Origin of the sequence: Brucella sp. RRSP16 (genome assembly GCF_052246815.1) — a bacterium.
GTDB lineage: Bacteria > Pseudomonadota > Alphaproteobacteria > Rhizobiales > Rhizobiaceae > Brucella > Brucella intermedia.
In genome coordinates, this window is sequence record NZ_JBQQAM010000002.1 from 283,617 (window position 1) to 340,452 (window position 56,836).

Here is a 56,836-nt window from a genome sequence, read left to right on the forward strand (position 1 = left end):
CACTACTGAATATTTGTGATTTGTATTTTAGATATATACTAATATAGTAATTTTACCGAACGCTTTATTAGTTAATTATTTCAGAAAAATTACAATCGGAACGTAATATACTCTAAAAGAATTGCAACCTTTATTTTCCTGGCACTTTTGGTGAATATTGGAGAGGCAATCGATCGTGCGGTTAACGCGAAATTATAAAAAAGAGAGCAGAGACGGGTCATGAAACGCCACCTTCCAAGACTGCTGATCGCGCTGGCATCCGCATGTGGTATTCATAGCGCGCAGGCTTCCGACACAGAGCCCCAGGCTCCGTCCTTCATCAACCAGAGGGAGCGCCTGCCATTGCCGTCCCTGCAAGCGCTCACACGGTTGAGGTTCATTACAACCGTGGACTTTCCACCGTTCAATATGCTCGGCGACCGGGGGCAGCTTTCCGGCTATAATATCGACCTTGCCAAGGCCCTTTGCCGTCAATTGGGCGTCGACGACATATGTCAGATCGAAGCTGTCCCATGGAATGAGCTGGAGGAGCGCCTGCTCAGCGGACAGGCTGAAGCCATACTGGCGGGGTGGAAGCCAACCGAAGCAAACCGGGAACAATTTGCCTATTCACGGTCCTATATGCGGCTGCCTGCGCGTTTTGCGACGACCAATGCCGGCGCTTTTAACGATGATCCGGTGACGGCCACGAAGGGCAAGAACGTCGGCGTCATTGCAGGTACCGCCCATGAACAATTGTTGAAAAGCTATTTTCCCCAGGCGGTCGCAAAACCCTACCCTGATGAACCGAGCATGCTCGCCGATCTCAGGAGCGGCAAGATCGGCACAGTCTTTCACGATGGCATGTCGCTGTCCGTGTGGCTTAACAGTCCCGAGGGCCATGCATGCTGCACCTTCGCAGCCGGCCCCTATCTGGCACCCCAGTATCTGGGCACCGGGCTCAGCATTGCCGTTGCGCAGAAAAACGCTCCCCTTGTCAGCGCCTTCGATAATGCACTGCAAGCCTTGCAGCAGAAGGGCACGCTGACGGAGCTTTACCTGCGCTATTTCCCGAACAGCTTTTACTGATCCGGACATCGGACGGGCGGGTCGTTTAATTTGTCCGCCCATTGCGTGCCATTTTGACGCAGGAGAATACTGCTACCCAACGAATTTTCAGATATTTTTGAAATTTCCGATATATCGATACTTACAGTATAAAAGTAAAATTGTTTTCCATCAAATAAATAGCACGGAAACCCGTCTTTATAGCGACATAACAATAGACAAATCAGGATAAGTTGCGCCGCTTTTAGCACAAGCGAGACGATAAATACATCCATTTATTTTGACTTGAACAAATCCGACTCCGATCAATAATCAAAGCGAGGGAGAAGGAGGATATATACAATGTTCGATGGCGTACCTGCTCAATGGCACAAGACTCCGGAACAAACAAAACGCTCGCCGAATGAAGCCGCCTATGTGTTTCTGGGCATCATGCTCGCAGCACTCAGCGTGCCGGCGACGTTCCTATGCTGGGCAATCGTTCAAAGTATCGCATCGCTTTTCTAGAGCGGTTCCTGTTCTAACAGAATCGCCGGAACCGCTCTAACTATTTGTTTTATCGCATTATCCAACGCAAAGCGGTTTCACACTTTTGCTGGAAATGCTCTGGAGCCGGGCAGTCCTCGTCCGAAGACTGGTAATCAACCATTTCCGCCCTGGCAGCAGTGCGGGTACAGGATGCAAAAAGCCCCGCCATTCGGCGGGGCTTTCGTTTGCAGCTTGAAGCGGGCTAGACGTGATTATCAGCCTGCGGGTTGGGGCTGATCGTTTCATTCACGTCTTCATCCTCCGGCCTCTTCGGAGGCTTACGAGCAATCAGACTGTAGAACATCGGAATGAAGAACGTGGCGATGAACGTTGCTGCCAACATGCCGCCGATAACGCCCGTACCGATGGAGTGACGGCTTGCCGAACCGGCACCCGAGCTGATCGCGAGCGGCACCACGCCCAGAATAAAGGCGAGCGAGGTCATCACGATCGGACGGAAGCGCAGACGAGCCGCCGACGCCGCCGCCTCGATGGCGGATTTGCCGGTCTCTCGTTCGAGCACCGCGAACTCCACGATCAGAATCGCGTTCTTCGCCGCCAGACCTATGAGCGTCACCAGACCAATCTGGAAGTAGACGTCATTGGTCAGCCCGCGCAGATCGGTCGCCAGCAACGCGCCGAAGATTGCGAAAGGCACCGCCGTTATGACAGCGAGCGGCAGGCTCCAGCGTTCATACTGCGCAGCAAGGATCAAGAACACCATGACAAGGCCGAAGATCATGGCCTGCGTGCCTGTGCCGCTGGTGGTCACTTCCTGATAGGCCGAGCCGGTCCATGCAATCTGATAGCCCTGCGGGAGAACCTCCGCAGCCACTTCCTGCATCGCCTTGATCGCGTCGCCGGAGGTGAAGCCCGGCGCCGGATTACCGGTGATCTTCGCCGCGTTGAAGGCATTGAAGCGTTCGAGCTGATCAGGACCGACAATACGCTTGACGGTGACGAGTGCATCGAGCGGGATCATGCTGCCGGAATTGGCCCGGACGAAGACATGCTTGAGATCGCTCGGATCACGACGGAACTCGGCTTCCGACTGCAAGTTGACCTGATAGTTGCGGCCAAACAGTGTAAAGTCGTTGACGTAGAGGCTGCCGAAGGTTGCCTGCATTGCAGTGAATACAGAGTTGATCGGCACACCCATAGCCTTCGCCTTTTCGCGATCAAGCTGGATGTCATACTGCGGAACGTTCGGATCGAACGTCGTGCGCACACCCTGCAACTCCGGCCGCTTGACGGCAGCCTCGGTAATGAGCTTGGTAGCCCGCGTCAGCGAATCCACACCGCCGCCCGTGCGATCCTGAACATAGAGTTCAAAGCCGCCCGTCGTGCTGAGACCCATGATCGGAGGCGGGTTGAACGCAAGAACAAGACCGTCCTTGATCCCCGCATTCATCCCCATGATGGCACCGGGAAGATTGCGCGCATCGGTTTCAGGCGTCGTGCGTTCCTTCCAGTCCTTGAGCATGATGAACATCGTGCCCGCGCTGGTTTTCAGACCGCCCGACAGAAGGTCGAAGCCGGATACCGCGAAGACGCTCTCCACAGCAGGGTTTTTCCGGATATTCGCACTCGCCTGATCGAGAACCGCCGTTGTACGTTCCAGAGAGGCCGCCGGGGGAAGCACTGCAACGCTGAACAGGAAGCCCTGATCCTCATCCGGCAACAGCGATCCCGGCACCCTTTCGAAAAGATAGTAGGTGGCGCCAAGAAGGCCCGCAAAAATGACCAGCCCAATTGCAGCGCGCTTCAGGAAGAAGCGAACGCCGCGCGAATAGCCGTCCGTCACCCGCTCGAAGAAGCGGTTGAAGATGCGGAACGGCAGCATCGGCTCATGATGACCCGGCTTTAGGATAAGCGCGCAAAGCGCCGGTGTCAGTGTCAGGGCCACGAGACCCGACAATGTCACCGAAATCGCGATGGTCACGGCGAACTGCTTGTACATTTCGCCAACCAGACCGCCCATGAAGGCGACCGGAATGAACACCGCACACAGCACAAGGACAATCGCAATCACCGGCCCCGTCACTTCGCCCATGGCCTTGATGGCGGCCTTGCGCGGCGACAGTTTTTCCGTCGTCATGATACGTTCGACGTTTTCCAGCACCACGATGGCGTCGTCGACCACGATACCGATTGCCAGTACGAGACCGAAGAGCGTCAGGAGGTTGATGGAGAAGCCCAGCACATACATGCCCGCGAAAGTACCGATAATCGAGATCGGCACCGCGATGATCGGGATAAGCGTCGCCCGCCAGTTCTGCAGGAAGATGAACACCACCAGCACGACGAGAATGATCGCCTCGATGAAGGTGTGAATCACTTCCTCGATGGAGACCTTGATGAACTTCGTCGTATCGAAGGGGATCGAATAGTCGATACCCGCCGGGAAGCTTGCCTTCAGCTCATCCATACGGTTCTGAATGAGTTCCATCGTGTTGAGCGCGTTGGCGCCGGGCTGCAGATAGATTGCAATCGGGACGGCCGAGGTGCCGTTCAGATTACTGTCGACGAGATAGCTTTCCGTGCCGAGTTCGACACGCGCAACGTCCTTGAGACGGAGCGTTGCCGCATTGGGGCTCGAACGGAGGATAATGTTCTCGAATGCTGCGGCATCCGGGAGGCGCCCCTGTGTGGTCGCGGTATAGGTGAACGGCCCGGCTTGCGGGTCAGGCTGATCGCCGAAGCGGCCTGCTGCAAACTGCGCGTTCTGTTCCTGAATGGCGGTCGAGACATCGCTCGGCGTCAGGTTATACTGCGCCAGCTTGTCGGGACGCAGCCAGATACGCATCGAATAATCGATGTTGCCGAGAAGCTGCACGTCGCCAACGCCCTGAAGGCGCTTGAGATCGTCAACCACATTGAGAAGCGCATAGTTGCCGACATAGGTGCGATCGTAGCGATCACTGTCGGAGAACATGGCGACCATGCCCAGAATTGTGGTGGAACGCTTGTCCACCGTGACGCCAAGACGCTGCACTTCCTGCGGAAGCGAGGAAGTCGCACGCTGCACGCGGTTGTTGACGTTGATCGTGGCCTGATCCGGGTCGGTGCCCAGAGCAAAGGTTACGGTCAGCTGCATCGTGCCGCTGCCGAGGCTCGAGGACTGCATATAGAGCATGTTCTCGACGCCGTTGATCTGCTGTTCCAACGGCGCGGCAACGGTCTGCGCCACCGTTTCGGCGCTGGCGCCGGGATAGGTCGCGCTGACAACAACCTGCGGCGGCGTCAGTTCGGGATACTGTGCAATCGGCAGAATCCGGATACAGATCAGGCCTGCCAGCACGAGCACAATGGAGATGACCGCCGCGAAAACGGGGCGGTCGACGAAAAATCTGTTCATTGCTTGCCTGCCGCCTGTTCTTTGCCAGCTTCGGCACCCGCCTTGTCCGGCGATGTGCTATTGCCTGCTTCGGTAGCTGCGTCGACCGGATTAACGGGCTTGCCCGGGGCTGCCTTGATAAGCCCTTCGCTAATGACGCGGTCACCTGCGTTGAGACCTTCGGAAACCAGCCAGGCATCGCTCAGTTCGCGAGCAACGGTGATCGGCCGGACTTCGACGATATTGTCCTTGTTGACCACGTAAACGAACTGCGTTTGCGGCCCCTGGAGCAATGCGGCCTTCGGGATCGTGATGGCATCCTTGACCTGGATGCCAAGAATGACAGCGCGAACGAACTGACCCGGGATCAGGCGACGCTTGGGATTCTCGACCACCGCGCGGGCACCGAGCGTACCCGTTTCCGTATCGAGCGACGAAGAGGTGAAATCGATCGTTCCTTCGTGGTCATAAGCCTGCCCGTCCCCGAACAGAACCTTGATCTTGAGACGGTCGGCATCTTCGCCCGTCGCACCGCGCTCGGCGCGCAAACGGTCGATTTCAGCGGCTTCCGTGTCCGTGAAGGAGAAGTTCACATAGACCGGGTCGAGCTGGGTAATCGAGGTCAGAAGGCTGGAAGACGCATCCGTACCGATAAGGCTGCCCTCATTGACCTGTTCGAGGCTGGTGATGCCGCTGATGGGCGCCGTCACCTTGGTATAGCTCAGATTGAGTTCAGCCGTGCGCAGCTGCGCCTTGGCTGCGGCGACAGACGCCTTGTTCAGGTCGCGCGTCGCGAAAGCCGAATCACGAACGGCAGTGCTCTGCACCTTCTGCTGGACCAGCTGTTCTGCGCGCTCCGCGTCGCGGATGGATTGCTGATACTGCGCCTCGGCCTGTGCCACCTGTGCCTGAGCCTTTTCAAGCTCCGCCTGGTAAGGTGCCGGGTCTATTTCGAACAGCACGTCGCCAGCCTTGACTTCCGTGCCTTCGATGAAATTGCGGTGAAGCAATATCCCGCCGACACGCGCACGCACCTGAACGTCGCGATAGGCACTGATACGCGCCGCATATTCGTAGGTGACAGGTACATCATGCGGCTCGACCACGGTAACAGATACCTGTGGCGGTGGCGGCGTTGCGCCGCCGGGTGCCTGCGCCAGAACGGGTTGCCCCGCAAAGACAAGAAAAGCGGCCCCTGCCGCAAAAAGCCGAATGGAACGGTTCAAAGTCATGGTGGGAGTGCCCTTGCTGTCGCGCGGTGCTGCCAATTTAACATACACGAGTGTTTGTAAATACGATCTACCGTGTTATAGTCAATCGCTCAATATTACAGATCACGAATGAGTTACCCGGATTCAAGTGGCGAACTAAGCCATCAGACTGCATTCACCCGAGAGAAATCATGCGAAGAACGAAAGCCGAGGCAGCCGAAACCCGGGAAGCCATTCTGGTGGCTGCCGAGCAGGTTTTCCTCGAGCGTGGTGTCAACCAATCTACACTGATGGAAATTGCCTGTCATGCCGGAGTGACGCGGGGTGCGATTTATTTCCACTTCCGCGACAAGGTGGAGATTCTTCGCACCATCATCGGCAATGTCCGGTTTCCGCAAGAAGAAATCATGCTGCAGGCTGCGGCCGTCAACCACCCCAATCCGATGCATGTGCTCGAGCAGTCGATCATTCAGGCGCTGCAGCTTTTCTCGAACAACGAGCGTCAGCAGAACATTTTCATCATTATCAACCAGCGATGCGAATTCGTCGGCGAAATGGCCCCGCTTGAAGATCGCCTTCGCGAAGCGCGCGCCAACGTCCTCTCCCTGTTCGCAGGATTGCTGGACGTGGCTGCAAGACGCGGGGAGCTTTCAAAGGAATGGACCGCAGACACGGCGGCACCGATCCTGCTGTCCCTTCTAAGCGGCCTTCTCAACGAATGGTTGCGAGGCGACCGGAACTATGATCTTGTCACCTACGGTGGCAGGGCAATCTCGATACTCGTTCAATCTCTTAGAAATCCGGCATTCGAAGCTCATCAAACATAGTTGTCGGGCCCAATTTCGATATGCCTGCCCCGCCGGACAGGCTATTTTCACGATGGCCGGTTTCAACCAATCGTGATTGTCAAACCGCAAAATTGGGAGAGACGCTCGACTCTTTTATAATTTACGCTTACGTCAATGTAACTCTTGCGAAGAAATTAAAACTCGACCACATTTACCAATGAGGAAGCCTTCCGGGGGGCGGATGGCTTGGGAGACGGCGGGGCGCACATGCGGCCCAATTTAGGACGGAGCGATCCGGGGAGAAGAAATGGCGAAAAAGACGACTGGGCAAAGTGCATCCGTAGTTGAATCCATGACCGCCGGATCGCCAGCCAATGGCGCGCCGACGCAGGAAAAGATCTGGTTCAAATCATATCCGGCTGGCGTTCCGCACGAGATCGATCTGAGCACGGCAACTTCCATCGGCGATATGATTCTGGCATCTTGCCGGCAATTCGCCTCCAGCCCAGCCTTCACCTGCATGGGCAAGGATCTGTCCTACAAGGAACTCGACGAATATTCGCGTGCGCTGGCTGCTTTTCTCCAGTCGCGCGGTCTCGTGAAGGGCGACCGCGTTGCGGTGATGATGCCGAATATCCTGCATTATCCGATTGCCTTCACGGCCATTCTCCGCGCAGGTTTCGTCGTCGTGAACGTCAATCCGCTATATACGCCGCGAGAACTGGAACATCAGTTGAAGGATTCCGGCGCCAAAGCATTGATCGTTTTGGAAAATTTTGCGTCGACGGTGGAAAAGACCCTCAATTCGATCAACGTTCCCAATATCATCGTCGCGTCCATGGGCGACATGCATGGATTCAAGGGCCACATCATCAATCTGGTCGTGCGCCGCGTGAAGAAAATGGTTCCGGCGTGGAACATTCCGGAGCATATCCGTTTCAAGGACGCATTGGCTCAAGGTCGTGCCCTATCCTTCAACCCGGTTCCGGTACAAGGTTCCGACCTTGCCTTCCTGCAATATACCGGAGGCACGACCGGCATCTCGAAAGGCGCCATGCTGACCCATAGCAACATCCTTGCGAATGTGGAGCAGATGCATACCTGGATGGAGGTTGCCTTCCGCAACAAGGGCAAGCCGAAGGCGCTGAATTTCGTGTGTGCGCTGCCGCTCTATCACATCTTCGCGCTTACCGTGAATGCGATGATCGGCATCAAGCTTGGTGCGCGAAATATCCTCATTCCCAATCCGCGCGATATTGCTGGCTTCGTCAAGGAACTGAGGAAATTCCCGTTCCATATCTTCCCGGGCCTCAACACTCTTTTCAATGGCCTCATGAATAATCCAGATTTCCAGACCCTGGATTTCAAACCTCTTATTCTCACTCTCGGCGGCGGAATGGCTGTACAACGTCCTGTGGCCGAACGCTGGCAGAAAATGACCGGTTGTCACATCACCGAAGGATATGGCCTTTCCGAGACTTCGCCCGTCGCCTGCGCCAACGCGCTGGATGCAACCGAGTTCTCCGGAACCATCGGCCTGCCGATGCCGTCAACCGATGTTGCGATCCGCGATGATGATGGAAACGACCTCGCTCTCGGTGAGGTCGGCGAAATCTGCGTGCGCGGACCGCAGGTGATGACGGGTTACTGGAACCGCCCGGACGAAACCAAGCGTGCAATCATGCCCGACGGATTTTTCCGGACCGGCGACATGGGTTTCATGGACGAGCGGGGCTATACCAAAATCGTCGACCGCAAGAAGGACATGATCCTTGTTTCCGGCTTCAATGTTTATCCGAACGAAATCGAGGAAGTAGCCGCAGGTCATCCCGGCATCGTGGAATCGGCTGCCATTGGCATACCGAACGAACATTCCGGCGAAGTCGTGAAACTGTTCGTCGTGCGCAGCGATCTCAACCTCACTGAAGACGAAGTCAAAGCCTATTGCGCCGAGCGCCTTACCAATTACAAGCGCCCGCGCGAAGTCGAGTTCCGCGAAAGCCTGCCGAAAAGCAATGTCGGCAAGATCTTGCGCCGCGAACTTCGTGACTGAGAACGGTAAAACTTGAAAACAAATGCGGCCGGACTTTCATCCGGCCGCATTTGTTTCAGACAGCATCAGGCAGAGGGTGGCGCCAAGGGCTGCACGATCTCCTGAAACGGTGCCAGCGCTTCGCATCGAGCGGCCAGACCAGCCAATGAGGGGTATTTCTGCTCATCGAAGAGATGTGGATGGGCTTCACGAAGAAAGCGCAGTGCACAGGTCGCAGCAATATCGGCATGCCCGATATCATCTCCGAACCAATATGGTGATTTTCGTTCTGAAAGGTCGTTCTCCAGCACGTCCAGCACCCGGGCGATCTGCGTTTCGCAACGCTCTACCCAAACGTTTGATTTTTCGCTTCGCAGCAAACCTTCATAGAGCAGGCTTACGGCTTTATCGGCAAGACCGGTAGAAAGCGCGCATATCTTCAATGCCTGACGACGCTCGGCACCTCTTGGCGCGATCAACGGATGTTTGCCGTTGGCGATCTCATCGAGATAATCGAGTATCGCCGCGCTTTCGATCGCGACCTCGCCATCATCCAGTACAAGCGTCGGCACGCGGCTCAGCGGATTGAATTCCGCAAGCCTGTCACGATCACCGAACGTCGACCATGGTTTGTGTTCAAATGGCAGGCCGTAAAGCCGCATGGCGATAGCGACACGCCGCACAAAAGGAGAATCATACTGGCCGATCAGGATCATGGGTATAGCTCGCCGCGAACGTTAAACGTCCTGCCATGCTACTCCATGCCAATTCCGCCGCAAGAGCAGCAAGAATGAATTGTGGTGACGCTTCCATTCAATCCGTTGAATGGAAGCGACGACTTAACGTTTCAGCAATTCGGGCAGGCCGGCCACGCTATCCAGCACGATATCGGCGTGGGGTTCCAGTGCTTCGCGAGGACTGTTGCCCGATAGAACGCCGACTGCCAGTCCCGCACCGGCTGCGTGGGCTGTCTCCAGGTCATGAAGATTGTCGCCGACCATGGCGATCTCATGCGGAGCAAGCCCCAGCTTTTCTGCAAAATAAAGCAGGGGATCGGGATAGGGTTTTGGACGCGCCGCCGTGTTGTAGCCGATCACGACGTCGAAAAAACCGTCGACACCCAGCGCTTTGGCCGTGGCGTGCGCGCCAGCCTCGGAATCGTTGGTGGCGATACCTAGCCGGAACCCCATGGTGCGAAGCGTTTCGAGCGTTTCATGCAAAGCTTCTACGGCCACAGCAGAACGTGCGCCTTCGGTGACGCAGTAAGCGTCATATTCTTCGATAAGCTCGCGCGATTGCTCGGACACCACATCAGGGTGCCAAAGCGAAACAATGTCTTCGACCGTACCGGCCGCGATGACTGAATTGGCCCGGAAACGCTCGGTCAGCCAGTCATAGCCCCCAGCGTCGAGCAATGCGCGGGCCCGCAGTTCATCCCCCTTTGCGGCTCGCTGCGCAAGCTGCCAGGAGATTGAAAACCAGGTCCGGTCGAAGTCGATCAAGGTGCCGTCCTTGTCGAAGAGGACGGCACGGATTGATCTGATGCGTTCTTCGGAAAGCTTTTCGCTCATGCTTCAAGCGCGCCGGCACGCTTCTTGACGGCAGAAGGCTTCACCCCCAGCAATTTGAGAAGATCATCGCCACGGCGCACATAGCGCAGCGAACGACGGGTCAAAATGCGCCCGTCCTGCGGTGCCGTGAGCGTAATGTCGCCTTCCGGTTCACCCGGTTTCGTAACCACCGTGACGAGCTTCGCGCCTGCTTTGACTTCATCGCCGGGCGCTACATGATAGAGCACCATGCCGCCCTCCGGCGCCCGCAGCATCTCGACATGCGAGAGCGGCGTGACAAGGCCCTTATACTCGGTTTCGAGCTTCACATTGTCGTCGCGAACGACACCGCGATGTACGAGGAATTTATACAAGCCCTCGGCGTCGCCCTTGCCCATATCGGGATAAACATCGCTCAAGCCGCGAAATTCGACTGTCGTCACCGCGCGGCGCTTCATGTTGCGCTTGTCCGCTGGCAATTGCAGGACAGGATGCGCGCAGGCTTCCTCAAAAGCTGCGTCGGCAGTCGTATCCCATGCGAGGATCGCCGTCGAATTGAGCGCGATGGCCAGATCTTTCATGTCCTCGGCAAATTCTTCAGCGATGTAGACGTAGTTTTCGCTCTCGTCGTCGCAATGCAGATCGAGAACGATGTCGTTCGGCAGAGCCAGCTTCAAAAGCGTCGCCTTCAGGCGCTGTGCCAGTGAGATCGGCGCATCCGGCTCCGGCAGTTCAGACGTGTTGAAATCCGGCAGCAGCGGGAAGGCGCGGTTGAAATTGGTCAGCGAGAAAGTTTCGAAGCGACCGAGATGCTGATGGGCCTGCCACTGATTGGAGCCGATCGGATTTGCCTGTGGAACAACGGTGATATTGCCGAGAACGCGCCCTTCCTCGGCCGCTTTCTTCAACATCGGAACCAGGAAATGAAGAGCCGCCTGCCCCGGAAGTTCGGCACCGTGAAGCGACGATTGCAAATAGGCGGAAGGCACATCGCTGTCCTTGCCGGCAAAGCGCAGCACGCGCAACTCGATGGCATTTCCCGGTACATCGCCGGCAAATTTCACAATCTCGGTTTTCATTTCATGTCCCATTCTATTCCTCATGAAGAGAGCCGGATTACGAACCCGGCTCTCTTTCATTTCTAATTGTGCAGAGAATGCCGTCAAGCTTTCCTTCGCGCATGCAGATGGGCGACAAGCCCTTGTGTGGAAGCGTCGCGACCATCGCTGGTTTGCTCGCCTGAGACAACCGGCAAGAGTTCGGTGGCAAGTTCCTTGCCAAGCTCGACGCCCCATTGATCGAAAGCGTTGATGCCGAAAATCTGCGCCTCGACGAAAACACGATGCTCATAGAGCGCGACCAGACGCCCGAAAGCGAACGGGTCAAGCTTGTCGTGAACCAGCGTCAACGAAGGACGGTTGCCCGAGAAGACGCGATGGGGCGCAATGCGTTCCACTTCGCTTTCGGCAAGGTTCTTCGCCTTCAACTGCGCCCGCGCTTCGTCCAGCGTGCGGCCCTTCATCAAAGCTTCCGACTGCGCAAGGCAGTTTGCGAGCAGCATTTCATGCTGGTGGTCAAGGTGCTTTTCATGACCTTTCGCCGCAACGATGAATTCAAGCGGGATGGTGTCGGTACCCTGATGCAGAAGCTGGAAGAAGGCGTGCTGGCCGTTGGTGCCGGGCTCGCCCCATACGACCGGGCCGGTCGGGCCGGAAACCGGCTTGCCATCGACCGTGACGCTCTTGCCATTCGATTCCATATCCAGTTGCTGCAGATAGGCAGGCAGGCGGGCCAGACGCTGATCGTAGGGAATGATCGCACGGCTGCCATAGCCGCAGATGGCGCGGTGCCAGTAACCGATGAGGCCCAGCCAAATGGGCAGGTTTTTTTCCAGCGGCGCATCGCGGAAATGCACATCCATCGAATGTGCGCCTGCCAGAAACTTGCGGAAGTTGTCCGGTCCAATCGCGATCATGACCGGCAGGCCGATGGCCGACCACACCGAATATCGTCCGCCGACCCAGTCCCAGAAACCAAAAACCCGATCTTCGGCTATGCCAAAGGCGGCTACCTTGTCCAGCGCCGTCGAGACTGCGGCGAAATGGGCGCCTACGGCTGCTTCGCCAAGCGCTTCGGCTATCCATTTGCGCGCGGTCTGCGCATTGGTCATGGTTTCGATGGTCGTGAACGTCTTGGAAGCGATAATGACGAGCGTCGTCGCGGGATCAAGGATGCCGAGCGTATCGGCAATATGAGCGCCGTCGATATTGGAGACGAAATGCGCGCGCGGGCCATCATGATAGGGAGAAAGCGCGAGCGTCGCCATGACGGGACCGAGATCGGAGCCGCCAATGCCGATATTGACGATATCGGTGATCTTCTTGCCGGTTGCGCCCTTGATAGCGCCCGACCGGATGCCATCCGAAAATGCCGCCATACGGTCCAGCACTTCCTTCACGTCCGGCAGGACATTGTGTCCGTCGACGAGCACTTCCTTCGAGGAAGTATCGCGCAGAGCGACGTGGAGAACGGCACGATCCTCGGTATTGTTGATATGCTCGCCTGCAAACATCGCCGCGCGACGGCCTTCAACATCGGCAGCACCGGCCAGCTCCTTGAGGAGCCCGATCGTTTCGTCATTGACCCGGCATTTCGACCAGTCGAACAGAAGGTCATCCAGGGACAACGAATACCGCTCGAACCGACCCGGATCCGATTTGAACGCTGCCCGCATGTCCTGCGGAGCCGAATCTGCCCAATGCTTTTTCAGCTTTGCGACCGTTGCTTCAAGCTTCGTCGCGTCTCTTGCCATGATGCTACTCCCGAATCAAATCGATTTAATTGCGGACATTAAGCGCTTTAGAGAGGATTTGCGGCAAATAAATTACCGAACTTCCAATTTGGACAGGGTGTCATATACACCATATTGATCAATTTAGGGTGATCCACCTCGGAGTGAACCATGGACCTGACTGGAGAAGAGCGGATAGCGGCACCGAGACAAGCAGTCTGGGATGCGCTGAACGACATTGAGACGCTGAAATCCTGCATTCCGGGCTGTGAAGATATCGAGCGAATTTCGGACACGGAAATACGGGCTGCGCTCAAGGTGAGTTTCGGAATCCTGAAGGTTCGCTTTCACGGGATTCTGGAATTGTCGAATATGAAACCGCCGATCTCCTATACGATCTCCGGCCACGGTGAAGGTTCCATAGCCGGATTTGCGCATGGGGCGACCGATGTGCGGCTGGACGAAGATGGCGAGGATACTATTCTGTCCTACGCCATACGTGGCGATGCGGGCGGCAAGGTAGCGCAGATCGGCACTAAACTGCTCGGTTCGGTCGCACGCAAGATCGCAGACCGCTTCTTCGCCAATATCGCAGAAGCGGCGTCGAACGCCGCCGCAAAAACGACCTGATCAGGCTTCATTCTTGTAAAGCTGTAACGTTCTTCCTTAACAACCAAGTATTCAAAGTTTCGAATACTTCCTGAAAGTCCGCTGGCATGAAACCCAGAGATATCGCGACCTATGTTTTTCTTTCCGTAGCATGGGGGTTATCGTTCCTCGTGGTCTTGCGCGTCGTAGAAGCCTTTGGCTGGGTCGGCGCGGTGGCTTTCCGTTCCTTCATTGCGGCCGGAACGCTCTTTGCAATTGCGAAACTCTCCGGCCGCAGGCTGGATTTTCATGCTGGCTGGAAACCTTTCGCCGTGGTTGGCGCAACCACGGTTGCGGGCCAGCTGATCGGCCTTTCTTACGGCACCCCGCTGATCGGAACGGCGATGGCCGCGATCTGCGTGGCATCCATTCCGCTCTTCTCGATGATCATCAGCCAGTTCTGGGGGCTTGAGCGCATTACGTCGCGCGGGCTTGTCGGGCTGCTGCTTGGCGTTACCGGCATCGTGCTCTTGGTTGGTTTCCCGGCTGTTGCCGTCACGCCCGCCTTCATCATGGGCTGTGTCGCCGTGCTTTTCTCCTGCTTTTCCGCAGCTTTCGGCAGCAACTATGCCAGCCGCCGCCTTTCCGGCACCGGTTCGTGGGAAACCACCATCGGTGCATTCGTTTTTGGCGGCATCCTCTCCTTGCCGCTCATTTTCGCGGTGCCTGTGCCAGCCATGCCGGGGTTGGCTGATTTTGGATATCTGCTCATCTCGGCCTGCGTGATGAGCGCCCTCACCTATGTGCTCTATTTCAAGCTGGTCGGAAGTGTCGGGCCGACGAAGGCCATCAGCGTCGAGTTCGTCGTGACGGTCATCGCGGTTCTGGTAGGCGCCGTCTTCCTGAAGGAGCAGCTTTCCCTGATCCAGTTCGTCGGTGCCGCCGTCATCATCGGTGGTTGCGCCCTGGTGCTAAGCTCTCGCCCTGCACTTCCCAAGGAGACGGAAATTCTCCCTGAGCAGACAAGCGCGATAGAGGCAAGAAGCGGCCTCAAGTCCGACCCGTTGTGATCCCGCATTTCTGCCGAACATTGAAGGCCCGTGCTTCCAAAGCCGGGCCTTCCGTCCTGAACGCGCCCATTTCCATAAATTGACCAGATGATAAAAAATTTGACCTTCCGAGAAAATCTGTCATCCTGTCCTTAACGGGCATCATGCGGCGGCAAAGATCGCGGCCCGGTACATAGTTGCGGCGCGCAAAGGGAACCCGCGCCTGAACAAGCAAAAATGGGAGATGCGGTCGATGAGATCAGCAGAGAATTCGCCTATTGATGCAATAGATAATCCGGGACACGCAAACGGGCCTGACATCCGTGGGGCAAGGCTTGACAAGGCCGACTATGCGCATGTTTTCGACGATCTGCATCCACCGCTTACCAAGCACGAAGCCCTGGTCGAGTCCGATCGCTGCTATTTCTGCTACGACGCTCCGTGCATGAATGCCTGCCCGACGGGCATCGATATTCCGATGTTCATTCGACAGATCAATGCGGGCAATCCGGTTGGGGCAGCGAAGACCATCCTTTCGGAAAACATTCTGGGCGGCATGTGCGCTCGCGTATGCCCGACAGAAACGCTCTGCGAAGAAGTGTGCGTTCGCGAAATTTCGGAAGGCAAGCCGGTCAAGATCGGTGAATTGCAGCGCTATGCCACCGACGTTTTGATGGAAACCGGCAATCATCCATTCAAGCGCGCGCCTGAAACCGGCAAGCACATTGCCGTGGTTGGCGCGGGTCCGGCAGGTATCTCCGCTGCCCATCGCCTTGCCATGCATGGCCATAAGGTGACCATCTTCGAAGCCCGGCCCAAAGGCGGCGGCCTCAACGAATATGGTATCGCGGCCTACAAGACGGTCAATAATTTCGCGCAGCGCGAACTCGAATTCGTGCTCAAGATCGGTGCGATCAATGTCGAATATAACCAGACGCTCGGTCAGGACATCACTATCGAGGCGCTGAAAGCTGGCTATGACGCGGTCTTCCTCGGAATGGGCATGCCGGGCGTCAATGATCTGGGCCTTTCTGGCGAAGACGCGCCAAACGTTATCGATGCGGTCGACTACATCGCCAATCTGCGCCAGGCAAAAGACCTCTCATCCCTGCCCGTCGGCCGCAACGTGGTGGTCATCGGCGGCGGCATGACCGCAGTGGACGTAGCGATCCAGACCAAGAAGCTCGGCGCTGAAAACGTGACCATCGTCTATCGCCGCGGTCAGGAGAACATGAATGCCAGCGCCTATGAACAGGAACTGGCACAGATTCACGGCGTGGTCATTCGCCACTGGCTGCAGCCCCACGCGCTTGAACGGAACGAAGACGGCACCGTCAATGCCGTGGTGTTTGAATATACCGCTATCGAAGACGGCAGGCTTTCCGGCACCGGGGAATATCTCATTCTTGAAGCCGATCAGGTCTTCAAGGCTATCGGCCAGAAGTTCGAACCGGAACCGCTGGCGGGTTCGGGCATCGGGCTTTCCAGGGGACGGATCAGCGTGGACGACGAACGTCGCACGTCGGTCGAGGGCATATGGGCAGGCGGTGATTGCGTGGCAGGCGGCAAGGACCTGACCGTCGCATCGGTGGAAGATGGCAAGGTCGCCGCTGAATCGATCCATGCAACGCTGATCAAACGCCCCCAGGCAATCGAAGGCTTTGCCGATGCAGTGCTTTCAGGAGGCGCGCTCCATGCCCCGGCATCGGCTGTGCGGGACCGCGGCGTTCATCTGGGCCAGGAACAGGGCTGAGGAGATAGAAAATGGCTGATCTTTCAACGAATTTCCTCGGCATCAAGTCTCCCAATCCCTTCTGGCTGGCTTCTGCCCCGCCGACCGACAAAGCCTATAATGTGGAGCGTGCCTTCAAGGCCGGCTGGGGCGGCGTGGTCTGGAAGACGCTTGGCGCGGAAGGCCCGCCGGTGGTCAATGTCAATGGGCCGCGCTATGGCGCGATCCATGGTGCCGACCGGCGCCTGCTCGGTCTTAACAATATCGAGCTGATTACCGACAGGCCGCTCGAAGTCAATCTGCGTGAAATGAAGGAAGTGAAGATGCGCTGGCCCGACCGCGCATTGATCGCTTCGATCATGGTGCCATGCGAGGAAGAGGCATGGAAGGCCATCCTGCCTCTGGTGGAAGAAACCGGCGCTGACGGCATCGAACTGAACTTCGGCTGTCCGCACGGCATGAGCGAACGCGGCATGGGTGCGGCTGTCGGTCAGGTGCCGGAATATGTCGCCATGGTCGTCAAATGGTGCAAGCAGTATAGCCGGATGCCGGTGATCACCAAGCTGACGCCGAACATCACCGATATTCGCAAGCCTGCCCGTGGCGCCCATGCGGCGGGGACCGATGCGGTGTCGCTGATCAACACGATCAATTCCATCGTGTCGGTCGATCTGGACAGCATGTCGCCGGTCCCGTCCATTGACGGTCGCGGCAGCCACGGCGGCTATTGCGGCCCTGCGGTCAAGCCGATTGCGCTGAACATGGTGGCGGAAATCGCACGCGATCCTGAAACGCGCGGCCTGCCGATTTCAGGCATCGGCGGCATCACCACCTGGCGCGATGCGGCAGAATTCATCGCGCTCGGCTGCGGCACGGTGCAGGTCTGCACGGCGGCGATGACCTATGGCTTCAAGGTCGTTCAGGAAATGATCGACGGTCTTTCCGACTGGATGGACAGCAAGGGTTATCAGACGCTGGATGATTTCCGCGGCATGGCCGTTGGCCACGTCAGCGACTGGCAATATCTCAACCTCAACTACGTCACCAAGGCGCGGATCAATCAGGATCTCTGCATCAAATGCGGGCGTTGCCATATCGCCTGCGAGGATACCTCGCACCAGGCGATCACCAATCTGGTCAATGGCGCGCGGCACTTTGAGGTGATCGACGAGGAATGCGTTGGCTGCAATCTTTGCGTCAATGTCTGCCCGGTCGAGGACTGCATCACGATGGAGCAGATCGGCGGTTTCGATCCGCGCACCAAGGCGCCGATCCCGGCGCAATATGCCAACTGGACGACTCATCCGAACAATCCGATGGCGGTGAAAGAGGCTGCGGAATAAAACAAAACGCCGGGCAAAAGCCCGGCGTTTTCATTTTGATATTTGGTTTTTAGCTGCTGACGCGCATTCCCTTTTCCGGCTCGAACACATGGCTCGTGGCCGGATCAATGGCAATGGTCAGCACATCGCCGGGGCGCACCGTCAGCCGCTCGCGGAACAGGCAGGTAACCGGCTGGTCGCCGAGCTTGCCCATCACCATGATTTCCGAGCCCGTCGGCTCGACGATTTCGACCGTGACCGGCACGCCCTTATCGGCGATCTTCATATGCTCGGGGCGCATGCCATAAACGGCCTTGCCCGAAAGGCTTGCATAATCGCCTTCAGGAAGCGGCATACGGAAGCCGCCATCGGCCACAAACGAGCCTTCCTCGATCTTGCCGTTGACGAAGTTCATCGATGGAGACCCTATGAAGCCCGCGACAAACATATTGGCCGGACGGTCATAAAGATCGAGCGGTGCGCCGATCTGCTCCACCAGACCATCGCGCATGACGACGATCTTGTCCGCCATGGTCATCGCTTCGATCTGATCGTGGGTCACGTAGATCGTGGTGGTCTTCAGGCGCTGATGCAGACCTTTGATCTCACCGCGCATCTGCACACGCAGCTTGGCGTCGAGATTGGACAGCGGCTCATCGAACAGAAACACTTGCGGGTCACGAACAATCGCACGGCCCATGGCCACGCGCTGGCGCTGGCCGCCGGAAAGCTGGCGCGGGAAGCGGTCGAGCAGCTTGTTGAGGCCGAGGATTTCAGCGGCGCGCGCCACACGGCTGTCGCGTTCTTCCTTCGGTGCATTCTTCAGCATGAGCGCGAAGCCCATATTGTCGGCCACCGTCATATGCGGATAGAGCGCATAATTCTGGAACACCATGGCGATATCGCGTTCCTTGGCGCGCAGGTCGTTGACCACGCGGGGACCGATGGCGATTTCGCCGTCGCTAATTTCCTCAAGCCCTGCGATCATGCGCAGAAGCGTCGATTTTCCGCAGCCCGACGGGCCGACCAGCACGACGAATTCACCGTCCTGGATATCCACTGACACGCCATGCAGCACGCCGACATTGCCATATTTCTTGATTGCATTTCGGATGGATACAGATGCCATCTTGAACCTCGACTCTTATTTGACGGCGCCTGCGGTCAGACCTGCAACGATCTGGCGCTGTGCGAAAACGGTTAGCAGCAGGACCGGCAATGTGACCACGAGGGCGGCGGCTGCAAGCGGACCCCAGCTGACCTGTTCAAAGGACAGCATGTTATAAACTGCGACCGGCAGGGTACGTGTCTCGCGGCTTGCGAGCACGATGCCGAAGACGAAATTGTTCCACGAGAAGATCACCGCCAGAATGAGCGAAACCACGATGCCGGGCTTGGCAATCGGCAGGGCGACTTTCATGAACACCTGCCACGAGGAAGCACCGTCGATAATGGCGGCTTCTTCCAGTTCCATAGGTGTCGTCTCGAAATAGCCGATCATGATCCAGATCACGATTGGAACGGTGACGACCAGATGGATGATGATCTGCGGCCAGAGCGTGCCGAGCAGACCGAGCGTCTGGAACAGAAGGAACAGCGGGATCAGGTAGGACAGACCCGGCGTCATGCGGGCAATCATGATAACGATCGCCGATTTGTGCGCCTTGAGCCGCGCAATGCCATATCCCGCCGGAACACCGACCAGCAGCGCAAGCAGGGTCGCCATGCCGGTCACAATAAGGCTGTTCCAGAAATAGAGCAGAAAGTCGTTCGCGGCGAAGATCTCGGTATAGTTCGACCAGGCGAAACGCTCCGGGATCAGGATTGGCGGATAAGCGCCATTGTCGATTTCATATTTCAGCGAAAGCGACAGCATCCAGACGAAGAAGAAGATCGCAGGCGACACGATGATGAAGACCAGAAGTGCCGTGCCAAGCTTCGAAAGAATTGATTTGCGTGCCATGGTCGGTCCTCAGGCGTTCCACTTGGTCCGCTGACGAAGAGCCAGGAGGACCAGCGACATGGCGATAATGACAATGAAAAACACCACGGCAATCGCCGATGCATAGCCTATGTCGTAATAGGAGAACGCCACATTATAGAGATAGATATTGATGGTTTCCGACGCGGTGCCCGGACCGCCCTGCGTCATCGCATAGATGATGTCGAAGCTTTTCAGCGCATCGATCGAGCGGATGATGACAGCCACCATGATGAAGGGCAGGATCATCGGGAGGGTGATGTAGCGGAATTTCTGCCAGCCATTGGCGCCATCGATTTCCGCGCTTTCAAAGGGATCGCGCGGCATGGAAGCAAGGCCACCGAGCACGATCAGCATGACAAGCGGCGTCCACTGCCAGGTTTCAACAGCCACCAGCGAGGGGATGACCGTGTTCTGGTTGAATATCCACTCCTGGGGCGGAATGCCGACCAGCGACAGAAGATAGTTCAGAACGCCGAGCTGCGGGTGATACATCATCGTCCAGACCAGAGCGACGGCAACCGGTGTGGCCATCATCGGCATGACGAAGATGCCGCGCAGGAGCCCGCGCATCGGCAGCTTGCTGTCAAAGACCAGCGCTGCGATCGTGCCCAGAACCATCGGGGCCACGACCGACAGAACCGTATAGACAACCGTATGCCACATGGATTCCCAGAAGCGCATATCGGCGGCAAGACGCAGATAATTGTCGAAGCCGACAAAGCTCTGCTCGCCGCCCAGCTGCCACTGGTTGGTACTCATCCAGAGCGTAAACACCCATGGGAAGACGATCACCGCCCCGACGGTGATCAAGGCTGGAAGAACAAACGGCCAGTAGCTTGGCCGCAAGCGGCTCTTGCCAGTCTTGGTGGGGGAAGCTGCCGCAGCAACTCCCGTTTTTGCTCCTGTCGGGGCGGCAGATGTCATTTTCCTTCGCTCCGTGCGAGGACCGGACGGAATTCTTCCGTCGCGCGTTTCATTTCAGCTTCCGCGTCGGCGCCGTTCAGCAGATTGGTGAGGCCCACGCCGATGATGTCGCGGAATTCCGTGACAGGCACGATGACCGGCAGGCAGAGCTGGCTGATCGGGGCTGACTTCGACAGGGCTTCCACCCAGCCTTCCGGCATGGTGACGCCCTTGCGCACGGCTTCATCGTCGATGACCGACTTGCGGAACGGAACGCCCGACCCCGACTGCAACAGGCGAGCGCCCATTTCCTTGGAAATGGCCCACTGGCAGTAGAGATATGCGGCTTCCTTGTTCTTGGAGGCTTCGGTCACGCCGATGCCGTCGCCGGTCGTCGGTGCTGCCTGTGCATTCGGGCCTGCCGGCATGACGCCATAGCCGACCTTGCCGACGACGCGCGACTTGTTCGGATCTTCGAGCGGCGGGGCAAAACCGATACCGTCGAGCCACATGCCGACGCGACCCTGCAGGAAGTTCGACTGGCATTCTGCCCAGTTGAAGCCCGCAACGCCGGGAGGTGCCGATTTGGTCATCAGGCGCTGATAGAGCTTTGCGGCTTCGATGCCTTCAGCCGAATCCGTCTGGAGGTTGCCATCGGCGTCAACCGACTGCTTGCCATAGCCGAGCAGGAGGCTGGTATAGACCGGCGCATTGGCATTCTTCATGCCACGCGCGACGAAACCATAGGTGTTGGTCGATGGATCGGTGAGCGCTTCGGCGGCTGCGACCAGTTCTTCGAAGGTCTTCGGAAATTCGATGCCCTTGGCGGCAAAGAGTTCCTTGTTCCAGTAGATGATCCAGTAATCGACCGAGAATGGCAGCGCGCCGAAACGGCCATTGGCGTCCTTGGCGAAGGTCAGGCCGGCACTTGCGAAATCATCTTCCGTGAGCGATGCGTCCGTCAGCGTCGGGTCTTTCAGGAATGGATTGAGGTCGGCAAGCCAGCCGCCCTTTTCGAACTGGCGCTTCTGGACGTGATAGCTGATATGGATGACGTCGAAGCTCGGGCGGCCGGACGTCAGCTCGATCACCGCCTTCTGGCGCTGCTGCTGTTCGGGCATCTGTTCGGAATGCACCTTGATGCCGGTCAGTTCCTCGAATTCCTTCTGGTATTTCTGAAGGATTTCACCACGCGGGCTCTTGATGAGGTTTACTTCAAGCGTGGTACCGGCAAACTTTTTCCAGTCGACTTTCGACTGGGCGAAAGACGGGCTGATGCCCGTCATGCCCGATGCAGCGATTGCCGCCGAGCCCGCCAGGAACTGGCGACGTGTTGGACGTAATAGATTCATTGCATGCTCCTCCCCAAATTTCCGTCGGCCCGGCAACTCCTCTTGCCCGGGCTCTGGTCGTTAAATCTGCAAAGCCAGTTTCCGTGCATTGTTGATGTGAACGGCAATGGCATCCATGGCTGTCTGCGGATCGCGTGTTTCGATTGCAGCCAGGACGGCCAGATGCTCCTGCATGACCGGAATGACGCGACCGGTGATGCGGAAACGTTCCTGATTGATCAGGCGCATCTTGATCGTGTTGGTCTGATAGGCGCGCCAGATGATTTCATTATCGAGCGAGCCGACAATCGTATCGTGCAGGCTCCAGTCGATAGTCTGCGCCCGCGCCTCCAGTTCCGGTGTTTCACCTTCCGCCATCGCGCGTTCCAGAGTTTCCTCATGTTCCGCACGCAATGCGCGCAGCAATTCGTCGGACGCTGATTGGCAAAAAATCGCCACCGACTCTTTCTCGATAAAGAGGCGGAACTGAAACGCTTCGCGGATCAGATTGAGATCAATATGCGCGATCTGAAGCCCGCGCTGCGGCACGGTCTTGATAAGGCCTTCCGCTTCAAGGCGCGGGATCAGTTCGCGGATAGCGCCGAGCGGCAAGCCCGTCATGGTGACGAGCTGGCGCTGCGAAACGAACTGGCCCGGATGAAAATCACGCGCCAGCAAATGCTGGGTGAAGCTCTGATAAGCCTTGTCCCGCAATTTTACCGGTTCGTTGTGATCTTCCGCCAAATCCGTTCCCCCTCTATCCTTTCAGGCTTATGCCGCCTTCAGGCCGCTTTTGCCATATGCAAACGGTCGAATACACTACCAATTGCATCACAGTCCGCATCATTGAGTGAAACGAGCGGTGCGCGGACACGCCGCCATTCCTTGTCACCCGTATGGCGCGCCACCATGGCCTTGACCGCTGGCGTTACCGGATAGTTCAGCAATTGCTGTACTGCAGCCACCAGTTCGGCATCGTCCTGTCCGTCATTGATCATGCGCAGAAGACGGTCGGGGAACAGATTGGCCATGCCGGAAATCGCGCCCTGCCCGCCGAGACGCACACCGGCTGCAAGGTCACGCTCGTCGCCGATCAGGATCGCGATGTCCTTATGCGCAGCAAGCAGTTTTTCGGTATAGGCCCAATTGCCGGAAGAATCCTTCACGCCAATGATGATGCCACCAAAAGCTGCACGCAGGCGGCTGATAAGATCGACGGAAAGCTCGACCGCTGTAACCGACGGGATATTGTAGAGAATGATGCCGCGAGCATCTTCACCCAAACCTTTGAAGACGGACGAGAACCAGTTGAACAGGCCTTCATCGGAGAGGTTCTTGAAATAGGAAGGCGGCGCGAGAAGAATGGCCTTGCAGCCGCGGCGCAGCGCGTCGCCAGCCTGGAGGACAGCGTCGGCAACCGAGTTTTCCATCACGCCCACGACAATGCTGAAGGCCGGAAAACCGCCTACCACAAATGCATCCAGAAGAGCGGCGCGCTCGGCATCAGCAATCGACGACCCTTCGCCGGTGGTGCCAAACAGGGTCACGCTCGAGCAGCCATTATCGAGCCGCGCGCGGGCATGCTTCAGCGCACGGCTGACATCGATCTTGCCATCTGCGTCGAATGGCGTGGTGAGCGCTGCAGAGAGACCGAAACGCTCCTGCCCGGAATGATTATGTGCCAAGACTGGCTCCTCCCAAATTTGAACTTTAAGCTGGCACATACTAACATGTTAGTAAAGAGTCAATTCGTGTTCAGTGCGTAATTGCATGATTTTCGGAGAACGGGAGAGAAAGCAAATTACCTGAACCGCGAGCCAGTTCAGCGCGCTGACATCTCCCTCCCTCATCCTGAGGAGCTGTTGAAAACAGCGTCTCGAAGGACGAGGGCGAGGTCCGGAGACGGTCAACTTATCGGGTCGGAACAATACCGGTTTCGATGAAGGAAAGCACTTCCTGTGGGCGCGGCGAACCGGCCCGCCCGCCGAAGCGCGCGCATTTGATCGCCGCAGACGCATTGGCAAAGCGAATGATGTCCGTCATCGGCTTGCCTTCCACCAGACCCCATGCAAAAGCGCCATGGAACACGTCGCCTGCGGCCAGCGTATCCACTGCATCGACCTTGAAACCGGGCAGGTGAGAAACCGGTTTGCCAGCGCCTTCGCTCCAATAGCAGCCTTCCGCTCCGGCGGTGACCGCTGTGAACACATCATGGCGGTCAGCTAAAATGCGGACACATTCACGCAAATCCGTCGTGCCCGCGACGCTGATTGCAGCGGGTTCCGATGCAACGATATGGGTTGCAAGCGGCAGCAGCGTTTCGAGCAATTCAACCGGCGCGGTATCCGCGTCCAGTATGGCCGGAATACCGGCATCGCGCGCGGCACGCAGCGCAGTCTCAGCAGCCCATGGCCAGCGCACATCGGTCATCACGGCGGCATAGGCCCCCGCTGCAATGGGCGGCACCACATCGGACGGGCTTGCCAGCCTACGATCATAAAAAGGCACGATGATGCGTTCGCCGCTCGCATCAACGAGGATTGACGAAAATGCCGTGCGGGCGTCTTCCAGCCGCCGGATATAGGCACAATCGACGCCTTCGGCTTGAAGCTCCGCGACGGCACGATCCCCAACGGGATCAATCCCCGCAGAAGCCCAGAGCGCCACATCGCCGCCAAGCCGGGCAATCGCCGCGGCTGCGCTCGAAGCCATGCCGGCTGCTATTTCGACGGCCTCGCGCGGCAGGTATTTGCCTGCCGCATGAGGAAGCGCATCGAGGCGCAAGATGGTGTCCATGGTAAGGGCACCGACACAGAGAATTCTGGATGCCATGATTACGAAATGAGACCTTCCGAGCGAAGCATCGTCCAGAATTCCTCGGGGATCGACTGCTCGAACCAGACCACGTTCTGCCTGATCTGTTCCGGCGAGCGGACACCGATCAGAATGGAGCTGACGGCCTCATGTCTCATCGGGAACTGCATGGCGGCGGCGGCGAGCGGCACATGATACTCATCGCAAATATCGTGCAGGCGATTGGTGCGCGCGATGATTTCGGCAGGCGCATCGGCATAGTCGAACTTCTGTTCGCCGCCGCGCGGTGCCGCGAGAATACCGGAATTGAAAACACCGGCAATCACCAGCGCCATGCCACGCTTCTGCGCCAATGGCAGGAATTCCTTTTCCGAAACCTGATCGAGCAGCGAATAACGGCCAGCCAGAAGCGAGCAGTCGAGATCGGCTTCTTCAAGCGCATCGCGAATGATCTGCCATTCGTTTACGCCAAGACCGAAGCCCTTGATATTTCCCGCCTCGCGCAATTCGGTGAGCGCGCGGAAACCGCCGCCCTTGGTAAGCGCGTTCCAGTGGATTTCTTGCCGGTCGCCATGGGTCACACGGCCAATATCGTGGACATAGAGCAAATCGATTTCAGGAAAGCCGAGACGCTGCTGGCTGTCATCGAAGCTCCGCATGATGCCATCATAGCTGTAATCAAAGACCTCACGAAAATTGAGGCCATTGTGCCAGCCGGAATCGAACGGGTTTTTCGGCAGCGCAGGCGGCAATGTGCGGCCCGCACGCTCATTGGCCATCAGGCGCCCCACCTTGGTCGAAACAACTGCGCGCTCGCTCTTTTCACGCAGCATATCGCCGAGAATGTGCTCGCTGCGGCCATAGCCATACATCGGCGCACTGTCATAATAGCGGATGCCGCTATTCCAGCCGGCTTCCAGCAAAGCGTCGGCGTCAGAGCGGGAAACGGGCGCATAAAGCCCACCCAGAGGTGCAGTTCCCAGACCAAGCGCCGTCACAGTCAAGCCGGTACGGCCAAGCGTTCGCTTTTCGGATGCCTTCAAATGCATGGATATCTCCTCAACAACGCGACGAACGCCGCACTCCTTGTTCAGCGCCTCGTGATCCAAAAACCGCTCGCACTTTTTGGGATGCGCTTCCTCTTTCACCGCATCTTACCCAAAAACCGCTTCGCACTTTTTGGGATGCGCTGCCTCTTCCAGCGATTGATAGGAGCAAGCTTGCCGAAGCGCAATCGGAAAAGCATGCGCATGCGAACAGTCTATTCACTTGCGAATAAACCATCCTTGACAGCTGCAAATTTCCTGCCGATATTACTATGATGTCAGACCAATTTTAAAACCAAAAAGGGAACGGGGTCTGGACGGATTGCGCTGCGATTGTCTGGGGGCAGTCCGGAAAATGGAGGCAGAATGAAAGATCGCAGGCTGTTGCAGATCGCGCCGCTACCACCGATGGATCGCGCCCGGCAGGTAACCGATGCGCTCGCCAATTACATCGCGACCGCGCATCTTCAGGCCGGAGACCGCCTTCCCGCTGAACGCGAACTGATGACCGCTCTCGCTGTCGGCCGCTCCACCATTCGTGAAGCAATCCGCCACTTTCAAGCCCTCGGGGTGATCGAAGCGCGCAAGGGTAGCGGCACCTATCTGCTCAAGCCGATTTCGGCTGCAACCATCCATATGCCGCTTTCATTCGATCCTGCGCAGTTGCGCGATGCATTGCTGCAATCGCTTGAAGTGCGCCGTGGCATCGAAGCCGAGGCCAGCATGGTCGCTGCCCGCAAACGCACGGCTGAGGACCTCGTCATCATCGAACGCAATCTCGATGAGATGGAGCGCGTTCACATCGCGGAAGGCACGTCCGGACCCGAGGATCTGGCGTTCCATCTCGCCATTTACGACGCGACCCACAACCCGCTTTTCAGGCAATTGCTCGAACAGATGCGCGAAGCCTTCCTGCGTTTCTGGGATCATCCGTTCGAGCGGGTAGACTTCGCGCGGCGGACCTTTCCGTTCCACCGCACCCTCTTCAACGCCATCGTGGCTCAGGACCCTGAAACCGCGCGGCAGGAAACACTCAAAATCCTCGACATTGTCGAGGAAGACATCAAGGAAATGTCCAAATGACTGACGGGATGGACCCGCTGGATTTCGCAGCGCTTACAGTCGCCCATGATGAAGGCAATGCTTTCGACGCCGTGGTTCCGCCCATCGTGCAGACTTCGCTTTTCACCTTCCCAAGCTATGACGACATGGTCGCCTCCTATCGGGGCGAAAAGGTTCGGCCCATCTACACGCGCGGCCTCAACCCGACCGTGCGCGCATTTGAAGAAATGCTGGCAAAACTTGAAGGCGGCGAAGATGCGCTCGGCTTTGCCAGCGGTATGGCGGCGATCTCTTCAAGCGTGCTGGCTTTCGTCAATCCGGGTGATCGCATCGTTGCGGTGCGCCATGTCTATCCGGATGCGTTCCGGCTTTTCGGCACTATCCTGAAACGCATGCAGGTGCAGGTCGACTATGTCGATGGCCGCGACGAAGAGGCGGTTGCAAAGGCCCTGCCCGGCGCAAAGCTCTTCTACATGGAAAGCCCGACAAGCTGGATCATGGAAGCCCATGATGTCGGGGCCCTCGCCCAGATCGCCCGGCAGCATGGCGTTCTGACCATCATCGACAACAGCTGGGCCAGCCCGATCTTCCAGCGTCCGCTGTCGCTGGGCGTCGATCTCGTCGTGCATTCGGCATCGAAATATCTTGGCGGCCATAGCGATGTCGTGGCCGGCGTCGTGACCGGCTCGAAAGTGCTTATCAACGCGATCCGCGCGGAAACCTATCCATATCTCGGCGGCAAGCTTTCGCCCTTTGATGCCTGGCTTCTGGTGCGTGGCATGCGCACCTTGCCGACGCGCATGAAGGCGCATGAGGCATCGGCGCTGGAAATCGCAAAGCGGCTTCAGGCGCTGGATGTGGTTGAAACCGTGTGCCATCCCGCCCTTGCCAACCGCTTGCCTGCGGGCCTGCATGGCACCTCCGGCCTGTTCTCGGTCATCTTCCGCGAAGGCGTGAACATTCGCGAATTCTGCAATCATCTCGATCTGTTCAAGCTCGGCGTGAGCTGGGGTGGACATGAAAGCCTGATCGTGCCGGGCGAAGTCGTGCTGCAGCAGAAGGCGCAGCCCAATTCGGCGCATACGTTCGGCATCGACCCGCGCTCCGTGCGCCTGCATGTCGGACTGGAAGGAACGGAAGCGCTGTGGCGGGATATTGAAGGAGCGCTCGCAGCATCGGCCGTATGAATAAAACAGTGAGGAGCAATAAGGGGAACTGCAATGAAAAAACTAATAGCAGCCGCATTCGCAACCATGCTTTTGAGCGGTACGGCGCTTGCCGATACGACCTTGAAGCTTGTTGAAGTCATCACCAGCCCCGAGCGCACCAAGACGCTTGAATCCATCGTCGCCAAGTTCGAGGCGGCCAATCCGGGCACCAAGGTGGAAATCATTTCGCTGCCATGGGGCGAATCCTTCCAGAAATTCGCCACCATGGTTTCGGCGGGCGAAATCCCGGACGTCATGGAAATGCCGGACACCTGGGTTTCGCTCTATGGCAATAACGGCATGCTGGAGAATCTCGAGCCTTATCTCGAAAAATGGGAAACCACATCCGACCTGACCGAGCGCGCGCTTGAGCTTGGCCGCAGCGTCAACAACACAGCCTATACGCTGCCTTACGGCTTCTATCTGAACGCGATGTTCTACAACAAGAAGCTGCTGAGCGAGGCAGGCGTATCCGAACCGCCGAAGACGCTGGATGAATTTGTCGAAGCGTCCAAGAAGATCGCCGCCCTTCCCGGCAAATCCGGCTATTGCATGCGCGGTGGTCCCGGTGGGCTGAATGGCTGGGTGATCTTTGCCGCTTCCATGGCGGGCAACAACAAGTTCTTCAATGAAGACGGCACCTCGACCATGAACAGCGAAGGCTGGAAAAAGGGCATCACCTGGATGGTCGATCTCTACAAGAACGGCCTTGCACCGAAGGACAGCGTCAACTGGGGCTTCAATGAAACCGTGGCCGGTTTCTACAGCGGCACCTGCGCCTTCCTCAATCAGGACCCGGATGCGCTGATCGCCATTGCCGAACGCATGAAGCCGGAAGATTTCGGCGTCGCCATCATGCCGAAGGGCCCGGATGGCAAGACCTTCCCGACCATCGGCTTCGCCGGCTGGTCGATGATGAGCGCGAGCAAGAACAAGGATCTTTCCTGGAAACTGATCTCGATGCTCGAAGGCCCGGAAGGCAACATCGAGTGGAACAAGCGGACCGGCGCGTTGCCGGTTCTCAAATCGGCGCAGAACGATCCGTTCTATAGCGGCGAGCAGTTCAAGGGCTGGTTCGATGAACTGGCCGACAAGAACGTCGTTCCAACCATGATGCCGACCTATCTGGAAGAATTTGCCTTCTTCAAGGATTCGCTCGTCATCAAGACCTCGCAGGAAGCGCTTCTCGGCGACATCACGCCGGACCAGCTGGCCGACCAGTGGGCAGAATATCTGACCAAGGCGCAGCAGAAGCACCTCGCCAAGCAATAGCACCACGAACGGTTGGCAGGCGCGGAGTTTTCGCGCCTGCTCATCCTCTTCATGCAATCCCCGCGAAGGGAAAAATGATGACCGACACCGCTTCCATAAAGGCCCCGGTGCGCAACGAAGTGCCAAGGCAGGACCAGCGCAGCTTTTTGCAGCGGCTTGCGCACGCCTCCGAACCTTATCTCTACAGCGCCCCTGCGCTCATCCTCATCGGCGCCATCATGCTGGTTCCGCTGATCCTCGGCGTCTCCTATGCCTTTCGCGACATTCAGTTGCTCAACCCGTTTTCGGGCGGCTTCGTGGGGCTTGATCATTTCCGTGAACTTGCGACCGATCAGGCGTTCTATCGTTCCCTGAAGAATACGCTCTGGTGGACCGGCTGCTCCGTTCTGCTGCAATTCGTGTTCGGACTTATTCTGGCCCTGCTGCTCGACAAGCCGTTTGCGGGGCGTGGGCTGGCACAGGCGCTGATCTTCCTGCCATGGGCCGTGCCGACATTTCTCACCGGTCTCAACTGGGCCTGGCTGTTCAATCCGGTGATCGGCCCGCTGCCGCACTGGCTGCATGCAATCGGCATACTGAGCGCGCCAAACAATATCCTGTCCGATCCCAATCTTGCCATGTGGGGCATCATCACCGCAGGTGTGTGGTGGGGCATTCCGTTCTTCGCCATCACCATGCTGGCCGCCTTGCAGGCCATCCCGCGCGATCTTTATGAAGCGGCGGCGATCGATGGCGCAGGCCCCGTGCAGCGTTTTCTGTCGATCACGCTTCCTTACCTCGCGCCGACCATGGCCATCACCATTCTGCTGCGCACCGTCTGGATCGCCAACAGCGCCGACCTGATCGTCGTGATGACGGGCGGCGGCCCTGCCGACCGGACGCAGATCGTTGCAAGCTACATCTTCACGCAGGCCTTCAAGCGGCTCGATTTCGGTTACGCCTCGGCCATCGCGATGGTCCTGCTTGTCCTGCTGATGGTCTATTCGATGCTCATCGTGCTGTTGCGCCAGACGCTTCTGAACAAGGATTGAGCCATGCCCAACCGTAAAATCTACCTTGCCGGCGCGCATCGCATTGCCATTCTCCTGTTCGTCCTGTTTGCACTGTTTCCGATCTTCTGGCTGGTGAAGGTATCCGTCACGCCCAATGATCTGCTTTACAGCGAGGGCGTGCGGCTCTGGCCATCGCGCATGACCTTCGACCACTTCAGCCATGTATTGAACAACAGTTCGTTTCCGCTGTTCTTCTGCAACAGCCTGATCGTGTCCGGATCGACCGCCATCATCGTCACGCTGCTGGCATCGCTTTCCGGCTATGCGCTGTCGCGGTTCAACTTCCGCGCCAAATACTGGATCGTGGCGCTGATGCTGCTGACGCAGATGTTTCCGCTCGTGATGCTGATTGCGCCGATCTACAAGATCATGGCGCCGCTCGGCCTTACCAACAGCCTGCTCGGCCTCGTCATCGTCTACTCGGCCTTCAACGTGCCCTTCGCCACCTTCCTGATGCAGTCGTTTTTCGATGGCATTCCGAAGGATCTGGAAGAAGCCGCGAAGATCGATGGCGCAACGCAGTTCATGGCCTTCCGCCAGATCATCCTGCCGCTGACCCTGCCCGGCATTGCCGCGACGCTCGGCTTTGTCTTCACCGCTGCGTGGAGCGAGCTTCTCTTCGCGCTGATGCTGATTTCCGGCAATGATTCAGCCACCTTCCCGGTTGGGCTGTTGAGCTTCGTCTCAAAGTTCTCGGTCGATTTCGGACAGATGATGGCAGCGGGCGTGCTAGCGCTCATCCCGGCCTGCGTCTTCTTCTTCCTCATTCAACGGTATCTCGTGCAGGGCCTCACGGCTGGCGCGGTAAAAGGCTGAAAGGATTTTTCCCTATGGCTTCCATCGATATTCAGTCGGTCCGCAAAAGCTATGGCGAACATGCAGTTCTGCATGGTGTCGACCTTGAGATCAAAGATGGCGAATTCATCGTGCTGGTCGGCCCGTCCGGCTGCGGCAAGTCCACGCTTCTGCGCATGATCGCCGGGCTTGAAGACATCACCTCGGGTCAGGTGCAGATCAGCGGCAAGCGCGTCAATGAACTGGCCCCCAAGGATCGCGACATCGCGATGGTGTTCCAGTCCTATGCGCTCTATCCGCATATGAGTGTGGCCGACAATATGAGCTACAGCATGCGGCTGCGTAAAACGCCAAAGGAGAAGATCGCGAGCGCCATCCAGTCGACCGCCGCCAAGCTCGGCCTTGAGCCTTTGCTGGAACGCCGTCCGAAGGCGCTTTCCGGTGGCCAGCGTCAGCGTGTCGCCATGGGCCGCGCCATCGTGCGCCAGCCCAAGGCCTTCCTCTTCGACGAGCCGCTCTCCAATCTCGATGCGAGACTGCGCGAGCAGATGCGCGCTGAAATCAAGAAGCTGCACGGTGAACTGAAAGCCACGTCGATCTATGTGACACATGACCAGATCGAAGCCATGACACTGGCCGACCGCATCGTGGCTATGCATGGTGGTGTGGTGCAGCAGGTTGGCTCGCCGCTGGAGCTTTACGACCGTCCGGCCAATCTTTTCGTGGCGGGCTTCATCGGCTCACCGGCCATGAACTTTCTCGATGTGACCTATCTCGAACAGGATGGCGACCCGCGTCTGAAACTCAAGGACGGCACGCTCATCGCATTGCCGCAGCCCTTGAACCTCAGGGACGGCGCCAAAGCGACGCTTGGCATTCGTCCCGAGCATGTCCATATCGAGAAGTCCGCGGGCCTTCCTGCCGATGTCGATCTGGTGGAGCCGACCGGTTTCGGCATCATCCTGCATCTCGGCCTGCATGGATTGCCGTTCAAGATTTTCACGCTGGACCGCGATGCGCTGCACATGCAGGGCTCAATTCAGGTGAGCTTTCCGGCTCAGCACCTCCACCTTTTCGATGGCGACGGAAACCGGGTGGAGCCGCGAGCGGTTCAGTAATCCGTGGCGAAGCGCGCCTGGATGCTCTGCGACAACAGGGCGACCGGGCGCGTCGTGTCGCCCGGCGGGTTCCACAGAAGCTCCTCGATCTCGCTTGAGGCAACCGGAACCTGACCGTCTTTCAAAGTGAGGTGAAACAGTTCCGCCTCGACCGTCGCGTCGGCCTCATTGGCGGCAGGCGCTGCCATTTTTGCAGCATAACGCAACTGGCTCTCGTCAATGAGAATGCCAAGCTCTTCCTCGATCTCGCGGATGAGCGCGATTTCAGGTTGCTCGCCTGCGTCGATCTTGCCGCCGGGCTGGAAGAAAATCTCGCTGCCGCGCTTGCGTACGAGAAGGAAACGGCCCGCCTCATCGCGGACGATGGCTGCTGAAATTCGAATCGTCTTCATGAGGGCGGACTTTCGTCTCGCGGGCGAATGCCGTCAAGAATGATGGCACTCACCGCCCGGGCTGTTTCGTCGTAAAATCCGGCTTCTTCCGAACGGCGTCCGAGAACCGCTGCGACCTGAACGGAAAAATCCGAATAGTGCTGCGTTACCGCCCATATGGTGAAAATCAGATGGTACGGGTCCACCGGAGCCAGGCGCTTTTCCGCAATCCATCGGTGGATGACCGCCGCCTTTTCATCGACCAGTTGCTTCAGATGCCCCTTCAGAAAATCGGAAATCGCCGGTGCGCCGTGCAATATCTCATTGGCAAAGAGGCGCGAAGCCTCCGGTTTCTTCGCCGACATTTCGAGCTTCAGCCGGATGTAACGCCGCAATTCTTCCAGCGGATCGCCGTCAGGGTCGATGTGCTCGAAAGGCTCCAGCCAGCTCGCCAGCGTGTCTTCCAGCACGGTTACATAAATATTCTGCTTGCGCGGGAAATAATAAAGCAGGTTTGGTTTCGACATTCCCGCCTTCTCGGCGATCTGGTCGACCGTCGAGCCGCGAAAGCCGTAAGCAGAAAAAACCTCCAGCGCTGCATCAAGGATAAGCCTGCGATTTATGCCCTGAATGCGCGTCGCGCCTTCCGACCTGTCGTTCGACGTCCTGTCGTTTTCGACCGCCTCGGTGCGTGAGTCTGAAGGAGCTGTGGCCATTTGACACCTTTCAGCAGCATAGAATTTTTCAAAAGCGCTTGACCATGTTCAAAGGCTCTTCTAGCCTGCAATTTGACCAACTAGTCAAGTTTTTGCGCAAGGCAAGAATATTGTGGCCAAAGAGCCGGGTCACGGGAACATATATTGGCGGGTGAATGTGGGCCAGAAATATAATGGCCCGGATTTGAACGCCCATACATAATGCGGAGGCAGAGCGCATGGTGCTCACCAGCAATCTTAGAGTCAATGGCGATCGCCTTTGGGACAGTCTGATGGACATGGCCCGGATCGGTCCCGGTGTGCGCGGTGGCAACAATCGCCAGACCCTGACCGATGAGGATGGCGAAGGCCGCAAGCTGTTTCAGAGCTGGTGCGAAAAATCCGGGCTTTCGATGGGCGTCGACACGATGGGGAACATGTTCTTCATGCGTCCCGGCGAAGATGCCGATGCCGATCCCGTTTATATGGGCAGCCATCTGGACACACAGCCGACGGGCGGCAAGTTCGACGGCGTGCTGGGCGTACTCGGCGGGCTCGAAGTCATGCGCACGCTCAACGATATGAACATCAAGACGAAACGACCCATCGTCGTCGTCAACTGGACGAATGAGGAAGGCACGCGCTTTGCGCCCGCCATGCTCTCGTCCGGTGTGTTTGCCGGCGTGCACGAACAGGAGTGGGCCTACCAGCGCACCGACGCCCAGGGCAAGAAATTCGGCGATGAGCTGGAGCGCATCGGCTGGAAAGGCGATGAACCGGTCGGCAGCCGCAAGATCCATGCGATGTTCGAGCTTCATATCGAACAGGGGCCGATCCTCGAAGCCGAACACAAGGATATCGGCGTCGTCACCCATGGCCAGGGGCTGTGGTGGCTGCAAGTGACGTTGACGGGCAAGGAAGCGCATACCGGCTCCACGCCGATGAAGATGCGCAAGAATGCAAGCCTCGGCCTTGGGCGGATGCTGCAACTCGTCAACGAGATCGCCATGTCGCACCAGCCGGACGCGGTGGGGGGTGTCGGCCATATCGACGTATCGCCCAATTCGCGCAATGTGCTCCCCGGCCAGATCGTTTTCACCGTCGATTTCCGCTCGCCCAACCAGGCCGTGCTGGACGACATGAAAGCGCGTTTTGAAAAGGAAGCGCCGAAGATCGCGGCGGAACTGGGCATCGGCATCGAGATCGAAGTGGCGGGGCATTTCGACCCCGTGACATTCGACAATGGCTGCGTGGAGGCTATCCGCAATGCGGCGGAACGGCTTGGCTACAGCCACCGCAATATCGTTTCGGGCGCAGGCCATGATGCCTGCTGGGTCAATCGCGTGGCACCGACCGCCATGGTCATGTGCCCCTGCGTCGATGGCCTCAGCCATAACGAGGACGAGGACATTTCGAAAGAATGGGCGTCGGCGGGAACCGACGTGCTTCTGCATGCAGTATTGGAGACCGCTGAAATTGTGAGTTGATTTCGGGCTTCTCCGATACTGCTACTGTTCGCAACAAAACCAAAAGGGGAACGACGAACAATGGCAAAGGTCATCAAAGGCGGAACCGTCATCACGGCTGACCGCACCTTTAAAGCCGATGTTCTCATCGAAGGCGAGAAGATCGTTGCCGTCGGCGACAATCTCTCCGGCGATGAAGTGATCGATGCATCCGGCTGCTATATCATGCCCGGCGGCATCGACCCGCACACCCATTTGCAGATGCCCTTCATGGGCACCTATTCCTCCGACGATTTCGATACCGGCACCGCAGCCGCGCTTGCGGGCGGCACCACGATGGTGGTCGATTTCGTCCTGCCCGGCTCCGAGGGCAATCTTCTGGAAGCGTTGCAGGAATGGTTCCAGAAAGCGGGCAAGGCGCGCACCGACTATTCGTTCCACATGGCCATCACCGGCTGGAACGAGCGAACCTTCAACGAAATGGCCGAAGTGGTGAAGCGCGGCATCAACACCTTCAAGCATTTCATGGCCTACAAGGGCGCGCTGATGGTGAACGATGACGAGATGTTCGCTTCTTTCCAGCGCTGCGCGGAACTTGGCGCCATGCCGCTCGTCCATGCCGAAAACGGCGATATCGTCGCACAATTGCAGGCGAAGCTGATGGCCGAAGGCAATGACGGGCCGGAAGCGCATGCCTATTCCCGCCCGCCGGAAGTCGAAGGCGAAGCCACCAACCGCGCCATCATGATTGCCGATCAGGCAGGCGTGCCGCTCTATGTCGTGCATGTGTCCTGCGAACAAAGCCATGAGGCGATCCGCCGTGCGCGCCAGAAGGGAATGCGCGTTTTCGGCGAGCCCCTGATCCAGCATCTGACGCTCGATGAAAGCGAATATCACAACCGGGACTGGGACTATGCGGCCCGCCGGGTCATGTCTCCACCGTTCCGTGACAAGGTCAATCAGGACAGTCTTTGGGCTGGCCTTGCGGCAGGAAGCCTGCAATGCGTTGCGACTGACCATTGCGCTTTCACCACCGAGCAGAAGCGCTACGGCATCGGCAATTTCACCAAGATTCCAAACGGAACGGGTGGGCTGGAAGAACGCATGCCGGTGCTGTGGTCGCGCGGCGTGCGCACCGGGCGCCTGACGCCAAACGAATTCGTGGCTGTCACATCGACCAACATCGCCAAGATCTTGAACATCTATCCGCAGAAAGGCGCCGTTCTGCCGGGTGCGGATGCCGATCTTGTCATCTGGGACCCGGAGGCCACCAGGAAGGTTTCCGCAAAGACCCAGCATTCCTCCATCGATTACAACGTGTTCGAGGGCTTTGAGCTCAAGGGCCTGCCGAAGATGACGCTTTCCCGCGGGCGGGTTGCTTTCGACAAGGGTAACGTCACGGCGGAACCCGGCGACGGACGCTTCATCGAGCGCGAGCCGAATGGCGCCGTCAATCGGGCGCTGTCGCAATGGAAGGAAATCGTTGCGCCGCGCAAGGTGGAACGCAGCGCCGAACATATGCCGATAGGGGTCTGACACATGGCCATCGTCCAGCTTCGGGAACCGCGCATGAGTTTGAATGACAGCATGGCCCCGAAGGGGGGCGAGGCAAATGCGCAGACCGTGATCGATATCAAAGACCTGTCGCTCGTTTTCGAGACGAATGACGGGCCGGTCCATGCGCTGTCGAATATCGATCTCGCCGTCAGGCGCGGCGAGTTCGTTTCCTTCATCGGTCCTTCGGGATGCGGCAAGACGACGTTGATGCGTGTCGTCGCCGATCTCGAACGGCCGACCTCCGGCTCCGTCACCGTGAACGGGAAAACACCGGAACAGGCCCGCCTCGCCCGGTCCTATGGCTATGTGTTTCAGGCGGCTGCCCTGTTTCCGTGGCGCACCATCGAAGACAATATCAGCCTGCCGCTGGAGATCATGGGCTTCTCCAGGACCGAAAGGCGCGAGCGGATCGAAAAGAACCTCGCGCTCGTCAATCTCTCGGGCTTCGGCAAGAAATATCCGTGGCAGCTTTCCGGCGGCATGCAACAGCGCGCATCGATCGCACGCGCCCTCTCCTTCGATCCCGACATGCTGCTGATGGACGAGCCTTTCGGCGCGCTCGACGAAATCGTGCGCGATCACCTCAACGAACAGCTTCTCAAGCTATGGGCCGCGACGCGCAAGACCGTGATTTTCGTCACGCACTCGATTCCGGAAGCGGTGTTTCTTTCCACGAAGATCGTCGTCATGAGCCCGCGCCCGGGGCGAATACATGAAATCATCGATTGCGACCTTGGCCCCGACAGGCCGCTGGAAATCAGGGAATCGGAAGCATTCCTTAAAATTGCCCACCGGGTCCGTGAAGGTCTGCGTCTGGGGCATATTCATGAGTGAGCGCGCGCCTCAACCGCATTGTGCCGGAGATCGCCCATGAAAGGTTTTCTGCGCGACAGATTCATTCCGGTGACGACCATACTCGCCGTCATCATTGCGCTCTGGTATGGGCTGGCGATTGTGCTCAATGCGCCGTTCGAACGGGATCAGGCTACCCGTGCGGGGACGGAAATCACCTTCTCAACGCTCGTCGCCAATACGATGCATCAGGAGCGACCGGTCCTGCCCGCGCCGCATCAGGTGGCCGAGGAAATCTGGAAGACCGTCTTCGGGGTCAAGCCCAGCTCCAAGCGCAGCCTCGTCTATCACGGATGGGTGACATTATCCTCCACCTTGCTGGGTTTCGTGCTGGGGTCGGCGCTAGGCGTCCTCCTTGCTGTCGGCATTGTCCATTCCCGCACGCTCGACAAGAGCCTGATGCCGTGGATCATCACCTCACAGACGATCCCGATCCTCGCCATCGCGCCAATGATCATCGTGGTGCTGAATGCAGTCGGCATATCGGGCCTGCTGCCCAAGGCGATCATCTCGACCTATCTCTCCTTCTTTCCGGTAGCTGTCGGCATGGTGAAGGGGCTGAGATCGCCCGACGTGATGCATCTCGACCTTATGCGCACCTATAATGCATCGAGATCGCAGGTGTTCTGGAAGCTGCGCTGGCCTGCGGCCATGCCGTTTCTTTTCACGTCGATGCAGATCGCGGTCGCCATCAGCCTCGTCGGCGCCATCGTGGGTGAGTTGCCGACCGGAGCGGTTGCGGGACTGGGTGCGCGGCTGCTTGCAGGTTCTTATTACGGCCAGACCGTGCAGATATGGGCTGCCCTCGTTGCCGCTGCCCTGATGGCCGCCGTGCTGGTTGCGCTGATCGGCATCGCAGCGCAGCTCGTGAACCGGCGCATGGGCGCGAAGCCGGAAAGGGCGGCAGCATGATGACAGGCATTCTTTCCGTCATGGCGCTCATTGCCGGTTCCTGGCTGCTCGTGGGTTGGGTGGCAAGCCTGAAGACCCGCAATCCCGTAGGCCAGAAGATGCTGGATATCGCCGTGCCGGCGCTGTTCGGCATCGCGATGCTGCTGCTCTGGGAAGTAACGGTCCGGCTCTTCGCCATCCCGCAGGTTCTCCTGCCTGCACCTTCGGCTATCTGGGCGCGCATCGCCGCGTCCGTACCGATCCTCTGGGCGGATTTCAGGCAGACTTTCCTCAAGGCCGTCATCATCGGCTATGCCGCGGGGTGCGGCCTTGGTTTCATCACCGCCATCATCGCGGACCGGATTCCGTTCCTGCGCAAGGGGCTGCTGCCGCTCGGCAATCTGGCCGCAGCGCTTCCCATCGTTGGTGTCGCACCGATCATGGTGATGTGGTTCGGTTTCGACTGGCAGTCAAAGGCAGCGGTCGTCATCATCATGACCTTTTTCCCGATGCTGGTGAATACGGTCGCGGGCCTTGCCAGTGCCGGGGCGATGGAACGGGACATGATGGAAACCTACGGCTCCAGCTACTGGCAGACATTGTTCAAGCTGCGCCTGCCAGCGGCCATGCCCTTCATATTCAACGCTCTCAAGATCAATTCCACCCTGGCGCTGATCGGCGCGATCGTGGCGGAATTTTTCGGCACGCCGATCGTCGGCATGGGCTTCCGCATCTCGGCGGAAATCGGGCGCATGAATGTAGACATGGTCTGGGCGGAAATCTTCGTAGCCGCGCTTGCCGGTTCGCTCTCTTACGGGCTGATCGCGCTGATCGAGCGCAGACTGACATTCTGGCACCCTTCATACAGGAGGACCTAGGCCCGAATATTTGGCATCTGCAAACATAAGGCAGACCAAAGCGCATTCAGAAAAGTGGAAACCGGTTTTCGGAATACGCCTGATAAAAAGAACCAGAGGAGAACGGAAATGAAAAAGGCAATTTCTTTATGCCTTGGGACTGCGGGGCTGGCGCTCGCTCTTATGAGCAGTTCGGCAATGGCTGCCGACAAGCTGACCTTGCAGCTCAAATGGGTGACGCAGGGGCAGTTCGCCGGCTACTATGTGGCCAAGGACAAGGGCTTCTACGAGGAAGAAAATCTCGACGTCGATATCAAGCCGGGCGGGCCGGACGTCGCTCCGCCGCAGGTGATTGCCGGTGGCGGCGCAGATGTCGTGGTCGACTGGATGCCTTCGGCGCTTGCGACCCGCGAAAAAGGCGTCCCGCTCGTCAACATCGCCCAGCCCTTCAAGAAGTCCGGCATGATGCTGACCTGCCGCAAGGACACCAACATCACCAAGCCGGAAGATTTTCGGGGCCGCACCCTTGGCGTCTGGTTTGGCGGGAATGAATATCCATTCCTGTCGTGGATGAGCCATCTGAAAATCCCGACCGAGGGCGGCAAGGACGGCGTGACCGTGCTGAAGCAGGGCTTCAATGTCGACCCGCTGATCCAGAAGCAGGCCGACTGCATTTCCACCATGACCTATAATGAATACTGGCAGGTGATCGATGCGGGCATTCCAGCCGATCAGCTTGTCGTCTTCCCTTATGAAGAACAGGGTGTCGCGACACTGGAAGACGGGCTTTACGTGCTGGAAAAGAGCCTCGACGATCCGGCGATGGTCGACAAGCTGGCCCGCTTTGTCCGCGCCTCGATGAAGGGCTGGAAATATGCCTCCGAAAACCCGGGGGAAGCCGCCGATATCGTGCTCGACAATGATGCCTCCGGCGCGCAGACCAAGGAAGTGCAGGAGCGTATGGTCAAGGAAATCGGCAAGCTGGTCGATGGTTCCGATGGCACTCTCGACGTGGCAGCTGCCGACCGCACGGTGGAAACCCTGCTCGGCGGCGGTTCCGATCCGGTCATCACCAAGAAGCCGGAAGGCGCGTGGACCGCGAAGATCACCGACGCCATGAAGAAGTGATCGCGTTCGGAGCGCCTTTCATTCTGATTGGATCATGCTCTGAAATGAGAAAAGAAAACCGGCCCCAAAGGCCGGTTTTCTGTTTTTGATTTGCGTTTTCGCAACCTGATCCCGCCGGTTTCCACCTTTGGGGACGTGCTCAAGCCTATTCCGCCGGTTCAGCCGCCCCGCCTCTTTGCGGCTTTCCCTTGAGCGCCTGATTGAGTTCCCGTTCAAGCCGCGCTTCTTCCTCTGCCTTGGGCTGCGTGAAGCGTCCAAGCAGCAGATAGGCGACCGGCGTCACATAGAGCGTCGCGATGGTTGCAAGACCAAGACCGCCGACAATGACCCAGCCCAGAGCCACGCGGGCTTCCGCACCGGCACCGCTCGCCAAAATCAGGGGCACGCCGCCCAGAACCGCGCAGATCATGGTCATGCAGACGGGACGGAGACGAATATTGGATGCTTCCTCGATTGCCTCGCGAACGCTCAAGCCCTTGTCACGCAACTGATCCGCAAACTCGACGATCAGGATACCGTTCTTGGCCATGATGCCGACCAGAAGCACAAGGCCGATCTGGCTATAGACGTTCAGGCTGGTGCCGGTAAGCAGCATGGCGAAAACGGCGCAGCCCAGCCCAAGCGGAACGGTGGCCATCACAATCAGGGCGCTGACAAAGCTTTCGAACTGTGCCGCCAGCACCAGAAGAATGATGATGATGGCAAAGCCGAACACCATGGCGAGACCGCTCGACGTTTCGCTGAGTGTGGAAGCTTCGGCCAGCGGAATGATGTGACTGCCCGGCGGCAACAGAGGCGCTGCGATCTCCTGCGCGGCCTTGTAGGCGTCGCCCAGGGCAAAATCGTCGCGCAGGTTTGTCGTGATCGAGACCGAACGCTGGCGCGTCTCGCGATCAAGCTGCGGTGGAACCGCCTTCTCGACAACCGAAGCGATGGACGACATAGGCACATAACGGCCGTCCGTCGTCTTCATGAAAATGTTTTCAAGATCGGTTGGATCGTTGATCGGATTGGTGGTGGCGACGAGTTTCACATCGAAACTGCGATCCCCGACATAGACCGATCCTATCTTGCGGCCGTCCAGCACGGATTGCACGGCATTGGCGAGCCCGGTGATGTCGATACCCAGATCCGAGGCCCGCTCGCGATTGATCTCGACGGACAATTGCGGCTGGGTCGGTTCCACGGAAAGGCGTGGCTGCACGAAGCGCGGGTCCTTTTCCAGCGCGGCGACAACCGCCTGCGCCGCAGGCTGCAGCTTGGCATAGTCGCTGCCCACAATGGCGAACTGCAAGCCGTTGCCCGCGCCGCGAATACCAAGGCTGTTGGGCTGGGTGGTGAATATGCGCACCGCCGTTATGCCTTTGATGCGCTGGGTAATATCAGCCATGATCTCCTGCTGGCTGCGCGCGCGTTCCTTCCACGGCGCCAGCGTCAGGACGACGAAGCCGTTATTGGCCGATCCGCCGGAACCCGCAATGGCATAGGTGGTGGTGATTTCACCACTGTCGCGCAGCGGCTGGATCGCTTCCTCGATCCGGTCGAGCTGTGACTGAAGGAACTCCACGCTGATGCCTTGCGGCCCGTTGATGCGCAGCAACGCGACGGCACGATCTTCCGACGGTGTCAGTTCCTGACGGATCAGGCCATAGCCGACAAAGGATGCACCGGCGAAAAGCAGGGCGACGAGCACAACCACGAACGGCGCCGACAGGCAGAGATGCAGCGTCTTCTTGTAAAACGCAGCAAGTCCACCACCGATCCGGCGCAGGAAAAGCGGGCCGTGGCCGCCATCCTCGCCATTGCCTTCCTTGAGAAAGCGGGAGGCGAGCATCGGGCAAAGCGTCAGCGCCACCACGGAAGACAGAAGCACCGCAATCGCCAGAACGAAGCCGAATTCGCGGAACAGACCGCCCGCCTGCCCCGGCAGGAATGAAATCGGCACGAAGACCGCCGCCAGCGTGAGCGTGGTGGCGATGACGGCAAAGAAGACTTCCTGCGTGCCGAGCACGGCAGCAGCGCGCGGCCCCATGCCCTGATTGCGCCGCCGGACCACGTTTTCCAGCACCACGATGGCGTCATCGACCACGAGGCCTGTCGCCAGCACCAGCGCCAGCAGGGTGAGGATATTGACGGAAAACCCTGCCAGATAGATGGCCGCGATCGTGCCTATGAGGGCGACGGGCATGGACAAGGCCGGAATGAGCGTCGCGCGTATATCCCACAGGAACATGAAGATAATTGCCACGACGATGATCACCGACGCGATCAGCGCGATTTCCACCTCGTGGATAGCGCCATTGATGAAGTTCGCATCGTCACTGGTGACGGCAATATTGACGCCCGCAGGCAAGGTCTTCTGCAGATTGGCGACCGCTGCGCGAATGCCTTCCGAAATGTCGAGCGTGTTCGACTGCGCCTGACGGACGATGCCGAGACCGATTGCCGTCTTGCCGTTGGAGCGAACGGCGGAGCTTTCGATATCGGGCCCCAGCGTGACGGTCGCGACATCGCGAATCTGCGTGCGTCCGCTGATATAGACGTTTTCGAAATCTTCCGGCTTTTCCAGATTGGCCGTGGCGCGAACCACGATGGACTGATCGGCGCTGCGCAGCGAACCGGCAGGGGCGTCCAGCCCCATGGAGGAAAGCGCCTTGGTTATATCGGCAATGGTCAGGCCGTAGCTTGCAAGGCGCGCCTGATTGATATCGATGCGGAAGATCTTGTCGCGGTCACCGTTGATCTGAACGTCGGCAACGCCCGGAACGGCGGACAGGATATCCTGAATCTGGTCTTCGACCAGCACCGTCATGTCATCGACGGACATGGTGTCGGACGTAACCGCCAGACGCATCACCGCATCGGCATTGGAGTCCGCCTTGATGATGCGGGACGGGTCCGCCTCTTCCGGCACGTCATTGGCAACGCGGGAGATCGCATCCCGCATGTCGGCGGCGGCGACATTGAGGTCCACGCCGTCATTGAATTCCACCGTGACGCGGCTTCGCTCAAAAGACGATGTGGAGGAAATGGATTTCACGCCGGAGACGCGCGCCACCGCGTTTTCAAGGACCTGCGTCAACTGGCGGTCGATGGTTTCAGCGGACGCACCCTTGAAATCCGTGCTGATCGTCACGACGGGCCGGTCTACGTCCGGCAGTTCGCGGATATCGACGCCCGTGAAAGCGGCCAGACCCGCAACAACGATCAGAACATTGATAACGAATGCAAAGACGGGACGGCGGATGAACAGCGCCGTCGATCCGCCTTTGTCGGATGAGGAATTGTGACCGGTCACGTTGTCATCCTCATCCTGCGGTCCGCTTTGCCGAGGCCGGGTCCGCCAGCGCCGTACCCTGCTCGTCCTTCACGCGTACGGGCGCGTCGTCCCGCACGGTCTGGACGCCCTGCGTGACGATCAGGTCGCCCTGCTTCACCGGACCGTCGATGAGGATATTTGTTGAATTGCGCTGAACGATACGCGCGTCGATCTTGCGGGCTACGCCGTCCTCGACGCGCCAGACATAGGAACCGTCTGCGCCCCACTGGATGGCCAGCGGATCGACCGAGGGATAGCGGTCGCCCGGGAAAAGAACGGTGACGGAAAACGACATGCCGGCGCGCAGGCGATCCTGCGTGTTGGGGACTTCTGCCCGGACGTGCAGCGTGCGGCTGGCTTCGTCCAGCATGTTGTCCACGGCGTTGATTTCGCCACTATAGGTCTCGCCAGGGAAAGCGGTCGATTCCGCCATCAAGGGCTGGCCGACCTTGATCTGCGGCGCGAACCGTTCCGGCACCCAGATATCGATCAGCACTTTCGACCGGTCATCGATGCGGCCGATGGACGTCTGTGCGGTGATGTAATTACCCACATTGACGGGCAGGATGCCGACGATGCCGGAAATGGGCGCACGGACCGTGCGGCGGCTCAGGGCGAGCTGCGCGTCCTGCAAGGCAAGCTGCGCATTGGCGACCGCCAGTTCCGTTTCGACCACCTGAACTTCCGTTGCCGTGTTCGTCGCCCGCAATTTTGCGATGCGCTGGCGGGTCGTCTGCGCATCCTTCAATGCGGTTTCCGCCTTGGCGACGGCGATCTTCTCCGTCTCGGCATCAAGTTCTGCGACCGGATCGCCTTCCTTCACCATGTCGCCAGCCTTGACGTAAAGCTTCGTCATGTAGCCGCTGGAATATGGGGTTATCGAAACGGTGCTGAGAGCCCGTGCCGAGCCGATAGCCGTCAACCGGTTGTTGATGGTCTCTTCGCCCGCCGCTTCCACGACGACCAGCGGCGCAGACCGCCCGCCCCCGTTTCTGGGCGCTTCGCCCGTTGCGGCGGCCTTCACCACATCGGACTTGTTCTTATATGCATACCAGCCGCCGATGGCGGCCGCGGCGATGAGCAGGCACAAGGCAATCTGCTTCCAGGATTTCATTCAGCTCTCCGGCGAGGTGTACCGTCGCCCGGACGGACCTCGTATTCGAAACCATTATGTCGGGCGCGGAAAATGCCAGCAAATAGTATCAGAATGATGATTGCCTTCACATTGCGCAAATCACGCATTCTCCGGGCAGGACCAGAAGAAGTACGGATTTTTCCGACTACGATTTTGCATAGAGGCCTCGCACCGTCGAGTTAAATTTCGGTAATGCTGCGCATGAAGAGCGCGGAACCGGGGGCGTTTTTAACCGATTGAACAAAGGCTGTTGGATTTATCGGCCGGCTCCATATATAGGAGGCTACCTTTATGAATTGCGTTTCGACGGCAGACCGGTTTAGGCACCGCGGCAATTGGGCCGGTTCGCCTTGAATTGGAAGCAGGCTATGGCGGTTGTTGAAAAGACCACGGAAACGGGCGCGCTTTCCCCCGAAGCGGCCTCTCGGACTGCGACCGTCGAGCGGCTCTCCCCAACCCAGTTTACACGACTGCCCTGGCGCAACCGGCTTTCAAGCAAGCTCCTGCTGCTGACCGCGCTCGCAGTGCTGATCACCGAAGTTCTGATCTTCGTCCCGTCCGTGGCCAATATGCGCGTGCGCTGGATGAGTTCCCGGCTCGATACGGTGGGCGCCGTCAGCGAAGTGCTGGCGGCCAGCGGCAACATGGATGTGCCGCGCGAAATCCAGGACAAGGTGCTTCTGGCCACCGGCACCAAGGCGATCGCCATGCGTGAGGCCGGGGCGTCGCGCCTGCTCGCCATGTCGGAAGTTCCCGGCAAGATCGATCAGATCATCGATCTGAACAATATCAGCGAAGCGGCGGCCATTTGGGATGCATTCGGCACCTTGTTCAACGGCGGGGAGAGAACGCTGCGAATCTTCGGTTCGGTTTCATCCTCCGGTTCGCCGGACCGTGTCATCGAAATTGTCACCTCCGATGCGCCGCTTCGCCACGCCATGCTCGTCTATGCGCGCAACGTCACTTTCATATCCCTCATCATTTCCGTGATAGCGGCAAGCCTGATCTACCTGATCATCCATGAAATGCTGTTGCGGCCAGTGCGCATCATGCATCGCAACATGATCGATTTCGCATCGTCTCCCGACAATCCCGCGCTCATTCTCGTTCCGGAAAATCGCAAGGACGAATTCGGCATCGCCCAGCGCCAGATATCCCATATTCAGAGCGACCTCCAGCGCACGCTGAAGGAACAGAAACACCTGGCCGATCTCGGCCTCGCCGTTTCCAAGATCAACCACGACATGCGCAATATCCTGGCTTCGGCGCAGTTGATGTCGGACAGGCTTGCCGATACCGAAGACCCGATGGTGCAGCGGTTCGCTCCCAAGCTCATTCGCACGCTCAGCCGTGCGATCAGCTATTCCGAAAGCGTGATGGCCTATGGCCGTTCGCAGGAAGCGCCGCCGCGTCCGCGCCGCGTCCTGCTGCACACCATCATCGCGGACGTGCAGGAAACCTTGAGTCCCAGCTCCGAAAGCAGCATCGAGTTCGAGAATCTAGTTCCGGAAGATTTCGAGCTGAATGTCGATTCGGAGCAGTTGTTCCGGGTCCTGAGCAATCTCTGCCGAAATTCCGTTCAGGCCATGGAGCGTGACCAGACGACTGATGTCGCGACGGTCAAGCGACTAACGATTTCGGCGGGAAGAATCGGGACGACGACGATCATCGGCGTCGAGGATACCGGCCCCGGCCTGCCGCAAAAGGCGCGCGACAATCTTTTCACGGCGTTCCGTGGCTCGACGCGCAGCGACGGCACCGGCCTCGGGCTTGCCATTGCGCAGGAACTGGTTCGTGCGCATGGCGGCACAATCGAGCTTCGCGAGGACCGCCCTGTTGGCGCGCATTTCGAGATTCGCATTCCTGATTTGCAGATGCGCCGCGAAGACCGCAGCAACCAGCGCACCGAAGAGAACGCCTAGACAATCTGCCGTTGCACCGGCTCCGGCCGAAAAGCCCGGAAATGCGAGGCCTGACAAGAAATCTTCACAGAACCACATTTTTTTCTAAGAAGACGCTTGCATTTAGCGATTTGTCCGATTATCAACCGCCCATCGCCGCAGCGAGCGGCACACAGGCAAGCACCCGTAGCTCAGCTGGATAGAGCACCAGACTACGAATCTGGGGGTCAGAGGTTCGAATCCTTTCGGGTGCGCCATTCCCTTACTGGTTGATTTTATGCACAATCCGGCGTTGGCGCTGCCAGCGCGGGTCTGGCATGTTCTGGTCCCCGGCGGCACAAAAGCACGCTGAAACATCTCCCACTTTGGAAGACATGATCCCTTAACGAGCTGCGCTCAACGCAGCTCCAGCCCGCCATTCTCGACGATGAAGTCGATAATCTCCGGCACGCCCTTGCCGCGATGGAGATCGGTGAAACCGAACGGACGTGAGCCGCGCATCCGCGCCGCATCCCCCTGCATGACCTCGAGATCAACGTGCACATGAGGGGCGAGATCGCTCTTGTTGATCACCAGGAAATCCGACCGCGTGATGCCCGGTCCGCCCTTGCGCGGAATTTCCTCACCCTGACAAACCGAGATGACATAAAGCGTCAGGTCCGCCAGATCGGGCGAGAACGTGGCCGCCAGATTGTCGCCGCCGGATTCGATGAAGACGATATCCAGATCCGGAATCCGCCGGTTCATTTCGGCGATTGCCTGCAGATTGATGGAGGCGTCCTCGCGGATCGCCGTGTGCGGGCATCCGCCCGTCTCGACACCCATGATCCGTTCCTCGGGCAAGGCCTGAGAGCGAGCCAGAATAAGGGCGTCCTCCTGCGTGTAGATATCGTTGGTAATCACGGCGACCGAATATTTATCGCGCATCGCCTTGCAGAGCTTTTCGGTCAGCGTCGTCTTTCCCGATCCCACCGGCCCGCCAATGCCGATGCGCAAGGGTCCGTTTTTCTGTGTCATGTGCGAAAAAGCCTCGAATGTTGGGGTTCGTGTTTCATGGCCGTGATGTCACTAACGCCAGTAAATATCAGTCGTGGTGATGATGATGGTCATGGTCATGGTCGTGGTGACCATGATGATGTCCGTGGTCATGATGCGAATGGCCACCCGCATATGCACCGCGCAGCGGACTGAAAATTGCCGTTACATCCGTCACCTTGGCGCCAAGCCCCTCGAGCATCGCCTTGATGACATGGTCGCGAAGAATGAAGATACGGTCATTCTCGATCTGTGCCGCCAGATGCCGGTTGCCGATATGCCAAGCGAGTTCGGCTATGTGGAGCGGATCGCGCCCGCGAATTTCGTAGAGTTCCTCGCTTGCAGCGCGGATTTCAATTTCGCGCCCGTCGTCCAGAACGAGCCTGTCTCCGTGACCCAGCACAACCGGCTCCGCGAAATCGACAAGCACCTTCTCGCCGCCTTCCAGAGCAATGGCTTTGCGCCGCAGATGGCGTTCATCGCGTTCAAGAACGGCGTGGCCCGCAGGCACAGCATCGATCACCTCATCCGCACGAATAATGGCAGTGGCACGAAACATTTGTTTGCCTCTCAAGCTCAAAACAAGAAGTAACGCGGCGCCACGGGCGCGACGCCAATACGGCACAACACTATTGGGAACTATGAAGTGCTACCAATGCCGTCTCTTATATTGGCCACTGCAAATATCCGTTTGTCCAGCCCAATCGTATTTCGGAGTTCCACGACAGGTTACTTTTGGTCTTCGGCCCTCCGATCCGTCCTATCATCCGGCGCGCGCCAACGCCGGCTGCGCAACCGTCTTTCGATAGAGGTGCCACGTCGCATGTCCGAGGATGGGCAGCACCACAGCCAGTCCGGCAAACATGGTGGCGAAGCCCACGACCAGCATAGCGGTTACAATTGCCGCCCAAAGCAGCGCTTCGAGTGGATTGCGCCAGACGACACGCAATGATGTCGCGATAGCCGCCGCAGCCCCGCAATCCTGATCGAGCAGCATCGGAAAGGTGACAATCGTCAAGCACAGGACGACGATTGCAAAAAGGAAGCCAATGCCACAACCGGCGAAAATAAGACTGCGCCCCTCTTCCGTCGATGACACCTGATTGATCAACATCGAGAAGCTCTCGGGCGGCATGGGGCCGAAATAATGAACATAGAGATTCTGAGCCACCAACAGCCACGCAATGAAGATTGCGAAAAGGAAGGAGCCGACGGCCACGATCGACGGCAATGCCGGGGAGCGGCTGACATCGAAAGCGCGCCTCCAGCTCGTGTCCATTTTCTCCTCGCGGCGCCTGCTCATTTCATAAAGCGGCAAGGCGGCAACCGGCCCGATCAACGCGAAGCCGGACATGAGGGGGAACAGGAGCGGCAGCGCATTTGCGTTGGTGCTCCAATAGGTGATGAACAACCCGGCCAGCGGATATATGAGACAAAGAAAAACGTAATGCGATGGCTTCGCCCAGAAGTCGTCGAAACCCAAACGCAGGGCATCGATTACATCCGCCATCTGGATGCGCTTGACTTCCGGATAAAAGGCAGTCTGGTCCCGACCTGCAATTACATGAAACTGTGCCATGACGCTCCTCCTGCGGGTTAGGCAGTCCTGACGGCAAGGGCGGCGGTCAGGACAGGCCTGCACGCAATTTCCGGCTTCACATGGTCAGCGGATAATCCGCGTGAAGCCTGACGATCAGGCAGGCAGTATACATCGAAAAGAGCGGCTGCGAAAGAAAGGCGGCCTGACAGGATTGAGCCCGCCTGAACGAATATCGCATTTGCACGACACAGTGCTTTTCCAAACGTCAGCGAGATCAACCAAATATGATCTGTTCATCGAACCGCGATGTGCTAGTGCCAGTCACGGAAAATAGCAGCTCGGGAATGCGGTTAAATGGAATGGATCCCTATAGGCTTGATGGCATTCAAGGTCATCGTGTTGGGCGTGGCCATGTTCTTTGCCATCAAATTTCATTATGATGAGGGCAAGAAGAAGAAAAACAAGGAAGGCGGCACGTGAACAACCTGCCGCGGAACGAGTGCCCCGCTGAAGCGGGGCCGGCGTGAACTGCGCCGACAGCATTAAAGCTGCAAATGCCGAGCGTCTTGCAAAGAATGTGAACAGGCGGTGCCGGTTGCGTAGCTGGTCCGGTCGGCTATCCAATGCGGGATGGGTGCACACCGATGCGCATCTGCTCTCCTGCCCTACGAGGGATGAAGCCAAATTTGCGTTGAATATCAGGAGGAAATGGTGCTGCGAGAGAGGATTGAACTCTCGACCTCTCCCTTACCAAGGGAGTGCTCTACCACTGAGCTACCGCAGCAATCTCTTGAGTGCGGCGGACTTCTGCCACATCATTACGCAAATCGCAAGCAAGCAATTGCATTTCTTTTCACATAATGTGGAAATCTGCCGAACACGCATCTGAAACCCGCTTTTCCGGCCCTTTTTCCCGTAGTAGAAGACCGTCATGAGCGACACGACCACCAACAAAGAGAAACAAATCCAATCCGACCAGCGCAAAAAGCGCCGGGCCGAGGAACTGCGCGCGAATCTCATGCGCCGCAAAGCGCAATTGAGATCGCGGCGCGCAGGCGAAGCCGATGAACGAAACGACGGCATCACCGCTGCCAGCGACGACACCGACTGAGAATCACGACGACAAAGCCTTTCTTGAAGATAGGGAGGCTCTGCGGTAAAAGCTCATTTCTGTTCTTCGCAGCGATATCGTCCTTTTGTGATTCGTATTTGACGTAATTTGGCCGCAAGACTCGTAATTTCATCACGCAACGCCTCCGCGCCGTAACGGCCGCTGGATTTGGTGCAAATTTATCGGGCAAGGTATCGGCCCAGAAGGTGACAAAGCATGGATCGCATCAAAATCGTCGGCGGTAACAAGCTCAACGGCATCATTCCAATCTCCGGCGCCAAGAACGCCGCCCTGCCCTTGATGATCGCCTCGCTTCTGACCGACGATACGCTGACGCTCGAAAACGTGCCGCATCTGGCCGATGTCGAGCAGTTGATACGCATCCTGAGCAACCACGGCGTCGACTATTCGGTGAATGGGCGTCGCGAGCACCAGAACGGCGCCTATTCGCGCACCATTCACTTCACCGCCCGCAATATCGTCGACACGACCGCGCCTTATGAGCTTGTGTCGAAGATGCGCGCCAGCTTCTGGGTCATCGGGCCGCTTCTGGCGCGCACCGGGGAGGCAACCGTCTCGCTGCCGGGCGGTTGCGCCATCGGAACCCGCCCCGTGGACCTGCTGCTGGAATCGCTTCAGGCACTGGGAGCGCAAATCGACATCGAAAACGGTTATGCCAAGGCGCGCGCGCCGAAGGGCGGCCTTGTCGGCGCCCGCTACAGCTTCCCGAAAGTATCCGTCGGCGCGACCCATGTCATGCTGATGGCAGCGGCTCTCGCCAAGGGAGAGACGATCATCGAGAATGCGGCCCGCGAGCCGGAAGTCGTCAATCTCGCCGACTGCCTCAACGCAATGGGCGCAAAAATCACCGGTGCGGGCACCAGCACCATCCAGGTGGAAGGCGTGACCAGCCTTTCGGGCGCGCGCGTTCGCGTCATTCCCGACCGTATCGAGACCGGCACCTACGCGATGGCCGTTGCGATGACCGGCGGCGACGTGCTTCTGGAAGGCGCGCAGGAAAGCCTGCTGTCGTCGGCGCTGGACACGCTGCGTCAGGCGGGTGCCGAGATCACCGAGACGAATAGCGGCCTGCGCGTGGTGCGCAATGGCCATGGCATCCAGCCGGTCGACGTCACCACCGACCCCTTCCCCGGCTTCCCGACCGACTTGCAGGCGCAGTTCATGGGCCTGATGACCAAGGCGAAGGGAACTTCGCGCATCACGGAAACCATTTTTGAAAATCGCTTCATGCACGTGCAGGAGCTGGCGCGTCTCGGCGCAAAAATCTCCCTGTCCGGCCAGACGGCAACCGTCGAAGGCGTGGAGCGCCTGAAAGGCGCACAGGTGATGGCGACGGACCTGCGCGCATCGGTTTCCCTGGTGATCGCGGGCCTAGCCGCCGAGGGCGAAACCATGGTCAACCGCGTCTATCACCTGGATCGCGGCTTCGAGCGGCTGGAAGAAAAACTGTCCCGCTGCGGCGCGTTGGTGGAACGCATCAGTGGTTGATAGGGCCGAGCGGAGCGACTTTCATTGCTCCGCTCTTTTCTTATTCTCCTTGAAGAAGCCAATGAACAGCGACAGGCTTGAAAAGCCTGTCGATTTTTTTGTTTCGACATGCCAAGTTGATAATCGGCCAGGTGAATATCGGGCCAGCTGATCAACAATCAGGCGGGTGGTTGATTTCCCCGCCGCCGGGAACAGTTATTAACCGATAACGGGAAAGTGGTGTTGGAGTATGGATATGCTGAAGCTCGTGGCGCTGGATGAGGAGGATTTGCAGGTCCTGTCGGCTCATCTTCAGGACGCGGTTTTGAAAGTATCCGACCTTCAATATCTCGCCAATGAAAAGCGCTTCATCCTGACGGCTAACCGGTTCGTCTGGGAAGAAAGCAAGCCGCGATTCCTGCGCAAGCCGCAATATCAGCGCCGCCGCACCGCCCTGCACTTCAACCGCGTGATTGCCGCCCGGGCAACCGGGATAGACCGCCAGAAGCCGGATGAGGTGCTTTCCCTCATGGCCGTTCAGTTCACCGCCGGTGAAACACCTGCCGGAACAATAGAACTGACTTTTTCGGCAAATGCGGCTATCCGTCTTGAAGTGGAATGCATTGAGGCGCAAATGACGGACCTTGGCGCGGCATGGGAAACAGAATCGCTTCCTCGCCATAACGTCTGAAAGAAGGTCACACGAGACCGTCTTTCGTCAGCCGGACGCCGGTCTGGCGAGCAGATTTGGCTGGCAAGCAGATTTGGCAGATTTGAAGGAACAGAAGCGTGGTCAAGACGCTCAGACAAACCGATCCCGATTTCGAGAATAATTTCGCGACATTTCTGGCAAGCAAGCGCGAAGCATCCGAAGATGTGGACCGGGCAGCGCGGGAAATCGTCGCCCGGGTGCGCCGCGAAGGCGACAGCGCGCTCATCGATTATTCCCGCCGTTTCGACCGGATCGATCTTGAAAAAATCGGCATTGCGGTAACCGAAGCCGAAGTCGATGTGGCTTTCGAGACAGCGCCCGCCTCGACAATCGAGGCGCTGAAACTTGCACATGAGCGCATCGAGAAGCACCATGCGCGGCAATTGCCGAAGGATGACCGTTACACCGATGCGCTGGGCGTCGAGCTTGGCTCGCGCTGGACGGCCATCGAGGCCGTGGGGCTTTATGTTCCGGGCGGCACGGCAAGCTATCCCAGTTCCGTCCTGATGAATGCCGTTCCTGCCAAGGTAGCGGGCGTGGAACGCATCGTCATGGTCGTCCCGGCGCCCGATGGCATTCTCAATCCACTGGTGCTGGTGGCCGCACGTCTGGCTGGCGTTTCCGAAATCTACCGCGTCGGCGGGGCGCAGGCTATCGCGGCCCTTGCCTATGGCACCGAAACGATCAAGCCCGTCGCCAAGATCGTCGGCCCCGGCAACGCCTATGTTGCTGCCGCCAAGCGCATCGTCTTCGGCACGGTCGGCATCGACATGATCGCAGGCCCATCGGAAGTTCTGGTCATTGCCGACAAGGACAACAATCCCGACTGGATCGCCGCTGACCTGCTTGCCCAGGCAGAGCACGATTCTGCCGCGCAATCGATCCTCATGACCAATGATGAAGCGCTGGCGATAGCGGTGGAGGAGGCTGTCGAACGCCAGCTCCGCAACCTGCCGCGCGCGCAAACCGCAGCCGCGAGCTGGCGCGATTTCGGGGCCGTCATTCTGGTCGAGGATTTTGAAGCCGCCATTCCGCTTGCCAACCGCATTGCAGCTGAGCATCTGGAAATCGCCACCGCTGACCCGGAAGCCTTGCTGCCAAAAATCCGCAATGCCGGATCGATCTTCATCGGCGGGTATACGCCGGAAGTGATCGGCGATTATGTCGGCGGCTGCAACCACGTTTTGCCGACGGCGCGCTCGGCGCGTTTTTCGTCCGGACTTTCGGTTCTCGACTACATGAAACGCACGTCGCTTCTCAAGCTCGGCCCCGATCAGCTGCGCGTACTCGGGCCTGCGGCAATCGAAATTGCCCGCGCTGAAGGCCTCGATGCCCACGCCCAGTCCGTCGCCATCCGGTTGAACCTATGAGGTGACATGACTGCCGGTGTTCCAAATGCCCGCCTTATTGACGTCGAGCTCGATGAATCCATCGGGCGTTCGACGCCTGACGTCGAGCATGAACGCGCGGTAGCCATCTTCGATCTCATCGAGGAAAACTCCTTCCACCCGATCGGGGACGATACGGGCGGACCTTACCGCCTGAAGCTCTCGCTGATGGAATCACGGCTGATTTTCGCCATCGCACGGGAAACCGGCGAGGATGTCGCAACCCATATTCTCTCGCTCACGCCCTTGCGCCGCGTCGTGCGGGACTATTTCATGATTTGCGAAAGCTATTACCAGGCGATCCGCTCGGCGACGCCAAGCAAGATCGAGGCAATCGACATGGGGCGGCGCGGCCTGCACAATGAAGGGTCGCAAACGCTCCAGGCGCGACTGAAGGGCAAGATCGAGGTAGACTTCAACACGGCGCGGCGGCTTTTCACCCTTGTCTGCGTCCTGCACTGGAGGGGCTGATCACTGATGGTCATCACTGATGTCCCTCCCCGAAAATCCAGCGCCGACGGCAATGAAGATCATAAACCACGCCTGCCCAAGTCTCTGCTTTTCGTCTGCGGCAAGAATTCAATTCGCTCGCCGATCGCGGAATTACTTGCAAGACAGGCCCTTCCCCCCAATATTTATGTAGCATCCGCAGGCGTGAAGCGGGGCGAGCGCGATCCGTTTGTCGATGCAGTCCTTCAGGAAGAAGGCCTGTCCCTCGACAATCGGCAGCCACGTGGCCTCGAAGAACTGGCGGATGGTTATTTCGATCTGATCGTAACGCTGACGCCGCTTGCCCACCACACCGTGCTGGAACGCATGCGCGGTTTCTCGGTCGATGTGGAATATTGGCCGACGCCGGACCCGACATTGGTAACGGGCAGCAGAAGCCAGATCATGGCGGCCTATCGCGATGTGCGTGACCGTCTGAAACGCCAGATCATGCACCGTTTTGACGAGCAATAAGTTCGCCGAATTCCGTTGTTCACAAATGCCGCCTAATCATATAGGTTCCGCGCAAATTCCGACCTACCGCATCAGCCCGAAAATCGGAATCGATTTCGGAAAGCACGATGCGTAGATTCAATAAATCAGAGCGTCCTTTGTGCGTCCCAGAGACGCACGGCGTTCTAAAGACCGCTCGAGAGCGCAGTTTATCGAAGAAAGAAACAGGTATCGCATGGCGAAAGAAGAAGTCCTAGAATTTCCGGGTGTTGTTACGGAACTGCTGCCCAATGCTATGTTCCGGGTGAAGCTCGAGAACGAACATGAAATCATCGCCCATACGGCTGGCCGTATGCGCAAGAATCGCATCCGCGTTCTGGCCGGTGACAAGGTGCTGGTTGAAATGACCCCTTACGACCTGACCAAGGGCCGCATCACCTACCGCTTCAAGTAAGCAATCCGTTCCAGGAAATGTCTAGTCGATGAGCGCGCAACACAAGCTGGTTCTAGCCTCCGGTTCTCCACGCAGGATCGAGCTTCTGGGGCAGGCAGGCATCGAACCGGACCATATTTATCCGGCCGATATAGATGAAACGCCGCAGCGCGCGGAACACCCGCGCTCGCTGGCGCGCCGTCTGTCGCGGGAAAAGGCGCGCAAGGCACAGGAATTGTTGAAGGACGATGCGAATTTCGCACATGCCTTCATTCTTGCCGCCGATACGGTCGTGGCCGTTGGCCGGCGCATTCTCCCCAAGACCGAGATTGCCGACGAGGCGAGAGAATGCCTGCGCCTGCTTTCCGGGCGCACGCACAAGGTATTCACCGGCGTGAGCCTTGTCTTGCCAAATGGAAATCTGCGCCACACACTGGTGGAAACGCGGCTTCGCTTCGAGCGGCTCTCCCGCCAGCAGATGGATGCCTATCTTTCATCCGGCGAATGGCGCGGGAAAGCGGGCGGCTACGCCATCCAGGGACTGGCAGGCAGCTTCGTCGTGAAGCTGGTCGGGTCCTATACGAACGTGGTGGGATTGCCGCTGCAGGAAACCGTAAGCCTGCTGAACGATGTCGATTATCCGGTTTACGCCAACTGGGGCAGCGGGAAAGTCTGAGAGCAGACATGAGTGACAAGAAGGACATATCGGCAGCAGCAGGCGCACGCGTGACGCCATTGCGTCCGACGCGCCCCTGCCCGGAATGCGGAAAACCTTCCACGCGCGAATCCTATCCCTTCTGTTCGCCCCGGTGCAAAAGCATCGACCTCAATCGCTGGCTGTCCGGCAGCTATGTGCTGCCGGGAAAGCCGATTGATGAAGAGGAAGAAGAAGGCAACTAGCCTCTTCCAAATCAGCTTCCGCCAATAAAATCAGTTACTTAACAAAGATGTGAGAAAAGCTGATAAAAATTGCGATACGGTGCTGGACAGCGCGAAATTTAATGCTATAACCCACCCACTTCCGGCGGGAACCAACACCGCCCAGAACAAGCAGATCGCTTGTTACGGATGCCCGGATAGCTCAGTTGGTAGAGCAGCGGATTGAAAATCCGCGTGTCGGTGGTTCGAATCCGCCTCCGGGCACCACTCCAAAATCAAATAAATTTAAAGAGCTATTCCGGATCAAGGCTCATATTCGCCCGGAATATGGGTTACAACATTGTCCATGCAACATTCGGTGCAACACGTTGACAGGTGATTCCTGCCGCGCGCCATGTAACCTACAAATCACGTTTATATTGACCAGATCGGCGATGTGATCTATAGGTTACGCATGATCGAAGTCCGCCAAACCACCTTTTTCACCAAGTGGCTTGATGAGCTCCGTGATACCAATGCACGGTTGCGGATTGTCACTCGGATCCGCCGCATGGAACTGGGCAATCCCGGCGATGT

General features: G+C 58.2%; 53 protein-coding genes and 3 tRNA genes (1 of these 56 running past the window's edge). 34 read left to right on the forward strand and 22 right to left on the reverse strand.

Annotated elements, in window-relative coordinates; all coding sequences use genetic code 11:
- Positions 1-219: 219 nt before the first annotated feature.
- Positions 220-1,068, forward strand: a complete 849-nt coding sequence (locus tag ACS5UA_RS04535) for a transporter substrate-binding domain-containing protein (protein ID WP_021586275.1) — start codon at positions 220-222, stop codon at positions 1,066-1,068.
- Positions 1,069-1,389: 321 nt separating this feature from the next.
- The gene (locus ACS5UA_RS04540) at positions 1,390-1,554 is read left to right on the forward strand and encodes a hypothetical protein (protein ID WP_021586276.1); all 165 of its coding nucleotides are present in this window, start codon (positions 1,390-1,392) and stop codon (positions 1,552-1,554) included.
- Between the two features lie 223 nt (positions 1,555-1,777).
- On the opposite strand, the gene bepE is transcribed toward ACS5UA_RS04540, so the two are convergent.
- Complete coding sequence (gene bepE / locus ACS5UA_RS04545) at positions 1,778-4,933, reverse strand: multidrug efflux RND transporter permease subunit BepE (RefSeq protein ID WP_021586277.1); 3,156 nt, start codon at positions 4,931-4,933, stop codon at positions 1,778-1,780.
- Complete coding sequence (locus ACS5UA_RS04550) at positions 4,930-6,144, reverse strand: efflux RND transporter periplasmic adaptor subunit (RefSeq protein WP_006471074.1); 1,215 nt, start codon at positions 6,142-6,144, stop codon at positions 4,930-4,932. The genes bepE and ACS5UA_RS04550 overlap by 4 nt, the downstream gene beginning before the upstream one ends.
- Positions 6,145-6,314: 170 nt before the next feature.
- Between ACS5UA_RS04550 and ACS5UA_RS04555 the strand changes: the two genes are divergently transcribed.
- Together ACS5UA_RS04555 and ACS5UA_RS04560 are read left to right on the forward strand one after the other, a co-directional pair.
- The gene (locus ACS5UA_RS04555) at positions 6,315-6,950 is read left to right on the forward strand and encodes a TetR family transcriptional regulator (RefSeq protein WP_006471075.1); all 636 of its coding nucleotides are present in this window, start codon (positions 6,315-6,317) and stop codon (positions 6,948-6,950) included.
- A gap of 268 nt (positions 6,951-7,218) precedes the next feature.
- Positions 7,219-8,964: a long-chain fatty acid--CoA ligase gene (locus tag ACS5UA_RS04560; protein ID WP_021586278.1), complete on the forward strand. Its 1,746-nt coding sequence runs from the start codon at positions 7,219-7,221 to the stop codon at positions 8,962-8,964.
- 65 nt (positions 8,965-9,029) lie between these two features.
- On the opposite strand, the gene ACS5UA_RS04565 is transcribed toward ACS5UA_RS04560, so the two are convergent.
- The 4 genes from ACS5UA_RS04565 to pgi form a co-directional block, all read right to left on the reverse strand.
- A complete protein-coding gene (locus ACS5UA_RS04565) occupies positions 9,030-9,659 on the reverse strand; it encodes a glutathione S-transferase family protein (RefSeq protein ID WP_021586279.1) in 630 nt (209 codons plus the stop codon).
- A gap of 123 nt (positions 9,660-9,782) precedes the next feature.
- Positions 9,783-10,514, reverse strand: a complete 732-nt coding sequence (locus ACS5UA_RS04570) for an HAD family hydrolase (protein WP_021586280.1) — start codon at positions 10,512-10,514, stop codon at positions 9,783-9,785.
- Positions 10,511-11,572 (reverse strand): succinylglutamate desuccinylase/aspartoacylase family protein, encoded by a 1,062-nt coding sequence (locus tag ACS5UA_RS04575; protein ID WP_025089717.1) that lies wholly within the window; start codon positions 11,570-11,572, stop codon positions 10,511-10,513. The genes ACS5UA_RS04570 and ACS5UA_RS04575 overlap by 4 nt, the downstream gene beginning before the upstream one ends.
- Before the next feature lie 83 nt (positions 11,573-11,655).
- On the reverse strand, positions 11,656-13,305 hold the full coding sequence (gene pgi / locus ACS5UA_RS04580; protein ID WP_021586282.1) for a glucose-6-phosphate isomerase: 1,650 nt from the start codon (positions 13,303-13,305) through the stop codon (positions 11,656-11,658).
- A gap of 150 nt (positions 13,306-13,455) precedes the next feature.
- On the opposite strand from pgi, the gene ACS5UA_RS04585 reads away from it, so the two are divergent.
- The 4 genes from ACS5UA_RS04585 (at position 13,456) to preA (ending at position 17,996) form a co-directional block, all read left to right on the forward strand.
- The gene (locus ACS5UA_RS04585; RefSeq protein WP_006466016.1) at positions 13,456-13,914 is read left to right on the forward strand and encodes an SRPBCC family protein; all 459 of its coding nucleotides are present in this window, start codon (positions 13,456-13,458) and stop codon (positions 13,912-13,914) included.
- 86 nt (positions 13,915-14,000) lie between these two features.
- Positions 14,001-14,942: a DMT family transporter gene (locus ACS5UA_RS04590; RefSeq protein ID WP_021586283.1), complete on the forward strand. Its 942-nt coding sequence runs from the start codon at positions 14,001-14,003 to the stop codon at positions 14,940-14,942.
- A 223-nt stretch (positions 14,943-15,165) separates the two neighbouring features.
- Positions 15,166-16,674: an NAD(P)-dependent oxidoreductase gene (locus ACS5UA_RS04595; protein WP_025089718.1), complete on the forward strand. Its 1,509-nt coding sequence runs from the start codon at positions 15,166-15,168 to the stop codon at positions 16,672-16,674.
- Positions 16,675-16,685: 11 nt separating this feature from the next.
- Complete coding sequence (gene preA / locus ACS5UA_RS04600; RefSeq protein ID WP_021586285.1) at positions 16,686-17,996, forward strand: NAD-dependent dihydropyrimidine dehydrogenase subunit PreA; 1,311 nt, start codon at positions 16,686-16,688, stop codon at positions 17,994-17,996.
- 49 nt (positions 17,997-18,045) lie between these two features.
- Here preA and ACS5UA_RS04605 read toward each other — a convergent pair whose 3' ends face one another.
- The 8 genes from ACS5UA_RS04605 to ACS5UA_RS04640 form a co-directional block, all read right to left on the reverse strand.
- Entirely contained in the window at positions 18,046-19,104 is a 1,059-nt protein-coding gene (locus tag ACS5UA_RS04605; RefSeq protein ID WP_021586286.1) for an ABC transporter ATP-binding protein, read from the reverse strand.
- A 15-nt stretch (positions 19,105-19,119) separates the two neighbouring features.
- Positions 19,120-19,938: a carbohydrate ABC transporter permease gene (locus tag ACS5UA_RS04610; RefSeq protein WP_006466011.1), complete on the reverse strand. Its 819-nt coding sequence runs from the start codon at positions 19,936-19,938 to the stop codon at positions 19,120-19,122.
- 9 nt (positions 19,939-19,947) lie between these two features.
- Positions 19,948-20,883 carry a carbohydrate ABC transporter permease gene (locus tag ACS5UA_RS04615; RefSeq protein WP_006466010.1) on the reverse strand — a complete coding sequence of 312 codons (936 nt, stop codon included), beginning with the start codon at positions 20,881-20,883 and terminating at the stop codon, positions 19,948-19,950.
- Positions 20,880-22,214: an ABC transporter substrate-binding protein gene (locus ACS5UA_RS04620; RefSeq protein WP_006471080.1), complete on the reverse strand. Its 1,335-nt coding sequence runs from the start codon at positions 22,212-22,214 to the stop codon at positions 20,880-20,882. Before ACS5UA_RS04620 ends, ACS5UA_RS04615 begins: the two co-directional genes overlap by 4 nt.
- A 60-nt stretch (positions 22,215-22,274) precedes the next feature.
- The gene (locus tag ACS5UA_RS04625) at positions 22,275-22,937 is read right to left on the reverse strand and encodes a GntR family transcriptional regulator (protein WP_006466008.1); all 663 of its coding nucleotides are present in this window, start codon (positions 22,935-22,937) and stop codon (positions 22,275-22,277) included.
- 38 nt (positions 22,938-22,975) lie between these two features.
- Positions 22,976-23,878 carry a dihydrodipicolinate synthase family protein gene (locus ACS5UA_RS04630; RefSeq protein ID WP_021586287.1) on the reverse strand — a complete coding sequence of 301 codons (903 nt, stop codon included), beginning with the start codon at positions 23,876-23,878 and terminating at the stop codon, positions 22,976-22,978.
- 226 nt (positions 23,879-24,104) lie between these two features.
- The gene (locus ACS5UA_RS04635) at positions 24,105-25,025 is read right to left on the reverse strand and encodes a PfkB family carbohydrate kinase (protein ID WP_021586288.1); all 921 of its coding nucleotides are present in this window, start codon (positions 25,023-25,025) and stop codon (positions 24,105-24,107) included.
- Positions 25,026-25,027: 2 nt separating this feature from the next.
- The gene (locus ACS5UA_RS04640) at positions 25,028-26,056 is read right to left on the reverse strand and encodes an aldo/keto reductase (RefSeq protein WP_021586289.1); all 1,029 of its coding nucleotides are present in this window, start codon (positions 26,054-26,056) and stop codon (positions 25,028-25,030) included.
- Positions 26,057-26,419: 363 nt separating this feature from the next.
- Here ACS5UA_RS04640 and ACS5UA_RS04645 point away from each other — a divergent pair, with 363 nt between their 5' ends.
- The 6 genes from ACS5UA_RS04645 (at position 26,420) to ACS5UA_RS04670 (ending at position 32,560) form a co-directional block, all read left to right on the forward strand.
- On the forward strand, positions 26,420-27,136 hold the full coding sequence (locus ACS5UA_RS04645; RefSeq protein ID WP_021586291.1) for a FadR/GntR family transcriptional regulator: 717 nt from the start codon (positions 26,420-26,422) through the stop codon (positions 27,134-27,136).
- A complete protein-coding gene (locus ACS5UA_RS04650; protein ID WP_021586292.1) occupies positions 27,133-28,302 on the forward strand; it encodes a PLP-dependent transferase in 1,170 nt (389 codons plus the stop codon). Before ACS5UA_RS04645 ends, ACS5UA_RS04650 begins: the two co-directional genes overlap by 4 nt.
- A gap of 33 nt (positions 28,303-28,335) precedes the next feature.
- On the forward strand, positions 28,336-29,595 hold the full coding sequence (locus ACS5UA_RS04655; RefSeq protein WP_021586293.1) for an ABC transporter substrate-binding protein: 1,260 nt from the start codon (positions 28,336-28,338) through the stop codon (positions 29,593-29,595).
- Between the two features lie 77 nt (positions 29,596-29,672).
- The gene (locus ACS5UA_RS04660; RefSeq protein WP_021586294.1) at positions 29,673-30,626 is read left to right on the forward strand and encodes a carbohydrate ABC transporter permease; all 954 of its coding nucleotides are present in this window, start codon (positions 29,673-29,675) and stop codon (positions 30,624-30,626) included.
- Between the two features lie 3 nt (positions 30,627-30,629).
- Entirely contained in the window at positions 30,630-31,463 is an 834-nt protein-coding gene (locus tag ACS5UA_RS04665; RefSeq protein WP_021586295.1) for a carbohydrate ABC transporter permease, read from the forward strand.
- A gap of 14 nt (positions 31,464-31,477) precedes the next feature.
- Positions 31,478-32,560, forward strand: coding sequence for an ABC transporter ATP-binding protein (locus tag ACS5UA_RS04670; RefSeq protein ID WP_021586296.1), 1,083 nt, complete (start codon positions 31,478-31,480; stop codon positions 32,558-32,560).
- Here the strand turns inward: ACS5UA_RS04670 and ACS5UA_RS04675 are convergent.
- Positions 32,554-32,952, reverse strand: a complete 399-nt coding sequence (locus ACS5UA_RS04675) for an NUDIX hydrolase (protein ID WP_006465997.1) — start codon at positions 32,950-32,952, stop codon at positions 32,554-32,556. The genes ACS5UA_RS04670 and ACS5UA_RS04675 overlap by 7 nt on opposite strands.
- A complete protein-coding gene (gene rutR, locus ACS5UA_RS04680; protein WP_006465996.1) occupies positions 32,949-33,647 on the reverse strand; it encodes an HTH-type transcriptional regulator RutR in 699 nt (232 codons plus the stop codon). Before rutR ends, ACS5UA_RS04675 begins: the two co-directional genes overlap by 4 nt.
- Positions 33,648-33,865: 218 nt before the next feature.
- Between rutR and ACS5UA_RS04685 the strand changes: the two genes are divergently transcribed.
- From ACS5UA_RS04685 to ACS5UA_RS04710, 6 genes are all read left to right on the forward strand, one after another.
- Complete coding sequence (locus ACS5UA_RS04685; protein ID WP_021586297.1) at positions 33,866-35,113, forward strand: Zn-dependent hydrolase; 1,248 nt, start codon at positions 33,866-33,868, stop codon at positions 35,111-35,113.
- A gap of 60 nt (positions 35,114-35,173) precedes the next feature.
- Entirely contained in the window at positions 35,174-36,628 is a 1,455-nt protein-coding gene (gene hydA, locus ACS5UA_RS04690; RefSeq protein ID WP_006465994.1) for a dihydropyrimidinase, read from the forward strand.
- Positions 36,629-36,661: 33 nt separating this feature from the next.
- Entirely contained in the window at positions 36,662-37,483 is an 822-nt protein-coding gene (locus tag ACS5UA_RS04695; RefSeq protein WP_075041788.1) for an ABC transporter ATP-binding protein, read from the forward strand.
- Positions 37,484-37,519: 36 nt separating this feature from the next.
- Positions 37,520-38,413: an ABC transporter permease gene (locus tag ACS5UA_RS04700; RefSeq protein WP_021586299.1), complete on the forward strand. Its 894-nt coding sequence runs from the start codon at positions 37,520-37,522 to the stop codon at positions 38,411-38,413.
- The gene (locus ACS5UA_RS04705) at positions 38,410-39,270 is read left to right on the forward strand and encodes an ABC transporter permease (RefSeq protein ID WP_021586300.1); all 861 of its coding nucleotides are present in this window, start codon (positions 38,410-38,412) and stop codon (positions 39,268-39,270) included. Before ACS5UA_RS04700 ends, ACS5UA_RS04705 begins: the two co-directional genes overlap by 4 nt.
- A gap of 108 nt (positions 39,271-39,378) precedes the next feature.
- On the forward strand, positions 39,379-40,377 hold the full coding sequence (locus ACS5UA_RS04710; RefSeq protein WP_021586301.1) for an ABC transporter substrate-binding protein: 999 nt from the start codon (positions 39,379-39,381) through the stop codon (positions 40,375-40,377).
- Positions 40,378-40,522: 145 nt separating this feature from the next.
- Here the strand turns inward: ACS5UA_RS04710 and ACS5UA_RS04715 are convergent, their stop codons facing one another.
- Positions 40,523-43,675, reverse strand: coding sequence for an efflux RND transporter permease subunit (locus ACS5UA_RS04715; RefSeq protein WP_006465986.1), 3,153 nt, complete (start codon positions 43,673-43,675; stop codon positions 40,523-40,525).
- 10 nt (positions 43,676-43,685) lie between these two features.
- The gene (locus ACS5UA_RS04720; protein ID WP_021586302.1) at positions 43,686-44,810 is read right to left on the reverse strand and encodes an efflux RND transporter periplasmic adaptor subunit; all 1,125 of its coding nucleotides are present in this window, start codon (positions 44,808-44,810) and stop codon (positions 43,686-43,688) included.
- A 389-nt stretch (positions 44,811-45,199) separates the two neighbouring features.
- Here ACS5UA_RS04720 and ACS5UA_RS04725 point away from each other — a divergent pair, with 389 nt between their 5' ends.
- Positions 45,200-46,753, forward strand: coding sequence for a sensor histidine kinase (locus tag ACS5UA_RS04725; RefSeq protein WP_021586304.1), 1,554 nt, complete (start codon positions 45,200-45,202; stop codon positions 46,751-46,753).
- 159 nt (positions 46,754-46,912) lie between these two features.
- Positions 46,913-46,989, forward strand: a tRNA-Arg gene (locus tag ACS5UA_RS04730).
- Positions 46,990-47,128: 139 nt separating this feature from the next.
- Here ACS5UA_RS04730 and ureG read toward each other — a convergent pair.
- The 3 genes from ureG to ACS5UA_RS04745 all read right to left on the reverse strand — a co-directional run bounded on the left by ureG (position 47,129) and on the right by ACS5UA_RS04745 (position 49,346).
- The gene (gene ureG, locus ACS5UA_RS04735; protein ID WP_021586305.1) at positions 47,129-47,749 is read right to left on the reverse strand and encodes an urease accessory protein UreG; all 621 of its coding nucleotides are present in this window, start codon (positions 47,747-47,749) and stop codon (positions 47,129-47,131) included.
- Between the two features lie 67 nt (positions 47,750-47,816).
- Positions 47,817-48,326 (reverse strand): urease accessory protein UreE, encoded by a 510-nt coding sequence (gene ureE, locus ACS5UA_RS04740; RefSeq protein ID WP_021586306.1) that lies wholly within the window; start codon positions 48,324-48,326, stop codon positions 47,817-47,819.
- Between the two features lie 204 nt (positions 48,327-48,530).
- On the reverse strand, positions 48,531-49,346 hold the full coding sequence (locus ACS5UA_RS04745; protein WP_021586307.1) for a DUF2189 domain-containing protein: 816 nt from the start codon (positions 49,344-49,346) through the stop codon (positions 48,531-48,533).
- A gap of 315 nt (positions 49,347-49,661) precedes the next feature.
- On the opposite strand from ACS5UA_RS04745, the gene ACS5UA_RS04750 reads away from it, so the two are divergent.
- Positions 49,662-49,787, forward strand: a complete 126-nt coding sequence (locus ACS5UA_RS04750; RefSeq protein ID WP_006465979.1) for a hypothetical protein — start codon at positions 49,662-49,664, stop codon at positions 49,785-49,787.
- A gap of 229 nt (positions 49,788-50,016) precedes the next feature.
- Here the strand turns inward: ACS5UA_RS04750 and ACS5UA_RS04755 are convergent.
- Positions 50,017-50,091: transfer RNA gene (locus ACS5UA_RS04755), tRNA-Thr, on the reverse strand.
- Positions 50,092-50,238: 147 nt separating this feature from the next.
- Here ACS5UA_RS04755 and ACS5UA_RS04760 point away from each other — a divergent pair.
- From ACS5UA_RS04760 to ACS5UA_RS04810, 11 genes are all read left to right on the forward strand, one after another.
- On the forward strand, positions 50,239-50,418 hold the full coding sequence (locus tag ACS5UA_RS04760) for a hypothetical protein (RefSeq protein ID WP_006465978.1): 180 nt from the start codon (positions 50,239-50,241) through the stop codon (positions 50,416-50,418).
- 216 nt (positions 50,419-50,634) lie between these two features.
- Complete coding sequence (gene murA / locus ACS5UA_RS04765) at positions 50,635-51,927, forward strand: UDP-N-acetylglucosamine 1-carboxyvinyltransferase (RefSeq protein WP_006465977.1); 1,293 nt, start codon at positions 50,635-50,637, stop codon at positions 51,925-51,927.
- Positions 51,928-52,156: 229 nt separating this feature from the next.
- Positions 52,157-52,597: a DUF2948 family protein gene (locus tag ACS5UA_RS04770; protein WP_021586309.1), complete on the forward strand. Its 441-nt coding sequence runs from the start codon at positions 52,157-52,159 to the stop codon at positions 52,595-52,597.
- A 98-nt stretch (positions 52,598-52,695) separates the two neighbouring features.
- A complete protein-coding gene (gene hisD / locus ACS5UA_RS04775; RefSeq protein ID WP_443101204.1) occupies positions 52,696-53,988 on the forward strand; it encodes a histidinol dehydrogenase in 1,293 nt (430 codons plus the stop codon).
- 6 nt (positions 53,989-53,994) lie between these two features.
- Positions 53,995-54,477, forward strand: coding sequence for a UPF0262 family protein (locus tag ACS5UA_RS04780; protein ID WP_006465974.1), 483 nt, complete (start codon positions 53,995-53,997; stop codon positions 54,475-54,477).
- A 6-nt stretch (positions 54,478-54,483) separates the two neighbouring features.
- Positions 54,484-54,969: an arsenate-mycothiol transferase ArsC gene (locus tag ACS5UA_RS04785; protein ID WP_244629898.1), complete on the forward strand. Its 486-nt coding sequence runs from the start codon at positions 54,484-54,486 to the stop codon at positions 54,967-54,969.
- A gap of 214 nt (positions 54,970-55,183) precedes the next feature.
- Complete coding sequence (infA, locus tag ACS5UA_RS04790; RefSeq protein ID WP_002965531.1) at positions 55,184-55,402, forward strand: translation initiation factor IF-1; 219 nt, start codon at positions 55,184-55,186, stop codon at positions 55,400-55,402.
- Between the two features lie 28 nt (positions 55,403-55,430).
- A complete protein-coding gene (locus ACS5UA_RS04795; RefSeq protein WP_006465971.1) occupies positions 55,431-56,057 on the forward strand; it encodes a Maf-like protein in 627 nt (208 codons plus the stop codon).
- 8 nt (positions 56,058-56,065) lie between these two features.
- A complete protein-coding gene (yacG, locus tag ACS5UA_RS04800) occupies positions 56,066-56,281 on the forward strand; it encodes a DNA gyrase inhibitor YacG (protein WP_006465970.1) in 216 nt (71 codons plus the stop codon).
- A 170-nt stretch (positions 56,282-56,451) separates the two neighbouring features.
- Positions 56,452-56,527 (forward strand) — tRNA-Phe (locus ACS5UA_RS04805).
- 187 nt (positions 56,528-56,714) lie between these two features.
- On the forward strand, positions 56,715-56,836 hold the 5' portion of the coding sequence (locus ACS5UA_RS04810; RefSeq protein ID WP_021586313.1) for a type II toxin-antitoxin system RelE/ParE family toxin. Its footprint extends 169 nt past the window's final position; only the first 122 of its 291 coding nucleotides appear in the window; it begins with the start codon at positions 56,715-56,717; its stop codon lies beyond the right edge, outside the window.

What these genes read in the sequence shown, in the direction of transcription:
- ACS5UA_RS04535 (WP_021586275.1), top strand. Translation starts at nt 220, where the DNA reads ATGAAACGCCACCTTCCAAGACTGCTGATCGCGCTGGCATCCGCATGT.
- ACS5UA_RS04540 (WP_021586276.1), top strand. Translation starts at nt 1,390, where the DNA reads ATGTTCGATGGCGTACCTGCTCAATGGCACAAGACTCCGGAACAAACA.
- bepE (WP_021586277.1), bottom strand. Translation starts at nt 4,933, where the DNA reads ATGAACAGATTTTTCGTCGACCGCCCCGTTTTCGCGGCGGTCATCTCC.
- ACS5UA_RS04550 (WP_006471074.1), bottom strand. Translation starts at nt 6,144, where the DNA reads ATGACTTTGAACCGTTCCATTCGGCTTTTTGCGGCAGGGGCCGCTTTT.
- ACS5UA_RS04555 (WP_006471075.1), top strand. Translation starts at nt 6,315, where the DNA reads ATGCGAAGAACGAAAGCCGAGGCAGCCGAAACCCGGGAAGCCATTCTG.
- ACS5UA_RS04560 (WP_021586278.1), top strand. Translation starts at nt 7,219, where the DNA reads ATGGCGAAAAAGACGACTGGGCAAAGTGCATCCGTAGTTGAATCCATG.
- ACS5UA_RS04565 (WP_021586279.1), bottom strand. Translation starts at nt 9,659, where the DNA reads ATGATCCTGATCGGCCAGTATGATTCTCCTTTTGTGCGGCGTGTCGCT.
- ACS5UA_RS04570 (WP_021586280.1), bottom strand. Translation starts at nt 10,514, where the DNA reads ATGAGCGAAAAGCTTTCCGAAGAACGCATCAGATCAATCCGTGCCGTC.
- ACS5UA_RS04575 (WP_025089717.1), bottom strand. Translation starts at nt 11,572, where the DNA reads ATGAAAACCGAGATTGTGAAATTTGCCGGCGATGTACCGGGAAATGCC.
- pgi (WP_021586282.1), bottom strand. Translation starts at nt 13,305, where the DNA reads ATGGCAAGAGACGCGACGAAGCTTGAAGCAACGGTCGCAAAGCTGAAA.
- ACS5UA_RS04585 (WP_006466016.1), top strand. Translation starts at nt 13,456, where the DNA reads ATGGACCTGACTGGAGAAGAGCGGATAGCGGCACCGAGACAAGCAGTC.
- ACS5UA_RS04590 (WP_021586283.1), top strand. Translation starts at nt 14,001, where the DNA reads ATGAAACCCAGAGATATCGCGACCTATGTTTTTCTTTCCGTAGCATGG.
- ACS5UA_RS04595 (WP_025089718.1), top strand. Translation starts at nt 15,166, where the DNA reads ATGCGGTCGATGAGATCAGCAGAGAATTCGCCTATTGATGCAATAGAT.
- preA (WP_021586285.1), top strand. Translation starts at nt 16,686, where the DNA reads ATGGCTGATCTTTCAACGAATTTCCTCGGCATCAAGTCTCCCAATCCC.
- ACS5UA_RS04605 (WP_021586286.1), bottom strand. Translation starts at nt 19,104, where the DNA reads ATGGCATCTGTATCCATCCGAAATGCAATCAAGAAATATGGCAATGTC.
- ACS5UA_RS04610 (WP_006466011.1), bottom strand. Translation starts at nt 19,938, where the DNA reads ATGGCACGCAAATCAATTCTTTCGAAGCTTGGCACGGCACTTCTGGTC.
- ACS5UA_RS04615 (WP_006466010.1), bottom strand. Translation starts at nt 20,883, where the DNA reads ATGACATCTGCCGCCCCGACAGGAGCAAAAACGGGAGTTGCTGCGGCA.
- ACS5UA_RS04620 (WP_006471080.1), bottom strand. Translation starts at nt 22,214, where the DNA reads ATGAATCTATTACGTCCAACACGTCGCCAGTTCCTGGCGGGCTCGGCG.
- ACS5UA_RS04635 (WP_021586288.1), bottom strand. Translation starts at nt 25,025, where the DNA reads ATGGCATCCAGAATTCTCTGTGTCGGTGCCCTTACCATGGACACCATC.
- ACS5UA_RS04640 (WP_021586289.1), bottom strand. Translation starts at nt 26,056, where the DNA reads ATGCATTTGAAGGCATCCGAAAAGCGAACGCTTGGCCGTACCGGCTTG.
- ACS5UA_RS04645 (WP_021586291.1), top strand. Translation starts at nt 26,420, where the DNA reads ATGAAAGATCGCAGGCTGTTGCAGATCGCGCCGCTACCACCGATGGAT.
- ACS5UA_RS04650 (WP_021586292.1), top strand. Translation starts at nt 27,133, where the DNA reads ATGACTGACGGGATGGACCCGCTGGATTTCGCAGCGCTTACAGTCGCC.
- ACS5UA_RS04655 (WP_021586293.1), top strand. Translation starts at nt 28,336, where the DNA reads ATGAAAAAACTAATAGCAGCCGCATTCGCAACCATGCTTTTGAGCGGT.
- ACS5UA_RS04660 (WP_021586294.1), top strand. Translation starts at nt 29,673, where the DNA reads ATGACCGACACCGCTTCCATAAAGGCCCCGGTGCGCAACGAAGTGCCA.
- ACS5UA_RS04665 (WP_021586295.1), top strand. Translation starts at nt 30,630, where the DNA reads ATGCCCAACCGTAAAATCTACCTTGCCGGCGCGCATCGCATTGCCATT.
- ACS5UA_RS04670 (WP_021586296.1), top strand. Translation starts at nt 31,478, where the DNA reads ATGGCTTCCATCGATATTCAGTCGGTCCGCAAAAGCTATGGCGAACAT.
- ACS5UA_RS04675 (WP_006465997.1), bottom strand. Translation starts at nt 32,952, where the DNA reads ATGAAGACGATTCGAATTTCAGCAGCCATCGTCCGCGATGAGGCGGGC.
- rutR (WP_006465996.1), bottom strand. Translation starts at nt 33,647, where the DNA reads ATGGCCACAGCTCCTTCAGACTCACGCACCGAGGCGGTCGAAAACGAC.
- ACS5UA_RS04685 (WP_021586297.1), top strand. Translation starts at nt 33,866, where the DNA reads ATGGTGCTCACCAGCAATCTTAGAGTCAATGGCGATCGCCTTTGGGAC.
- hydA (WP_006465994.1), top strand. Translation starts at nt 35,174, where the DNA reads ATGGCAAAGGTCATCAAAGGCGGAACCGTCATCACGGCTGACCGCACC.
- ACS5UA_RS04695 (WP_075041788.1), top strand. Translation starts at nt 36,662, where the DNA reads ATGAGTTTGAATGACAGCATGGCCCCGAAGGGGGGCGAGGCAAATGCG.
- ACS5UA_RS04700 (WP_021586299.1), top strand. Translation starts at nt 37,520, where the DNA reads ATGAAAGGTTTTCTGCGCGACAGATTCATTCCGGTGACGACCATACTC.
- ACS5UA_RS04705 (WP_021586300.1), top strand. Translation starts at nt 38,410, where the DNA reads ATGATGACAGGCATTCTTTCCGTCATGGCGCTCATTGCCGGTTCCTGG.
- ACS5UA_RS04710 (WP_021586301.1), top strand. Translation starts at nt 39,379, where the DNA reads ATGAAAAAGGCAATTTCTTTATGCCTTGGGACTGCGGGGCTGGCGCTC.
- ACS5UA_RS04720 (WP_021586302.1), bottom strand. Translation starts at nt 44,810, where the DNA reads ATGAAATCCTGGAAGCAGATTGCCTTGTGCCTGCTCATCGCCGCGGCC.
- ACS5UA_RS04725 (WP_021586304.1), top strand. Translation starts at nt 45,200, where the DNA reads ATGGCGGTTGTTGAAAAGACCACGGAAACGGGCGCGCTTTCCCCCGAA.
- ureG (WP_021586305.1), bottom strand. Translation starts at nt 47,749, where the DNA reads ATGACACAGAAAAACGGACCCTTGCGCATCGGCATTGGCGGGCCGGTG.
- ureE (WP_021586306.1), bottom strand. Translation starts at nt 48,326, where the DNA reads ATGTTTCGTGCCACTGCCATTATTCGTGCGGATGAGGTGATCGATGCT.
- ACS5UA_RS04745 (WP_021586307.1), bottom strand. Translation starts at nt 49,346, where the DNA reads ATGGCACAGTTTCATGTAATTGCAGGTCGGGACCAGACTGCCTTTTAT.
- ACS5UA_RS04750 (WP_006465979.1), top strand. Translation starts at nt 49,662, where the DNA reads ATGGAATGGATCCCTATAGGCTTGATGGCATTCAAGGTCATCGTGTTG.
- ACS5UA_RS04760 (WP_006465978.1), top strand. Translation starts at nt 50,239, where the DNA reads ATGAGCGACACGACCACCAACAAAGAGAAACAAATCCAATCCGACCAG.
- murA (WP_006465977.1), top strand. Translation starts at nt 50,635, where the DNA reads ATGGATCGCATCAAAATCGTCGGCGGTAACAAGCTCAACGGCATCATT.
- ACS5UA_RS04770 (WP_021586309.1), top strand. Translation starts at nt 52,157, where the DNA reads ATGGATATGCTGAAGCTCGTGGCGCTGGATGAGGAGGATTTGCAGGTC.
- ACS5UA_RS04780 (WP_006465974.1), top strand. Translation starts at nt 53,995, where the DNA reads ATGACTGCCGGTGTTCCAAATGCCCGCCTTATTGACGTCGAGCTCGAT.
- ACS5UA_RS04785 (WP_244629898.1), top strand. Translation starts at nt 54,484, where the DNA reads ATGGTCATCACTGATGTCCCTCCCCGAAAATCCAGCGCCGACGGCAAT.
- infA (WP_002965531.1), top strand. Translation starts at nt 55,184, where the DNA reads ATGGCGAAAGAAGAAGTCCTAGAATTTCCGGGTGTTGTTACGGAACTG.
- ACS5UA_RS04795 (WP_006465971.1), top strand. Translation starts at nt 55,431, where the DNA reads ATGAGCGCGCAACACAAGCTGGTTCTAGCCTCCGGTTCTCCACGCAGG.
- yacG (WP_006465970.1), top strand. Translation starts at nt 56,066, where the DNA reads ATGAGTGACAAGAAGGACATATCGGCAGCAGCAGGCGCACGCGTGACG.